Genomic DNA, 55,019 nt, shown 5'->3' with positions numbered 1-55,019 from the left:
GAAGCTGTGGATGCTGATAAAGATCCAGGACACCCCAACCCCGTAGAGGCCGATGCCGAATCCCCAGGCGCGCCACCAGGCGGTGCGGCCACTCTGTTGATCCAACAAGAGGGCAAAGGCCACCAGGCCGAGCAGCGCCAGTGGCCAGAGGTCAAACGGGGCAAAGCTCAGGGGGACCAGCCCGCCGGCCGTCGCACACAGCAGCCAGGCGGCCCAGCCCGGTAGGCGCGCCAGCGCCGCTCGCAGTTCGGTCATGGGGTTATTCGATCAGGGTCAGCCGCACCAGATGGATCTGGCGGTTGTCCGCGTAAAGTACCCGGAACTGGAAGTTGTCGATGGTGGCGACTTCGTTGCGCTTGGGCAGGTGCCCGAACTCCTGCATCAGAATGCCGCCGATGGTGTCGAAGTCCTCTTCGCTCAGGCCGGCATCGAAGTAGTCGTTGAAGTCGTCGATGGGGGTCAGGGCCTTGACGATAAAGTCGGTATCGCTGACCCGCTTGATGAACTCGTCGCTGACTTCCTCGTCGGTTTCGTCTTCGATGTCGCCGACGATCTCCTCGAGAATGTCTTCAATGGTCAGCAGACCGGCGATACCGCCGTATTCATCGATCACCAGGGCCATGTGGTAGCGCTTTTCCCGGAATTCCCGCAGCAGGACGTTCACCCGCTTGCTTTCGGGAATGATGTTGGCCGGGCGCAGGATCGACTCCAGGCTGAAGTCGGTATTCTCTTCGAGCATCATGCGCAGCAGGTCTTTGGCCAGCAGGATGCCTTTGATGTCATCGAAGCTCTCGCCAATCACCGGGAAGCGGGAGTGGCCGGATTCGATGATCTTGGGCAGAAACTCTTTGGGGGTTTCGTCGATACGGATGGCGACGATCTGGGAGCGGGGAATCATCAGCTCCCGCGCCTGAAGGAGCGAGACGTCCAGGGCCCCCTCGATGATACTCAGTGCCTCTTGGTCGAGCAGTTTGTTGTTGGCGGCTTCTTTGATGATTTCCAGCAGCTCCTCGCGGGACTGCGGCTCACCATTGAAGGCCTGCATCAACTTGTGCAACCAGGACCGGTCGGCGCGTTCGGTCTTGTCCGATCGGTCGGTTTTATCGGCTTTATCGGAGTAGCGGGTCTGAAGGCTGCTACTCGGAGGGTCATCGTTCATGGGTTTGAATCTGTCCTGTTGGTTGGCTTTCGCCGGGTATCGGTGCCTCGTCGTAAGGCGCCGGGTAGTTTAACCGAGTGAGAATCCGGGTTTCCAGGCTTTCCATCTGGTCGGCTTCCTCCGGATCAATATGGTCATAACCTAGCAAATGCAAGGTCCCGTGCACAAGCATATGGGCCCAGTGGGCCTCGGGGCTTTTGCCCTGTTCCTTTGCTTCCCTCGCCACCACCGGAGCACAGACCACCAGATCGCCGAGCAGGGGCAGTTCCAGCTCCTCGGGCAGTTCGGCCGGAAAGGACAGGACGTTGGTCGGTTTGTCCTTGCCCCGATAGCGGTGATTGAGGGCCTGGCTTTCGGCCTCGTCCACGATACAGACGCTGACTTCGGCGTCGGGCCGGGGGGCACCGGCCTCAAGGGCGGCGCCAATCCAGCGTTCGATCAGCTCGGAAGAGGGGAGGCCGCCGTCCACGGAGGCGACGGCGATATCGATGGTCAGGGGCACGTCAGTCGTCCGGGTTGCTCTCGTCGAAGGCGTCGTAGGCTTCCACGATGCGCTGCACCAGCGGGTGGCGCACCACGTCCTTGGCGGTAAAGTGGGTGAAGCTGATGCCATTGACGTTCGACAGCACCTCAATGGCGTGCCGCAGCCCGGATTTCTGGCCTTTGGGCAGATCGATCTGGCTGGGGTCGCCGGTGATGACGGCGGTGGAGCCAAAGCCGATTCGGGTCAGGAACATTTTCATCTGCTCCCGGGTGGTGTTCTGGCTTTCATCCAGAATCACAAAGGCGTTGCTCAGGGTCCGGCCGCGCATGTAGGCCAGGGGCGCCACTTCGATCACGTTGCGCTCGATCAGCTTGCCGACGGTTTCAAAACCCAGCATTTCGAACAGCGCGTCGTACAGCGGCCGCAGGTAGGGGTCCACCTTCTGGGCCAGGTCACCGGGCAGGAAGCCAAGCTTCTCGCCGGCTTCCACCGCCGGGCGCACCAGCAGAATCCGTTCGACTTCGTCTTTGAGCAGGGCTTCCACCGCGCAGGCAACCGCCAGGTAGGTTTTACCGGTACCGGCCGGCCCCGTGCCGAAGTTGATGTCGTTGGCCTGGATGGCCTTAACATAGCGCTGCTGATTGCCGCCCCGGGGTTTGATGGTGCACTTTTTGGTGCGAATCAGGGTCATGCCGCCGGAGGCCTGATCGCCACCGGTGCCGGATTCAGCGGCACCCTCGTCGGTCACGCGGTCGTTCAGTTGGTCCATAAGCTCCTCAATACCGGAGGTTTGCAGGGCAAGGTGAATTTCGTCGGGGGTGAGCTCCGCCGTGTTGGTTTCGCGGTAGAGGCTTTTGAGCAGTTCGGCGGCGGTCTCGGTGGTCTGGGCATCACCGGTCAGCGCGAACTGGTTGCCGCGGTTGCGAATCTGGATATTGAGGCGCTCTTCGATCTGGCGCAGGTGCTGGTCGAATTGACCACAGAGGCTGGCGAGACGGCGGTTGTCGTCGGGTTCCAGGGTCACCCGATGGGTGACGGCGTCGGGGCTGGTTACTGCGTGACTATTCAATGAGGTGTCGTTCTCCTGTGTATGGACTTACTTTAAGCCTAAACCATAAAAATGACGGCGAAAAGGCAAATCTTCGGCCGTTTGTTTCTTAGTCCGGGTGGTTTTGCGAACCCTGGGTTATAAGGGGCTTGGTGCCTGTCAGATCGTCCAGGCCCGCCGCCGGGTGACCTTTTGGCAAAACGCGATGAATACGTCCGTGTAGCTCCCTCGCTTCTTCCCTGAAGCGAGGGTTTGCCAAAAGGTCACCCGACGCCGCGCCCTCTGAAGTAGCGTCTCGCTTGGTTACGGCGGATGCGCTGCGCTTATCCGCCCTACGCGACCTGCCGTGATATGAGTAGGGCGGATAAGGGCGAAGCCCGCATCCGCCGTCACCCCTTGTCCGGTAGCGTGTCCGGACTCCCTACGAAGTCAATCTCTGACGAAGTATCAAGCTGCCCAACCCTGATCCAACTCCGAGCTCAACAAGGTCCCGCGCAGCGAATTCGGCAGTGCCTCTTCGATCAGAATGTCCGCAAACTTGCCGATCAACGCCGGGTCATCGCAGCGGAAATTTACCACCCGGTTGTTCTCCGTGCGCCCGGACAACTGACCCGGGTCCTTCTTGGAGTACCCGCTCACCAACACCCGCTCGGTATTGCCCACCATCTTGCGGCTGATGTCCTGGGCCTGCTGGGTGATACGGGTCTGCAGAATTTTCAGACGCTCTTTCTTCACTTCCATCGGCGTCTCGTCCGGCAGATCCGACGCCGGGGTGCCTGGGCGGGGGCTGTAGATGAAGCTGAAGGAGGTATCAAAGCCAATATCATGAATCAGTTTCATGGTGGCCTCGAAATCCACGTCGGTTTCTCCCGGGAAGCCGATGATGAAGTCCGAGGAGAAGCTGATATTCGGGCGGTTGGCCTTCAGGCGCCGCAGTTTGGACTTGTATTCCAGAGCGGTGTGGCCGCGTTTCATGGCCATCAGAATCCGGTCTGAACCGCTCTGTACCGGCAGATGGATGTGGCTGACCAGCTCCGGCACTTCGTTGTAGACATCAATCAGCGAGTCGCTGAATTCCAGCGGGTGAGAGGTGGTGAAACGGATGCGGTCGATGCCGTCGATGGCGGCGACGTAGGTGATCAGCTCGGCCAGGTCGACCACGGTGCCGTCGCTGTTTTCACCCCGGTAGGCGTTGACGTTCTGGCCCAGCAGGTTGATTTCCCGCACGCCCTGACCGGCCAGGTGCACGATTTCGGCGAGCACATCGGTGACCGGACGGCTGACTTCCTCGCCCCGGGTGTAGGGCACCACGCAGAAGGTGCAGTATTTGGAGCAGCCTTCCATGATGGAGACAAAGGCACTGACCCCGTCGGACTCTGGCTGGGGCAGGTGGTCGAACTTCTCGATTTCCGGGAAGCTGATGTCCACCACAGCGCTGTCGCCACGGGGGGTCTCGATCATTTCCGGCAGGCGGTGCAGGGTTTGGGGGCCAAAAATCATGTCCACGAAAGGCGCCCGCTTGGAGATGGCTTCCCCTTCCTGGCTGGCCACACAGCCGCCCACGCCGATCTTGAGGTCCGGTTTGGCGTCTTTCAGTGACTTCCAGCGGCCCAGCTCGTGGAACAGCTTCTCTTGGGCCTTCTCCCGGATGGAGCAGGTGTTGATCAGGATCACGTCCGCTTCTTCCGGGTTTTCAGTGGCCACCATCTGGTGCGATTCGCCCAGCAGGTCGCGCATGCGGGCGGAATCGTACTCGTTCATCTGACAGCCGTGGGTCTTGATATAGAGTTTTTTCGGCGTCGGGGTGCTGTGCTCGGTGGTCATGGCAACAACCTGGTTAAAAAATGGTCAAATTCGAGGTCGCGCATTATAGCGATCTTGGGCCTGAAATCCCATAGATTGATCAAAATCTACCCAAAAATGGGTCTATTCAGCACGGGATTTGTGCTATTCTTCGCGCCCTTTCGATTTGTCTGGAAAACCCGAGCAGTACTATGGCCGCAAAACCCGTCTACAAAGTCATTTTCGTCAATCAGGGCCAGGTCTATGAGGTCTTTGCCTGCGCCATCTATCAGAGCGAAATGTACGGCTTTATCGAAGTGGAAGAGTTCGTTTTCGGTGAGCGCAGCCAGTTGGTGGTCGACCCGTCGGAAGAGAAGCTCAAAAACGAATTCGCCGGGGTCAAGCGCTCTTATATTCCCATGCACGCCATCGTCCGTATCGATGAGGTGGAAAAGGAAGGCGCGGGCAAGATCAGTGAATTCAAGGGCGAGAAGGTCACCCAGTTCCCCTATAGCAATTTTGCCCCCAAGCCGGGCTCGGATAACTGAGTCCGGACGCCATCGCTGGCGGCTGATCTCTCAGCGGCTGAAAAAGCGGATCAGCCGCCCGATCAGCATCCGCAGGTGGGCCATCATGGCCCAGATAAAGCCCGCCCCCCCAGCCAGTAAGCTCGCCAATACCACAAGCTCCTGCTCGATCGATGGTTCGATCAGCGTATTCGCGATATACAGCCCAACCACGCCGAGAAAGAACAGCGAAACCCCCAGCCGAAACTGGCGGAAGCCCTGCTCCAGAGAGCCAGTGTAGTGGGCCTTTAAGGCGGCGAGCCATGAGTACTTCATAAAATTGCCGGGTTCGCGATTGAAAAGCGTGTATTCCGCGTTAATTTACGGTATATAGCCGTCTGACGGCGCCGGCCCCATGGCGCCCCTGAACGTATAGGCAGGATCACGATTGAGCACCCAACCCCTACCGCCCCGGGGCCCCTCCGACGGCGACACGCTGGATTATATCGCCGAGCAACTGGAAACCCGAGGCTATGCGGTGATCCCCGCCGCCGTCCCTCCGGCACTGGTGGATCGGCTGTTTATTGAACTCAAACAGCTCGACAGTGCCGAGTTCAAACCGGCCGGTATTGGCCGTCAGGACGACTTTCAGGTTAACCGGTTTGTGCGCTCGGACCAAATCTGTTGGTTACAGGGGCAGAGCGAGGGCGCCGGCGGTTTTCTCGATTGGATGGAGCAACTGCGCCAGGGGCTCAACCGCCGCCTGTTTCTCGGGCTGTTTGATTACGAAGCCCACTTTGCCAGCTACCCGCCCGGCGCCTTTTACAAGAAACACCTGGATGCGTTCAAGGGGCAGTCCAACCGGGTGCTGTCCACGGTGTTTTATCTCAACCCCCAATGGCAACCGAATGACGGTGGCGAGCTGGTGATATATGCCGAAGACGGTGAGTCCGAGCTGGAATGCGTCCGTCCCGAATACGGCAAATTGGTGATTTTCCTCAGCGAAGTGTTCCCCCACGAAGTCCGTCCCGCCCAGCGTGAGCGCTATAGCATTGCGGGCTGGTTCCGGGTGAACAACAGCTCGGCGTTGGTTCCTGATCCGCCCAGATAGTGGCGTCTACCCTGCGCAGGGAAGCAGGAATCCCGCTTGGCCTTTGTGGATTGAGCTGCTATCGTCAATGATTCCGCGCTTTTGCAGCGCGAGCATCACTCACAGCAGTAGGGATCCGGCTATGCAGATTGACTGGCGCGAATACGCCTGTGGCGACTTCTACGACGAACTGATCAGCTCCCCCGGCAACCCGCGCAAAGCGGCCCGCCATCTGGCCAACTACCTCGCCTCCCTCAGCGGTGAGGAGCTTCAGGAGCGCAAGCTCTCCGCCGAGCTGGCGATCAAGACCATGGGGATCTCCTTCACCGTCTACAGCGACGCGGGCAATATTGACCGCGACTGGCCCTTCGACATCATTCCCCGGGTGATTTCCCAGCGCGAGTGGGAGAAAACCGAGCGCGGCCTGATCCAGCGCCTCAAGGCACTGAACTGCTTTATTGACGATGTCTACAACGAGCGCAAGATCATCAAGGACGGTGTCTTCCCGGAAGAGCTGCTGGCGGACTCCAAGAACTTCCGGCCGGAGTGCATTGGCATGAAGCCGGCGTTTGGCGTCTGGGCGCATATCTGCGGCACCGACCTGATTCGCGACGAGAAAGGGCAGTTTTACGTCCTGGAAGACAATCTGCGGGTCCCCTCGGGCGTGTCCTACATGCTGGAGAACCGCAAGGTCACCAAGCGGGTGCTGCCGGAGCTGTTTGAAAACCACACCATTCTGCCGGTGACCGAATACCCAAACCAACTGTTCGATACCCTGGCGGCGATTTCGCCGCGCCCCATGGAGTTTCCCGAAGTGGTGGTACTTACTCCGGGCATCTACAACTCCGCCTATTTTGAACACTCCTACCTGGCCCAACAGATGGGTGTGGAACTGGTGGAGGGCAGCGACCTGGTGGTGGAAGACGACATGGTGTACATGCGCACCATCAATGGCCTGGCCCGGGTGGATGTGATTTACCGGCGGATCGATGACCTGTTTCTCGACCCGGAGATGTTCAATCCCGATTCGGTGCTGGGTGTACCGGGGCTGATGCGCGCCTGGCTCAAGGGCAATGTCGCCTTGGCCAATGCCCCCGGCGCAGGGGTGGCGGATGACAAGCTGGTCTACACCTACGTGCCCAAGATGATCAAATACTACCTGGACGAAGACCCGATTCTGCCCAATGTGCCCAGTTATCTGTGCAACGACAAAAAGGATCGGGACTATGTGCTGGCCAACCTCGACAAACTGGTGGTCAAGCCGGCCAATGAGTCCGGCGGCTACGGTATGTTGATGGGGCCCCAGGCGAGCAAGAAAGAGCGGGAAGCCTTCGCCCAGAAAATCAAGGCCAATCCGCGCAACTATATGGCGCAGCCGTTGATGTCCCTGTCCACCGCGCCGGTGGTGACGCCGCGCAACGCCGAACCGCGGCACATCGACTTGCGGCCGTTCATTCTTCAGGGGAGGGATCATCATGTCACCCCCGGTGGCCTGACCCGGGTGGCGATGACCAAGGGCTCCTTTGTGGTGAACTCCTCCCAGGGGGGTGGCAGTAAAGACACCTGGATCGTGGTTGAGGGGGATAAATAAGATGTTGTCACGAGTTGCAGAACGTATTTACTGGATGAGCCGATACATGGAGCGCAGCGAAAACGTGGCGCGCCTGGTCAACGTCAATTCTCACCTGCTGATGGATCTGCCCCGGGGTATCCGGGTGGGCTGGGGCTCACTGATCAAAATCAGTGGCACCGGCGATTACTTCAATCGGGGCGATACCGAGGAAGCCGATGAGCGCACGGTGGTGCGCTTCATGCTGTCGGATCGCGACAATCCGGCCTCGCTGCTCAACTCACTGAGCTGGGCGCGGGAGAATGCGCGTATCACCCGGGAAATCATTCCCATGGAAGCCTGGGAGCTGATCAACAACCTGTATCTCGAGGTGAAGGACAATCTGTCCAAGTCGGTGGCCCGGCGCGAGCGCAACCGCGTGCTGCATACGGTCATTGCCAGCATTCAGCAGTTCACCGGTCTGCTGGCGGGCTGTATGAGTCACAACAGCGCCTATGACTTCATCCGCATCGGACGCAATCTGGAGCGGGCCGATATGACCACCCGCATTGTCGATGCCGGCTCGGCGAACCTGTTGCCCCACCTCAGCGGTGAGGAAGATGTACTGGAGCCCTACGACAATATTCTCTGGATGAGTGTGTTGCGCTCGCTCAGCGCCTATCAGATGTACAGCCAGCATGTGCAGGACCGGGTGAACGCGGAGGATGTGGTGACCTTTCTGTTGCAGGACGGTATGTTTCCGCGCTCAGTGTCCCACAGCCTGGGTGAGCTGGAATCCTGCCTGCACAAGTTGCCCAACAGTGATGAAGCCCTGCGGGCGGTGACCGGCGTGCGCCGTCGCCTGCGCAGTGCCAACATCCCCGAGCTGCTCGAATCCGGCCTTCAGGAGTATGTCGACAACGTGCAACTGGAAGTGGCGGATATTCACCGGCAGATTGCCAATACCTGGTTCCTGCCTGTCGCCCCTCAGGCCCAGAGCCAATAACCCCTATGAAAGACTTCAAGTGCACCTGCGGCCAGCGCATTTTCTTTGATAATAGCGAGTGCCTGAACTGCGGGCGCCTGCTGCGGTTTGATCCCGAGCGGCAGGATATGGTGGCGCTGATCCGCGAAGCCGACGGAGTGTTGGTGAGTGCCTCGGGCGAACGCTTTCACGACTGTCGCAATCACATCGAGTATCAGAGCTGCAACTGGGTGCTGCCCGCCGGTGATCGTCACCGCTACTGTCGTTCCTGTCGATTGAACAAGATTGTGCCGCACCTGGAACGCCCCGGGAATGTGCGCCACTGGGCCAAGCTGGAATCGGCCAAACGCCATCTGATCTACACCCTGATGCAGCTCGGGCTGCCGGTGCAGGGGCGGCATGAGGCGCCCAAAATCGGCCTGCAGTTCGCGTTCCTGGAGGACAGCCGCTCCAACGCCAATGTGCGTGAATCCTATGTGGCCACCGGCCACGCCATGGGGTTGATCACCCTGAACCTGGCCGAGGCGGACGATGCCTACCGGGAGCGGATTCGCCAGCAACTGGGGGAGTACTACCGGACCATTCTCGGGCACTTTCGCCACGAGAGCGGTCACTATTACTACGATCTGCTGGTGCGGGGGACGGCCTGGGAGCAGGAGGTGATCGAGGTGTTTGGCAATCCCCACGTGGATTATCAGCAAGCGCTGAAAAGCCATTATAAGCAGGGGGGAAACCCGAATTGGCAGGGTACCCACATCAGCGCCTATGCTTGTTCACACCCGTTGGAAGACTGGGCCGAAACCTGGGCGCACTACCTGCACATGTGGGATACCCTAGACACCGCCCGGGCCTTTGGCTCCGCCCCCGTGGTGGCGACGGATTCGGTGGACGAGCTGGTCCAGAGCTGGGTGGAATTGACCGTGGTGCTCAACGCTCTGAACCGCAGTATGGGCTTGCCGGACGCCTACCCGTTCGTGCTGACCGACTCAGTGATCGCTAAGCTTCGTGTGATTCATCGGGTGATTGCGGCTGCCAGTCAATAGGCGGCAGTTGCACAAACGCCTCCACCAGACGCGCGTCCCAGGCCTTTTTCAATTCCCGCAGGTATTCGTCGTCTTCATCGAAGCGGTTGTGTTGACCGGTGAAGGAGTCCTTCTCGTAGCGCAGCAGCTCGATGGGAGGCCCCACCGTCAGGTTACTGCGCATGGTGGAGTCCATGGAGACCAGGGCGCACAGAGCGCTGGTGTCCAGGTCGGTCTTGGCGGTCAGGATACGGTCCAGAATCGGTTTGCCGTACTTGCTTTCCCCGATCTGCAGATAGCGGGTGTCTTTCGACGTGGTGATATGGTTGCCCGCCGGATACACCATCATCACCCGGGGCTTCTCGCCCTGGATCTGCCCGCCGATGATAAAGCTCGCCTCAAAGTTGGCGCTGGTGTTATCGGAGTGTTTTTCCTGCTGGGCGCGGTTGACCTCACCCAGATACTCGGCGGCGTCACTCATGGACTCCACCGTCTTCAGGCTCTGTTCGGCGTCATCCTTTATATCCCGCTTCAAGCGGGAAATCACCGCCTGAGTGGTGCCCAGATTACCCGCCGAGAGCACCACAAACTGACGTTCGCCCTCGATTCCGAAGCGGTACATCTTGCTATAGGTGCTCACCTGGTCGACCCCGGCGTTGGTGCGTGAATCCGAACAGAACACCAATCCGTTCTCGACGTTGATGGCCAGGCAGTAGGTCATAGTTGGGCTCGCCCAGTAACTCAAAGGGCGCCTAGGTTAAGAGCAGTCACCCGGAGCGTCAAGGAGCGGGTGACCGAAGGGGCGGGCAGGGGCTGTCAATTTGCCCGACGAGGCCCCGGATTCATTGGCTTGGCGCGGGTTCTGACGGGGAGGGTTTTGTCGAAGGGCTTTACAGAAATGGCGCCAAAAGTAGCATTTTGACGTTCGCGCATATCGGTTTTTCTGTAACCTTTTGTTTTTAATGATTTTTTTTGGGTTGGCTCTTTCGTTGCATTAAACGCCATATCGGGTTGGCACTTAAACCCACCAACATTGGCATGCGACACGGACCTGGACTCATGAAAGACGGAATTCATTTCACACAGCGTTGGCTCAAGGGCCTGGCTATAGCTTTTCTGCTTGGAGCGCCCCTGGCGAGCGCCGATCTGATCACCTTTGATGATCTGGACCCCTCAGAAGGCAGTGTGTCCGAACAAGGCTATGCGGGGTTCAACTGGGACAGTCGCTGGGGGTTGGGCGAGTCCGGTATGTCGGGGTTCGGCGATGCGGCGCACAGTGGTAGCCAGTTTCTGTTCAATCAGGGGTTCGAAAGTAACCTGGAAATTACCCGCGATAATCCCTTTGATTTTATGGGGGCCTATTTCGCGTCGACCAGCAATTACAACAACATGTCGTTCTGGATTACCCTGGTGGCTTATGATGGTCAGGGCAATAAGGTCGGCGAGCTGGTCGACGCGCAGATCAACCCGGACTTCGAAAACCAGCCGCTCTGGATTGCGGCTGACTTTACCAATGTTTCCAGGCTGGTCGTTGACGCTGCCGGTGGCATCTTCGCCATGGACAGCCTGCAGTTCCGGGATACAGCCGTTTCGGTCAACGAGGCTGGTGGCTTCGTCTTGCTGCTGATCGGTCTCGGTGGCCTCTGGGCGGCCCGTCGCCGCGTCCATTAACCCCCGCGTCGGGGCCAGATGATATACTGGCCCCATGACCGATACCTCCTCTTCATTTCGTCACCTTCCCCAATTCGATAACCGCTGGTTGAGGGCCTTGCCGGCCGACCCGGTGGCGGACAATGTGCCGCGCCCGGTCACCGGCGCCAGCTACAGCTGGGTTGCCCCGCGCCGGGCCAGTGAACCGACTCTGGTTGCCTACGCCCGCGAAGTGGCCGATACGCTCGGGTTCCTGCCTGAAGACTGTGACAGCCAGGCGTTTGCCGAGGTGTTCGCCGGCAACGCGCTGTTGCCCGGTATGGAACCGCACTCCACCGTCTACGGTGGTCACCAGTTTGGTCACTGGGCCGGGCAGTTGGGTGATGGCCGGGCCATCAATCTGGGCGAAATCCTGAACGAGGCGGGTGAGCACTGGACCCTGCAACTCAAGGGTGCGGGGCGCACGCCCTATTCCCGGGGCGCCGATGGTCTGGCGGTGCTGCGCTCCTCGGTGCGCGAGTTTCTCTGCAGTGAAGCCATGCATCATCTGGGCGTTCCGACCACCCGGGCGCTGAGTCTGGTGCTCACCGGCGATAAAGTCGAGCGGGACATGTTCTACGACGGCAATGTCCAGTGGGAGCCCGGCGCGGTGGTCTGCCGGGTGGCCCCATCGTTTACCCGCTTTGGCCACTTTCAACTGCATGCGGCCCGCCAGGAGCATGATCTGCTCCAGCAGCTGCTCGACGTGACCATACAGACAGACTTTCCGCACCTCGGCGCGCCGGGCCGTGACACCTACCTGCGCTGGCTGGAAGAGGTGGCGGTGCGCACTGCCGAGATGGTGGCCCACTGGATGCGGGTGGGTTTTGTCCATGGGGTCATGAACACCGACAATATGTCGGTCCTGGGACTGACCATCGACTACGGCCCCTATGGCTGGCTCGAAGGCTACGACCCGGACTGGACTCCCAACACCACCGACGCCCAGGGGCGTCGCTATCGATTCGGCGCTCAACCCCAGGTGGCACTGTGGAATCTCGCTCAGTTGGCCAATGCCATTCATCCGCTGATTGGCGAGGTAGAGCCCCTGCAGGCGGTGCTGGATGTCTATCGCGAGGAATATCAGCGCTGCTGTCAGCGGGATATGACCGCGAAGCTGGGCCTGAGCCGCTGGGAGGATGGGGACTCGGTGCTGGTGTCTGAACTGCAGCAGGTATTGCAGAGCGCCGAAATCGATATGACAATTTTCTTCCGCCGCTTGGCGGATTTCCATCTGGATGGCGAGACTCACGGAGAGGAGGCGGACAGCGCTCAGCTGCTGGAGCCGGTCCTGGAAGCCTACTATCAGCCACCGACCTTCGAAGCCGAGCACACCATGGCCGAATGGTTGCGTCGCTATCGGGACCGGTTGATTCAGGACCGGGTACTGCACGGTACCGAAGCCGCTCAGCGGCGTGCCCAGATGAACCGCACCAATCCCAAGTACGTGCTGCGCAACTACATGGCCCAGCAGGCCATTGATCGGGCCGAAGCGGGGGATTTCAGCGAAATTCACCGGCTGCAGGAACTTCTGCGTCATCCCTACGATGAACAGCCGGAGCACGCCGCTTACTTTGCCCGCCGACCCGAATGGGCCCGGCGCAAGGCGGGCTGCTCTATGCTCTCCTGCAGCTCCTGATGATCTGAACAGTTAAAGGATACGATCGATTTATGATGATTCTCGGAAAACTCATTGGCGGTGTGCTCGGCTGGTTGATGGGCGGCCCCCTGTTGGCGCTGCTCGGCCTGGTGGTGGGCCACCTGTTCGATAAGGGGTACAACCAGATTCAGGCGGAGGGCTCGCCCGAGCGGCGTCGGGAGATCGAACAGACGTTCTTCGAGACGGTGTTTCGCCTGCTGGGTCACCTGGCAAAGGCCGACGGCCGGGTCTCCGAGTCGGAAATCAAGCAGACCGAAGCCTACATGAATGAGATGGGGCTTACCCCGGAACATCGCCAGCAGGCGATTGCCTTGTTCAAGGAAGGGGTGGCGGCGGATTTTGATCCCGATGCCCAGGTGGCCCGATTCCGCGAGGTGTGCGGTCGTCGCGCCAATCTGGTGCGGATGCTGCTGATCTACCTGGTCAACATCGCTCTGGCCGACGGCGAGCTGGATGAGCAGGAAGTCCAGGTGCTGCGCCAGATTGCCCTCGGGTTGGGCCTGTCCAGCGCCATGTTCGAACAGTTACTGCGGATGATCCAGGCCCAGAACAGCTTCAGTGGCCAGCAGCGCTACCAGGGTGGGGCCAGTGCCGGACCGTCAGCCCGGGACCGGCTCAGGCAGGCTTATGATGCCCTGGGTGTCTCTCCCGAGGCGAGTGATGCCGAGGTGAAGAAAGCCTACCGAAAGCTGATGAGCGAGTACCACCCGGACAAGCTGATCGGGCAGGGGGTGCCTGAGGACATGATCAAGGAGGCCACCGAGCGCTCCCAGGAAATCCGCACCGCCTATGATCTGATCAAGGAAGAGCGCGCCCGCGCCTGAACCCGCGCAGTAATAGTGCGCCGGACAGGGCCCAGAGAATCAGGGTCAGTAGCAGCAGGAGCGCACCGATAAAGCCAAACAGGTCCGGCGCCTTCATCAGTGTGGTCATCAGGGAGTCCTGGTAGTAGAAAAACCAGGGATGATCTTCGGGGAAGGCGTATTCGTGCAGCCAATAGAAGACCTTCACCGGGCCGACCACCCAGAGCGCGACACCGCCAACCGCCAGGCTGGCTCCGGTCACCCACAATACCTTCCGTGGTCGCGGTGGTGTCAGCTGGTGCTGGCGCACGTAGAGCACCAATACGACCAGCAATACCGCCGCCGTCAGGCCCGCCAGATAATAGTGATCCACCAGCCGAGCCACATCCTGAAGGTGAATGACTTCGGGGAGGCGCATCAGCGTGGTGCTTTGGCCATTGGGCAGGGTGTACTGAATCTCCGCCAGACCCTCGCCACTGCTCTGAATGCTGCGGGTGATTTCGCCGAATAGGCGCACATGCTCTTCCTGTGAGGTCTCTCCAAACCCGGTTTTGTAGCGGTTTTCCGGTCCGAAACGCTCGATGTGCTGATCAATATCCAGGAGCGGGTAGGCCAGGGAAAACCCGAAGTCCACTTGAGCGAGCAGGTGCCAGGCCAGCAGACTGGCGGCCAGAAAGTGGCTGACAAACAGAAGTGGCCACAGCGCCAACCGGTTGAACCAGTGGCTGGATTGATGAAGCAGTGATGTCAGCATGGGCCTTCCTTTAATCGTGGAGAGCCCATGATGCCAAGAGTCGAGAGATCCGGAAAGTCTTACTGTTTTGTCTGCTGCGGCTTATAGGAAAACTGCACCAGAATCAGGGCGGCAATGAGTACCCAGCCGGTGCCGCTGAACATCTGCTGGGCGGTCAGGTCCCGGTCGATCAGCACCCCGAACAGAAAGGGCGAGATGGCGGTAGAGATGATCATCAGGGAGCTCATCAGGGAGCGGATGGAACCGAGCTTGGCGGTACCGTAGACCTCAGCCCAGAGCGCGCCCCCCACGGGACTGCCGGAGCCAATGGTCATGGCCAACAGCATCATGAACGGCGGCGCCACCCAGTTGCCTTCCAGGTAGGCCAGGACAAATACCGCCCCGGTCAGCGGGACCAGGACGAAACGCAGTACCGTCTGGGCGCTGAAGCGGTCAATCAGAATGCCGGTGACCAGTTGCGCCACCCAGTGGGTGACACCATAGATGATGAAGCAACTGGCCAGCCAGGCGGCCGACCAGTCTTTCTCGGCCAGAATAAAACCCTGCTGGATGAAAATGCCGGTCACCATAAACGGACCGCCCAGCACCGTGGGCAGAGCCAGCCAGAACCGGTAATCCTTGAGCATGTCCCGGCGCCCGGCGCTGCGCTTGAGTACCTCAGCGTCCGCGGTGGCGGGGCGGCTGCGGGTATCCACCGGGGCCTGCTTGAGCAGCCAGAGCATCAGGGGAATGTAAACCACTACGGTCAGCAGGGCGATGACGCCCCAGCTGCCTCGCCAGCCAATCAGGGTAATCAGTGCCACCGCCGCAATGGGCAGAATCACCTCGCCGACCGGTACGCCGCTGGCCGATACGCTCAGTGCCTTGCCCCGGTCCCGATCGAAATAGCGCGCCATGGTGGTCTGTGCCGTGTGGGGCAGCAGTCCCTGGCCGCAAAAACGCAGGAGAAACAGGCCGAGCAACAACAGCAGGGGGTGATACGCCAGCGCCATTACGATGCCCGCGAGCGTGAGCCCGACGGCTGAGAGGGAGGCAAAGAAACGCAACGGCAGCCGGTCAATCAGCCCCCCGAACACCATGATCAGGAGGCCGCTGGTCAGTGTGGCAATGGAATACAGTGACCCGTACCGACCGGCGGACAACCCCAGGGACTCCTGAATGGGCGTGCCGTACCAGCTGATGAAAAACGACTGGCCGAAGTTACCCCAGAAAATACTGATAAACCCAAACGCCAACAGCGGCCAGGATTGGGCGATAAAACGAAAATAATTCTGCACAGTACCCTCTCGGTCTCCAGCAGGTGATCGACTTTAGCGGGTGAGCAGCCGTTTGAGCGTGCTCTGATAGAGCGCGGTCAGGGTGTCCAGATCCTCCGCCTTCACACACTCGTCCACCTTGTGAATGGTTTCATTGCGCGGACCGAGTTCGACCACCTGGGCTCCGGTAGGTGCGATAAAACGCCCGTCCGAGGTGCCGCCGGCGGTGGAGAGTATCGGCTTCTGCCCGGTGTGCTGTTCTACCGCTTTGACGACGGCGTCGACCAGCTCGCCCTCGGCGGTCAGGAAGGGTTGGCCGCTGAGCTTCCAGTCCAGCTCGTAATCGAGCTTGTGCTTGTTCAATATCGCTTGGGTGCGCTCGCGCAACTGTGCTTCAGTCACTTCCGTGGAAAAGCGGAAGTTGAACACCACCTCCACTTCGCCGGGGATCACATTGGTGGCTCCGGTGCCGCCGTTGATATTGGAAATCTGGAAGCTGGTGGCCGGAAAGAATTCGTTGCCCCGATCCCACTCCTGTGCCGCCAGCTCGGCGAGCGCCGGGGCGGCTTTGTGAATCGGGTTGTCGGCCAGGTGAGGGTAGGCCACATGCCCCTGAACGCCTTTGACTCGCAGGATGCCACCCAGAGAACCCCGGCGACCGTTCTTGATCACATCGCCCACCCGGTCGGTACTGGAGGGCTCACCCACGATGCACCAGTCGATTTTCTCCTGACGGGCTTCCAGCCACTCCACCACTTTCACGGTGCCGTTCACCGAGGGGCCTTCCTCATCGCTGGTGATCAGAAAACCGATCCGGCCCTGATGATCCGGATGCTCCGCCACAAATTGCTCGCAGGCCACAACCATGGAGGCCAGAGAGCCTTTCATATCCGCCGCGCCCCGACCGTAGAGCATGCCGTCTTCGACCACCGGTTCGAACGGGGGGTGTTGCCACTGAGTTTCCGGGCCGGTGGGCACCACATCGGTGTGCCCGGCAAAAGCCAGCAGCGGTCCGTCGGTGCCCCGGGTAGCCCAGAAGTTGTCCACCTCGTCAAACCGCAACCGTTCCACCTGAAAGCCGATGGCTTCCAGGCGCTGGATCATCAGGTCCTGACAGCCGACGTCCTCGGGGGTAACCGAGCGGCGGCGGATCAGGTCGTGGGCGAGTTGGAGTGTGGGGGTCATAGCAGGTCTCTTGGGGTGTCGGCGGATGCGGCTTTTGGGAACGGCGGATGCGGGTCTTTACCGCTGCGCTCGACCCCTACGGATACGGCGGTGGTTTCGGTTGCGGCGGATGCGCTTCGCTTATCCGCCCTACGCGGGTTTATACCGCTGCGCTCGGCCGTAGGGCGGATAAGGCCGACGGCCGCATCCGCCGTAACCTAACCTAACTTAATTGTTAACGTGCAACGCCTCGTTCAACTGCACCGCGGTCTTGTTGGTCACACATTCGACCCGACCGGTCAGGGAGTTGCGGCGGAACAACAGGCCGGACTGGTTGGCCAGCTCCCGGGCCTTGACGGTGTTCACCTCATTGCCCTGATCGTCCAGGACCACCACCTTGGTGCCCGCCGTGATGTACAGACCGGATTCGATGGTGCAGCGATCGCCCAGCGGAATGCCCGTGCCGGCATTGGCGCCCAACAGGCACTCCTTGCCGATGGAAATGATGATGTTGCCGCCGCCGGACAGGGTGCCCATGGTCGAGCTGCCGCCGCCGAGATCGGAGCCGGACTCGACAAATACACCGGCGGAGATACGACCTTCGATCATGCCCGGCCCGGCGGTACCGGCATTAAAGTTCACAAAACCTTCGTGCATGATGGTGGTGCCTTCACCCAAGTAGGCACCCAGGCGAACCCGGGCGGTGTGGGCAATCCGCACGCCCTTGGGCACCACGTAATTGGTCATTTTCGGGAATTTGTCCACGCAGGCCACTTCCAACAGATCGCCAGCCAGGCGGGCCTGGAGTTGACGCTCCGGCAGTTCGTCCAGATCCACCGCGCCCTGATTGGTCCAGGCCACGTTGGGCAGGCAACCAAACAGACCGGTCAGGTCGGTACCGTGAGGTTTGACCAGTCGATGGGAGATCAGGTGCAGTTTCAGGTAACCCTCGGGCACCGATTGCGGCGCACTGTCTTCGGCCAGCAGCGTCGCGACCAGCGGGCGCTTGCTGTGAATGAAGGAACGGGCAATGGCCGCCTGGACATCGTCTCCGGCCTGCTCAAGCGCCTCAGCCAGGCCTTGCATCTTGTCGACGTCCAGCTCGATCACCTGGTTGCCGCCCTGATAGTTCAGCGCCTGGGCCACGGCGGAGGCGGTGGCCTCGGCCGGGTTGAGCAGAGGCTGAGGGTAGAAAACTTCCAACCACTCGTTGTTCAGATTCTGGGTGCCGACACCAAGGCCGAGGCTGTACAGTTGAGTCATGGTCATGTCCTGTGGGTCATTACGTTAATACGGAAATTGAAAGAAGCGCGATGCGGTGCGAGAGGCCCGCTCAGCGGGCCAGCCAGGCGGTGTAATCGTCTGCCTTGAATCCCACGTGGCGGGCATCGCCGGTATCAAGCAGCGGACGCTTGATCAGGGTGGGGTTCTCGAGAATCACCGCGGCCGCATTGTCAGCGGTCATTTGCTCCCGGGTGGCTTCGTCCAGCGCTTTCCAGCTGGTACTGCGTTTGTTCACCAGGTCCATTCCCAGCTCGCTCAGCCAGCCGGTGACTTGGGCTTCGGTCAGCCCATCGGATCGCAGGTCGTGAAACCGGTAGTCCACGCCCTGGTCGTCCAGCCAACGGCGGGCTTTCTTGACGGTGTCGCAGTTTTTGATGCCGTAGAGGGTAATCGCTGCCATGAAATGTTCACCGGTTTTGCAAAACCGGCAATTGTAGCAAATTTTAAGGTGGGTTTGGCGGGCGCGGTGAGTTTTGGTGCGGGTGTGGCAATAGTGGATGTGTGCGGTTTTGCGGGTTACGGCGGAGCGCAGCGGTATAGACAAGCGTAGGGCGGATAAGCGAAGCGCATCCGCCGTAACCCAACACTATGCCCCCAGCGCCTTGTGAATCAGCCGCCCCATAGGCTCCGACAACGGCAGCTTCAGCGCCGCCTCATGGCCCTGCTCCGACATCTTGTTCCAGGTCTTCTGGATGATATCGATCAGCTTTTCCTCGTCGTGCTTCTGGGCGAAGTCTTCCAGGTAATGGCTCAGAAAGACCAGACAGATCACATCCTCCAGAGTCTGCACCTCCGGGTCGCGCTTGAGATTGCGCTTGATCAGCATGTCCTGGACCCGGCGGATGGTGTCGTCGTCATAGCCGTGCTCCGCCATGATCTGACCGGCCACCCGGCCGTGGTGCAGGGCGAGCTGGCTGCGCCACTTTTTATAACCGGCCCGGCCGTCGGGGTAGTCGCTGCGTGGACTCTCCCAGCGGCGAATGTGCTGGCAGCGCGCGGCCAGTTGCAGGGGTTCCGAGGCATCCGGACAGAAGACGTTGAGAGTTTCGGTCATGCGTCGGCCGTACAGCCACTCTTTGGGGTGGCTCTCCCCCTGATCCGTTTCCCGGTTCGGGTCTTCGGCGTTGGCGGCGTCGAACGCGGCCAGAGTCTGATCGAGTCGGGTCTGAGAATCGGGCATGGGGCCTAATAAATCCTGTGGGGTTGATCGGCAAACGGTGTCAGTGGCGCTGGCTGGCCAGTTGGCGCAGTTGCTCCATATCCAGAATATGGATTTCCTTTTTGTCGACAGACAGCACTTTCTGCTGCTGCAAGCGACTGAACACCCGGCTGATGGTCTCGATGGTCAGCCCGAGAAAGTTACCAATATCCGTTCGTGACATGGGCAGTCGGAAGGCGGTGGGCGACAGCTTGCGGCGCTGGTGGCGGCTGGAGAGACTCAGCAACAGGGTGGCTACCCGCTCTTCGGCGCTGCTTTTGCTCAGCAGGCTGATCAGCTGCTGGTCCTGGGTGATCTCCCGGCTGAGCAGTTGAAAGACATTGCGCTGCAGAGAAGGGATTTTGAGGCTCAGATCCTCCACCTGTTCAAAGGGGATTTCACAGATGGACGAGGTTTCCAGCGCGACCACGGTGTTGGTATACCGGTTATCGGCGATGCCGTCGAGGCCCACCAGTTCGCCGGGCAAGTAGAAGCCGGTCACCTGCTCTTCACCCTGTTCGTTGAGGGTGGACGCTTTGACGGCACCGGAGCGGATCGCGAACAAAGCGTCGAACGGATCTTCCGCCCGATAGAGATGTTCGCCCTTGTGCAGTGGACGACCGCGCTGGACGATGCGGTTCAGCTGATCGACGTCATCCAGATGCAGACTCAGCGGCAGGCACAGAGTATTCAGACGACAGGTGCCGCAGGAGGTCTGGGGGTCATGACTGCAACTGGTTTCAGAGGTGCTGATCCGGATCATGGCATCTTCCATAAAGGTCGTGAGGCTATTGTTGCAGCTTTGTCTGGCAGGGTAAAGGAGTTGCACCGGTGGGCTCTTTACAGGGGCTCCGCAACGAGTATATAGTCATTTTGCTGGCCAATCGCCGCATTATTTATGGTTACACCGTCGTACTAACAAGGTTGTCCTGCACACGCTGCAGGCCTGTTTTTAGCACCACGTTTTGTCAGTCATAAGTAAGTGAACTGTGCCAGCGGGTTGTCCCGCGTTCGGAGTCATGTGGTACCGGTGCGGATTTCATTCGACTCAGCAAAACGTTAAGGTTAAGACTATGTCCAGAAGTACAGGTGTTGTTAAGTGGTTCAACGAATCCAAAGGTTTTGGTTTTATTGAGCAGGAAGGCGGCCAGGATGTGTTTGTGCACTACAGTGCTATCACCGGTACCGGCTTCAAGACGTTGGCCGAAGGCCAGCGCGTGGAATTTGATGTGAAAGACGGCCAGAAAGGCCCTCAGGCGGATAATGTCGTTGGGCTCTGAGCCCGTAGGCGATACCGCATAAAAAAAGCCGCGCAGATTGTGCGGCTTTTTTTATGCGCGGCTCTCGACAGGGCTGGACTCCGAGCCTTGGGGTCAGAACTACGGCTCGGGACTCAGGGACAGCCGATAAAGCGTGGGCCATAGCTTTCCCGTCACCCAGAACTGGTCATGCTCAGCGTCGTAGGCGATACCGTTGAGCACTGCGCCGGATGTCGCGGGCTGCGCTGTGCGCACCAGCTCGGCCAGATCCAGAGAGCCGATCACCCGGCCGTTGTCGGGATCAATCTGGATCAGGCGATCTGAATACCAGATATTGGCCCAGATGGTGCCATCGACGTATTCCAGTTCATTCAGGCGGGTGATTGCCTTGCCGTTTTCGGTAACGGTGATTTGACGTTGTACGCTGAAGTCCTCCGGCGCATGGAAATAAAGCTGGGCACTGCCGTCGGAGCGGATCAGGTGTTCGCCGTCATCGGTCAGGCCCCACCCCTCGCCGGAATAGCTCATCTCTCGCAGAGGTTCAAGTGTGCCCGCGTCGTACACTAGCAGTGTTTTTTCCCGCCAGGTCAGCAGGTAGAGTTCATTGTTCAGTTCCGTCAGCCCTTCGGCAAAGTAGCGTGCGGCCAGAGGCCGTTCACGCTCGACCTGCCGGCCGTTGTCCTGATAGATGACCAGGCGAGATTGGCCGTATTGGCCCCCGCTTTCATAGAACCGTGAACCACGCTTGAGTAATCCCTGGGTAAACAGGGTGGGGTCGTGGGGTTGCTCTACCTCGATCTGGAACTGGTACTGAACAATGTCGCGAGGGCCGGTGTCGGCGCAGGCGACCAGGGACATCATCAGACCGGTAAGCCACAGGATCTGGCAGCACCTGCGGCTGAGCGTGTTGAAAGCACCGGAAGATTGTGTCATAAGCGTGGTCCTGGACAGTGAGGGCTCTATGGTAATCAACGGGAAGGCATTTATGAAACGTTGGCAGTCGTTTGTGGGATTGACGCTACTGGGTGGCTTGATGGTGGCGCTGCCCATTGCGATCTTCATCTTTATCCTGCAGTGGCTGCTGGGGCTGGTGACCGCCGTGATTGCCCCGATCAGCACCTGGCTGGCCAGTTGGGCGCCATTGGCGGAGCAGGTGGCCGACCTGCTCGGCATCGTGTTGGTGCTGGGCGCCTTTTTCCTGATCGGCCTGGCGGTCAAAACCAGCATTGGCCGCTGGATACACAACCGGGTGGATCAGTGGCTCACGCGCTTTGCACCCGGTTACAGCACCATCCGGGAAGTGGTCATGCAGTTTCTCGGCGGTGAAAACAATACCTCGCTACTGCGTGGCCAGGTGTGCCGCGCCTACATCATGGGGCGTCAGAACCCGGTGTCGGTGACCGCCATTGTGACGGCGCGGCACAGCAATGGCGATTGCACCGTGTATGTGCCGACGGCGCCGATTCCTTCGTCGGGGTTTGTCTATCACCTGACCGAAGACTGTGTGGAGTTGCTGCTACACATCAGTGTCGAGGCGGCCATGCGCACGGTAATTTCCTGTGGTAGCGGCTCCCAGATCATCAGTGACCCGCCGGAGCCCGCCCCCGAGCAGCCAGCGGCGTCCACTGACCAGCCTTGAGTCCCGCTTTCGGTGAGCTGAAGGATCAAATCTTGTTGCGCATCAGATCCCGGATCAGAAAACGCGCCGGGTGCAGCGCCTGAATCAGCTCGCGGTCCAGCGGCATGGGCTCCCGTTCGATGTGGGCGACCAGCAGCTCGGCGCTCAGCGGGGTGTAGCACAACCCGCGGGACCCGTGGCCGACATTAATGAACAGACCGTCGTGGTAGCGCCCCGGACGGGGGATGTTCAGTCGGGCGTCCTTGCGTAGCGGCGCAAAGTCCTCCAGAAACGCGGCCCGGTCCGGGGCGGGACCCACCAGGGGCAGATAGTCCGGCGTGGTGCAGCGAAACGCGACGCGTCCCCCGAGTGAGGCCAATGGTTGATCCGCAAAGAGGGTGGCGATCTCGGGGCCAAATTGCGCCAGTTGTTCCAGATTCTGCTGTTGATCCCGTTCCGTTATCGCCGTATTGGTGTCGTGCAGATTGAACGTGGCCCCAAGGCAGTGCTGGGCGCCGTCTGAGGGAGCGAGGTAGCCATCGCCACACAGTGCCGCTTTCAGCTGCCGGCTCCGGTCTGTGGCGTTCACTTGGGTAATCTGGCCGCGAATGGCCTTCAGGGGCAGGGCGGCGGTTTGGGAAAACCGTCGCACCGCCCGGGCGTTTGCCAATACCGCGATGCGGGCCCGGTGCTCGCGGTTGTTCAGGTCCCGGGCGCTCCAGAGTTCTCCCTGCCGGCTGAGCTCGGTGATCGTGGTCTCGCCTCCCAAGGTGATATTGGGGTGGTCGAGCAGCGCCTCACACAGGGTCGCCGGACTCAACCAGCCCGCCTGAGGAAAGTAGAGGGCGGGCCGGGGCAGTGGCAGGCCGGCGAGTTCGCCCGCTTCGGCGGCATCAACCGGGCGGACCAGTTCCGGTGTCGCCTGGTAACGCTGGGCGATTTGGGTCTGTAGTTGACGCTCTTTGTCAGTGGTGGCGACTTGCAGTAATCCGCAGGCGGCGCCGTTTGGCCAATAGGGCCGATAAAACCGCTGGGCGAAGCTCAGGCTCAGCACATTGAAACGTGCCAGAGGCGAGTTCTTGGGGGAAAGTTTGGCGTATAGCAGCCCCTGGGGGTTGCCGGAGGCTTCCTGGGCGGCACGGGGGTGTTGCTCCAGAACGGTTACCTGCCAGCCCCGCTCGGCCAGCGCCCGTGCGCTGTGACAGCCCGCCAGTCCGGCCCCGACAATCAACGCCGTGCGCGGCGCATCGGGCCCAAGCCCCGGATGGGAGGGCAGAGCCCAGGGCAGGGCGGGTTTTCTGCGGCTCAGGCGGTGGGGGGCTGAGGCCTGTGAGGCGGGTGTCTGGGGTACCGCTGCCAGTTGCTGCTCTGAATACTGAGCGGTGAGCATTTCCCGCTTGCAGCCGAAGCCGGGCACTTTCTCCGGCGTGAAGCCCGCAGCGGCCAGGCCGCGCCGGACCACTCCCGCGGCGGTGAAGGTGGCCAGGGTGGTGCCGGGCCGGCTCAGGTGCGCCAGGGTAGTGAACAGTTCCGGAGTCCACATATCGGCATTCTTGGCCGGTGCGAAGCCATCCAGAAACCAGGCGTCCAGAGCTGGCCCAGAGTGGATGAAATCAGGGTGATCGCTGCTCAGTAGCTGGGCCAGGCCACTCTGAGCATCATCAAATATCAGTGTCAGGATCACTCGCCCGCGGTCCAGGTGTAACCGATGAAATGCCGGGCCCACGGTGGGGGGGGATTGATCGATCAGTTCATCAGCGAGCGCCCTGAGTTCGGGCCACAGGCTCAAGGCCCGTTGCAGGTCGTCTCGCTGCAGGGGAAAACGGTCCACGCTGATAAAGTGCAGTCGGGCATCGTCAGGGGCCGTTTGCCGCCAGAGTTGCCAGGCGGCCAGAAAGTTGAGGCCCGAGCCGAAGCCGGTTTCGCCAATGGCGAAGCGGCGTTCAGTCACAGGCTGTTCGTGCAGGGCCCGGAAGCGCTCGGCCAGACGGTTGTGGTGCAGGAAGACATGACGGGTTTCGGCCAGTCCGTCGGTGCGGGAGAAATAGACGTCGTCGAACCGGGTGGAGATTGGCTGACCCGCCTCATCCCATTGCAGGTGAGCGGTTTCCAGGTTCTGATCCGGCCCCGGAGTGCCGGTCTCCGGGGCGTCGCTCACAGGCCGAACTCCCGGGTAATCTGTTCGCACCAGCGCGCAATGCGCTCGTCGGTCAGATCGAACTCGTTCTCTTCATCCAGTGCCAGCCCCACAAATTGATCGCCCTCGGGGGTGAGCGCCTGAGAGGCCTCAAATTCGTAGCCCTCCCGGGGCCAGTAACCGCAGGGCCGGGCGCCCCGGGCCAGCAGTTGTGCGTGCAGGTAGCCCATGGCGTCGAGAAACCACTCCGGGTAACCGATCTGATCCCCCAGCCCATAGAGCGCCACCGCTTTATCACGCAGGTCCAGCTCCGCCAGCTCTTCCCAGATCTCTTCCCAGTCTTCCTGCAACTCCCCGTAATCCCAGGTCGGGATGCCGAAAATCAGGTAGTCGTAAAACTGGGCGGTGATGACCGGTTCATCGGCAATATTGAACATGTCCACCCGGTCTTCACCCAGTACCGCGCGGATCTTTTCCCCCGCCATTTCGGTATAGCAGGTGGAGCTGCCATAAAACAGCCCGATGGGGGCACGGCTCATGACGGTGCTCCATCCGGCAGGAGCGCCGCCCACTGCTCAAGCCATTCCCGGGCGGATTCTTCGGGGTCGTCGCCGCTGCAGGCGTCCAGTACCAGAGGCTCGCCGATTCGCTGCGCGCCGAGGTCGGCAAATGCGTCGTCGATGGCCTGGCCGGCTTCACCGAAAGTGGTGTAGCTGCTGTCGCCGAGATTGATCAGGCCGTACTGGCGCCCGGCAATGGCGGGATACTCGCGGGTCATCTGAACGTACAGCGGCTGCAGGTTGTCCGGCAGGTCGCCGGCGCCGGTGTTGGAGGTACAGATGAGTAAAATTTCGTCGGGGCTTCGGACCAGGTCTTCCACCTGAGCAAAGTTGTTGATGCTGATCTGGTGGCCTTTGCGTTGCAGTTCCTCGGCTGCGAGCTCGGCGATGCTCTCAGCATTGCCGGTGACACTACCCACCAATATCTGGATTTGACTCATGAGTCCCCTTGCTAATCAACTGTGGTACGAATGCTGGATCAGGCTGGCGCCCTTTGAGCAGGGCATGATACCAGCCTGTTGGAGTTGGCGTCAGCGGTGGCTGCCGGGAAACCCCAATTGGCGCCAGGCCTCATAGGCCACTACGGACACCGCATTGGAAAGGTTCATACTGCGACTGTCCGCCACCATGGGGATGCGCAACAGATGGTCCGGGCCCAGCTCGTCGCGGATGGACGCGGGTAGCCCCCGGGTTTCCGGGCCGAACAGCAGGTAGTCCCCCGCTTCGAACGTCGTTTCACTCGGGTAACGGTGGCCTTTGGTGCTGAGCCCGAACAGTCGCGCCGGTTGCGCCTGCTCCAGGAAGCTGGGCCAATCCGGATAGGTTTTCAGGGACTGCCACTCACCGTAGTCCAGTCCCGCGCGGCGTAGCCGTTTGTCATCGAGCACGAAACCCAGGGGTTCAATCAGGTGCAGGTGACAGCCGGTATTGGCCGCCAGACGAATAATATTGCCGGTGTTGGGCGGTATTTCCGGTTCAAATAAAACAATATGGAACATTGGTTTTCAGCCGATTTCGTGTACTATTGTGCGCAAGATCCGGGCCTCGTGACGCTGGTTATAACAAAAAGGAATATAAAGCGTCTTCAAGGCGAGATTTTCTTGGCGATTGTGCGGTTCGCCGGGACGTAGTGCGCGCGATGCGTCATAATACCAGCGTTCAGGCATGTTTATTGCCTCAGTCAACAATAACTCGGGAAGCCCAGGTGGCCAGCCGTTGAGCTTATTTCGTAAACGACCATCCAGTACAGGTATAGTTGGCGTCCAATTCAACAAGGGCGGGGTTTCGCTCGTCTGTGCCGAGGCCAGTCCCCTTGGGGCTCCTGCCGGTGAGGGCGAAACGGCCCGGCCTTTTCTCCAGGTTGCGGAATGGCTCCCCGAGAGCGATAGCCAGCGCCAGACGGGGTTGCTCGAAGAACGGGTGGAGCAGTTGGGGTTGCGCCGTAAACCCTGTCACCTGGTGTTGGGGCGGGAAGACTACAACCTGCTTCTGGTTGAGGCCCCAGCCGTGCCGGCCTCGGAGCTGCGCGAGGCCCTGCGTTGGCGAATTCGCGACCTGATTGATTTTCCCGCCCACCAGGCGGTCCTGGATGCCTTTCTGCTGCCGGAGGACCGCAGCCGTGGCGGCAAGCGCATGGCCTATGTTGCTGTGGCCCATCGCCATCTGATTGAGCAGCGTATCGCTCAGGTAGCCGATGCCCGGCTGGATCTCCAGGTGATCGATATTCCCGAGTTGGCATTGCGCAACCTGGTGTATCGGTTGTGCGACACGGCCCGGGGGGTGGCGCTGGTCAAGCTGGGCGGTGGCACCGGCAGCCTGCATATCGTCCGCGGTGACGACCTGCACCTGGCCCGCCGCTTTAATGTGCCCTATGAAGGTGGGCTGCTGGAAGATCTGCCGGAGGATGTCCTGCTGCTGGAAATTCAGCGCTCCCTGGATTACTTCGAACGCCAGATGCGCCAGCCGCCGCCCGGCCAGATCTGCCTGATCGGGGAAAATCTCAGCCCCGATAAAATCACTGAATCACTGACCAATGGTCTGCCGATGCCGGTTTCATTGCTGGATATCGAGTCGTCGCTGACGCTGGGCGATCAGGTTCAGTCTCACACCCTGACGCTGTGCCTAGCCGCCATCGGCGCCGCGCTGCGACTCACGGAGGGGGACTGATGCAACAGGTCAATCTGTATTTGCCGGAGTTTCACCCCCGTCGGGTGTGGTTGAGCCTGAACCAGATGATCGCCGCGATCGCGGTGGTTCTGGTGTTGATTATCGGCCTGTCGCTGTGGAGTGCGGCGTACACCGATTCGCTACAGGCCCGCTTGACGGATGAACGCGCGCAGTTGGAGACATTACAGCAACAGGTGCAGCGGCTCATGGCCGAACTGCCCGCCCGTCGCGGTGCGACGGTGGAAGAGCAGGTGGCCCGTTTGCGTCAGGAAATTCAGCGGCGGGAGCAGATTTTGCGCCTGATGTCCCAGCAGAATCTCGGCAACGCCGAGGGGTTTTCCGGGCAACTGTTGAGCCTGTCCCGCCATGCCATGGATGATCTGGCGCTGGCGGAGTTTTCGCTGCAGTCCGGGGGTCAGTATGTCCAGCTGGCTGGCCGGGTGCGCAAGCCGGAACAGGTGCCTCTGTATCTACAGCGGTTGCGTCAGGATGAGAGCTTCGCCAGCGTGTCATTCGGCGTACTGGAAGTGGCGCGGGAGCCGGATGACCGAGGACCGGGGTTGATATTTTCGGTGCAGCGCGCCGAGGCCGACGAGACCAACGCACGGGGAGGGCGATCGCGTGACTGATTGGCAGCAGAGTTGGCAGCGCTGGGCCGAGCGGGTGGAGGCCTATTCCCTGCGTGAGCGGGTACTGCTCTTGCTATGCCTGATCGCGGTGTTGATCGGGCTTTGGCAGTGGTTGATTGAGTTGCCTCAGGAGCGTCAGCGCGAGCAGATTGAACAGCAGCGCACCGCCGTCGCAAACGATCGGGATGCCCAGCAGGCACAGCTGGCCGCCCTGATGAGCACCGAGGCGGACAACCGACCCGCAAGGGAGTTGGAGCAACTGCAGCGGACATTGGATGAGCTGGATGCGAGTCTGGCGAGCCTTTCCCAGGGGTTGGTCAGTGCGGATCAATTGCCACAGATTCTTCAGGAAGTGTTGATTTCCACCACCGAGTTACAGCTGCGACGGGTGCGCACGCTTCCCGTTGAGGAACTGCCGTTGACCAAGGCCGCAGATGGCACTGAAGCGGCGGAACCGGTTGAAACGGCGACCGGTGTTTTTCGACACAGTGTCGAGCTTGATGTCAGCGGTGACTTCTTTGAAGTGTTGAGTTTCCTGCGCCGGCTCGAAGGGCTGCCCTGGCGGTTCTACTGGGATCGTCTGGACTACGAAGTAATGGACTACCCGGTGGGCGATATTCGATTGCGGGTTTATACCCTGAGTGCCGAGGAGGGTCTGCTCGGTGTCTAGATTATTGTGCATTGCCTGTCTGATCGGGTGGTCGGCGCTGGTGTGGGCGGACAGTCAGCGCGACCCCACTCGCCCCCTGGATTACCGGGCCAGCCGCGAGTCGGTGTCCCTGACGCTGAACGCAATCATGGCGGGCGACTCGCGCCGCCTGGCGATCATCAACGGACAGTCCCTGACGGCGGGCGAGATGATTGCCAACACCGGGGGGGTACGCCTGCTGCAAGTTGAATCCCATTCAGTGATTGTCGGTCAGAGCGGCCGGCAGTGGCGTTTGAATTTGAACGATGAATCCGTACGTCGAACGAGGCCCGCGGAGCAATGAGGCAAACGATTATGGATCCGCATTTTCTGAGAAGAACGATGCACACCGCCGCCGCGCTGATGGCGGTCGTCCTGGTGACGGCCTGTGTTGGGCCGCGCGATTCGCAGTTGGCGGCTGAGCGTGAAATGAGTGAGGTGGCCGAGGCGCAGCGTGAGCAGGCTCAGGCGGTACCCGAGGAAGTGAGCCAGGCACTGGTTCCAGAGCGCCGTCGCAGCGAGGAGGTGGCTCCGGAGCGGTTTGATGTCAGAGTGCGCAATGTGCCCGCCAAGGCGTTTTTTCTCGGGCTGGTGCAGGACTCAGACACCAACATTGTGGTGCACCCCGATGTCAGTGGCAGTCTCTCGCTGGAGTTGAAAGGAGTCACGGTGGATGAAGTGCTGGAAGTGGCACGGGACATTTACGGTTATGACTACCGGCGTTCAGGCAATATCTACACGGTGTATCCCAACGAGCTTCAGACTCAGGTGTTCCATGTGAACTACCTGGATGTTCAGCGGGTGGGGGTGTCGGACACCAACCTGTCGATCGGTCGCAGTGAATCATCAAACAATAACCGCAACAATCGCGGTTCCGGCAATAATTCGGGCAGCGGCGATGACAGTGCCAACTTGCTGGGCCTGCTCGCCGGTGAAGACGGCAGTTCGACCAATGGGTCTGAGGTGTCCCCGGGGGCGCGGGTGCAGACCATGAACCGCACCGATTTCTGGCAGTCGCTGCGCCAGTCGGTGTCCGCCATTGTCGGCGGCGAGGGTGGCGACAAGATGGTGATGGTCAGCCCCCAGGCCGGTATGGTGGTGGTCAAAGCCATGCCTCACGAGCTGAATGCGGTGCGGGAGTTTCTGGAGCGTTCGGAGCTGAGCGTAAGGCGTCAGGTGATTCTGGAGGCGAAGATTCTGGAGGTCCGTCTGAACGAAGGGTTTCAGGCCGGGATCAACTGGGGCGCCATCAGTGGGCAGTTGGACTACGGCTATAACCGGCTGCGCTCGACCAGCTACTCGGAGCAGGATTCGGCTGTGCGAAATATACCGGGTACGTCCTCGCGCCAGGTTGCCGGTCTGGAGGAGCTTCAACGTGGTACCGAAAATCTTTTCACCTCTGTCTTGCAGGTTGGGGATGTGACTGACCTACTGGACCTGCTGGAAACTCAGGGCAGCGTGCAGGTCCTGTCCAGCCCGCGGGTGTCCACGGTGAACAACCAGAAAGCACTGATTCGCGTGGGCTCCGATGAATACTTTGTGACCGGTATCTCCAATAACACCACTTCAAATGTGGCGTCGGTGACCAGCACGCCCAATATCGAACTGTCATCCTTCTTCAGCGGCATTGCACTGGATGTCACCCCGCAAATCGCCGACAGTGGCGAGGTGATCCTGCACATTCATCCGGTGGTCAGTGAAGTGAATGACCAATTGAAAGTGTTTACTGTCGGTAGCGAAGAGTTCGCCTTGCCTCTGGCACAACGGGGTATTCGCGAGTCGGACAGCATTGTCCGGGCGCGCAGCGGCCAGGTGGTGGTGCTGGGTGGCCTGATGCAGGAGGATACCCGGGATACCGATGGCAAGCGGCCGGTGTTGGGCGATATTCCACTGCTCAACAGCCTGTTCAAAACCCAGGGGCGTAGCCGCCAGAAAACCGAACTGGTGATCCTGTTGCGTCCGGTGGTGGTAGATGATGGCACCTGGCAGGACGAACTCGATCGCAGTCGCAATCGCATGCAACAGATGGGCGATGGTTATCGCGACCTCTGGGAGCAATAGCGCGGAGCCGGTCATGTACCAGGACTACTTCGGGCTGCGGGAGATGCCGTTTTCCCTTACCCCCGATACCCAGTTCTTCTTCGACAGCGCCGCCCACCGGGCGGTGCTGAATACCGTGTTGCTGGCCCTGCGGCACAGTGAAGGATTCATCAAAATTGTCGGGGAAGTGGGCACCGGTAAAACCCTGTTGTGCCGCAAGTTGCTGGCGAGCCTGGGGCCGGAGTTTCTCACCGCGTACATTCCCAACCCCTACCTGACGCCGGACGAACTGAAAGGCTTTCTGGCCCAGGAAATCGGTGTGCCGTCCTCGCCCGATATGCCCGCCTATCAACTGCTGAATGAGATCTACGCCCGGCTGGTGGCACTCGCCGCGGAGAAGCGGCGAGTGGTACTGGTGGTGGATGAAGCCCAGGCCATGCCCCGGGAGACCATCGAAGCCTTGCGCCTGCTGACCAATCTGGAAACGGAAAAAAGCAAACTGTTGCAGGTGGTTCTGTTGGGGCAGCCGGAGCTGGAAGACGTGCTCAATCGCAGTGACCTGCGCCAGTTGAAACAGCGTATCGTGTTTTCGGAAACTCTCGGTACCATCGATCGCCGCACCCTGGCCGACTATCTCGATTTTCGTCTGCAGTCCGCCGGTTATCGGGGGCGCTCGCTCTTTACCCGGGGCGCGGTCCGGCTAATGCACCGCGCTTCCGGGGGGATTCCCCGGTTGATCAATGTGCTCGCCCACAAGGCGTTGTTGGTCAGCTACGGTCAGGGGCGCTCTATGGTGAGCCGGGCGCAGGTGGCCAGGGCCGTAAAGGACACCACCGAGAGTCGTCGGCTGGGGCGCTGGCTGTCCGTCACGCCCTTTGGCTGGACTCCCTGGTTGGCGGTCTCACTGTTGTTGGTGGGTGTGGGGCTATGGTGGTACGGGGGCACGCTGTGAGCCTGATGAATGACATGCTGCGCGACCTGGATCGACGGGGCGGTACCTCCCCGAACCCGGCCGGCCCATCGACGCACCGAACTCAGCCAATGCAATCGCGCTATTTTGTTGGTGCGGGTCTGGCCGTTCTCGTGGCACTGGTCATAGCCGCACTGGTGTTTTGGTCACTGGTTGGAGCGGGCGGTGAAGGCAGCGCGCCGATGACAGAACAACCGATGCCAGCAATCGATTCTGCGCCGGTGGCTGAATCCACAGTCGCTGAGCCGGAGCCCCGTATGCCGGCAACACGGGACGTAGAGGCGGCATTGAGTCAACCGGTGACTCAGGAACCCGTCGAGGCGGTTCCAGATGAGTCGCAGGACTCCGGCTTCTCAAAGGATCTTCAACTGCTGCTCGACAAGGCTCGCCAGGCCCGGGACCGGGATCGATTGACGCGCCCGGCGGGAGACAATGCGTATGAATATTATCAGCAAGTGTTAGCCCTCAGTGCTGATCATCCGGAGGCGCTCGCTGGGCTGGCGGCGATTGCCCAGCGTTATCGGGAGCTGGCTGAAGCGGCCATGGACCGGGAGGCTCTGGATGCGGCCCAGCAGTTTCTGCGCCGGGCCCGTTCGGTCGATCCTCAGTTGTCGGGAATGCAGAACAGCGAAGCCCGACTGGCGGAGTTGCAACAGCGTTCGCAAAGCGGTGGCACGGAGTCGGAAAACGAGGACGTGGATGATGCTTCCTCACTCAATGTACAACTCGATCTTGCCAGTGAGGATCGACGGCGCGCGCAACAGGCGCGCCAGTGGTGGTCTCGGGATCAGCGCGGCCGGGCCCAGAATTTTCTGGAGCAGACGCTCGCCCAGTGGCCGGGTGATGGGGCTTCACCCGCTATGAGCACGGTGGCGTTGGCGGAGTTTTACCTGGAAGAGGGCAATCTGTCAGACGCGGAGCAACTGTTGAATCAGTCCCGGGGATTGCCCGACGATGAGCGGGCACGCCTGGGCGCCGAACTGTGGTCTCTGCGCGGAGATAATGCCCGGGCACTGACACTGTTGGAGAACGCGGCTGAGCACTCGACCGACAATGAACCCTACCGCGCTTTGTGGGCGCGCCTGAATTATGAGCAGGGGCGCCACGAGCAGGCGGCCAATCACTACCGACAGCTACTGAATGACTTTGGCGCACAGCCGGCCTACTGGTTGGGGCTGGGGCTGGCGGAGGATGCCCGGCAGCAAGCGGCGGCGGCACTGCAAGCCTTCGAACGGGCGCTGGCCAGTGGCGCTTACGATGGCCGTGAGTCCATTCGCCGATACCTGGAAGGGCGTGTCGGCGTACTGGCCCGTCGAACCGAAAACCGGGAACCCTGATATGGTTGATACTCAACAAAGTACTCGCAAACGCATTCGCATCGGGGATCTGCTGGTAGCGCAGCAGATGATTACCGATGAGCAGCTCTCCCACGCGTTGGAAGAGCAAAAGCAGAGCGGCCGGAAGCTGGGGAACACCCTGGTGGATCTCGGGTACGTGGACGAGAATGCACTGCTCAACCTGCTGTCCGATCAGTTGAATATTCCCTTCGTCGAGCTGCGTCAGTTCCGGTTTGACCGCGAATTGATCCAGCGTCTGCCGGAAACCAGTGCCCGGCGTTATCGGGTGATTCCGCTGCGCGAAGACGCCGATGGTCTGCTGCTGGGGATGGCGGACCCCACGGACATTTTCTGTCTGGATGAGCTGACCCGCCAGCTCGATCAGACGATCAAACCGGCGGTGGTGCGCGAATCGGAACTGCTTGATGTGCTCGATATCGCCTACAGTCAGGCGAGTGAAATTGCCTCTCTGGCCGAAGAGCTGGATGAAGAGTTGGAAAGTTCCGCGATCGATCTGACGGACTTTGCCGCCGAGGCGACCGACAGCGATGCGCCGGTGGTCAAGCTGTTGCAGAAAATTTTTGAAGAGGCGATCACCGCCAAAGCGTCGGACATTCACATCGAGCCGGATGAAACCGTATTGCGGATTCGCAACCGCATCGACGGCGTGTTGCTCGAGCAGGTGATGAACGAAAAGCGCATCGCCCCGGCCCTGGTGGTGCGTCTGAAACTGATGTCCGGGCTGGATATTTCCGAGAAGCGCAAACCCCAGGACGGGCGCTTCAACCTGAAGGTGAAAGGTCGCAATATTGACGTGCGTCTGTCCACCATGCCAGTGCAGTTTGGCGAGTCGGTGGTGATGCGTCTGCTTGACCACACCGATGGCGTACTGCCTCTCGGCAAGGTCGGCATGCCCCCCGCGCTGGTCGACCGGTTTCGTAAAATTATTGCTCGCCCTCACGGGTTGGTCTTGGTCACTGGTCCGACCGGTAGTGGTAAAACCACGACGCTGTACGGCGCGCTCTCGGAGCTCAACAAGCCCGAGAAGAAGATCATTACCGTGGAAGATCCGGTGGAGTACCGTTTGCCACGGATCAACCAGGTGCAATTGCACGAGCGTATCGGCCTGACCTTTGGCAGTGTGCTTCGGGCGTCATTGCGCCAGGACCCGGACATTCTGCTGGTGGGGGAGATCCGCGATGCGGAATCCGCCGAAATTGCCCTGCGCGCGGCCATGACCGGTCACCTGGTATTGTCCACCCTGCACACCAACGATGCCCTGACCTCCGCGCTGCGCCTGATTGATATGGGCGTCGATGCCTATTTGGTGGCCACGGCACTCAAGGCGATTGTGGCCCAACGCCTGTTGCGCCGCATTTGCACCAGTTGCATTCAGGATCACGAGCCGGATGCCAACGAGCGCCAACTGCTGGCGGCGATCGCCAGGGGGCGCGATCTCAGCCAGGTGCAGTTCAAACAGGGGGCGGGCTGTCCTCATTGTCATAACACCGGCTACCGGGGTCGGGTCGGGGTCTTCGAATTGCTGGAAGTCAATGGCGCCATGGCCGAAGCATTGCGGGACAACAGCCTGAATGCGTTTACCCGAGCGGCCCAGCAGAGCCCCAACTATCGCCCCCTAAGCCACAGCGCACTCGATTACGCGATTGAGGGCATCTCCACCCTCGAGGAAGTCATGAAAGTCTCAGCACAAATCGAAGACGAAGCGGAGCTGATCTGATGAGCCCGATCTATAATTCTGAGCCATCCGTAGGGCGGATAAGCACAGCGCATCCGCCGTCCCTCAGCACGCATCCGCCGTCACCAAAGGACGGCATCGTCTAATGGCCCTCTACCAATTCAAAGGCCGCAACGCCGAGGGACGCCCCGTATCCGGCCAACTGGAAGGCCCCAGCCCCGACGCCGTCGCCGGCCAACTGGCCGGGCGCGGGGTAACGCCCATTGCCATCGAACCCTATGAGCACCGCCCCAGTTGGTCTGAACGATGGCAGGAGTGGCGCCACAGTGGGCAGGTAGAAACCGTTGACCTGATCATGTTCTGCCGGCAGATGTACACCATTACCCGGGCGGGCGTGCCTCTGGTACGCGGCATTCGCGGCCTGGCCGCCAACCTGCGCCATGTGACCTTTCGCAATACCCTGGAGGACATTGCCGACCGCCTGGAGTCCGGCCTCGAACTGTCGGTGGCCATGCGTCACCACCCGAACGTGTTCAACAACCTGTTTATCAGCGTGGTGAGTGTGGGAGAAGGCAGTGGCTCCCTGGAGAGCGCCTTCAAGCAGTTGAGTGAGTACCTGGAGCGGGACCAGGAAACCATCAAAAGCATCAAGGCGGCGCTGCGCTATCCCAGCTTTGTACTGATCGCTCTGGCCATCGCCATCATGGTCATCAACGTGAAGGTGATTCCCGCCTTTGCCAATATGTTTTCCCAGTTTGGCGCGGACCTGCCGTTGCCAACCCGAATTCTGGTGGGTGTGTCCGATTTCTTTGTCGCTTTCTGGCCCTATCTGCTGTTTGTCGCCGTGGGCAGTTTTTACGGGTTTCGTCGCTATATCAAAACCGATAAGGGGGCCCGAGTCTGGGGCCGCAAAAAGCTGGGCCTGATTGTGATCGGCGACATCATCGAACGGGCTTCCATGGCCCGTTATGCGCGCTCATTCAGCGTGATGCTGCGGGCCGGCTTGCCGGTCAACCAGGCGCTGGACCTCTGTGCCCGGGCCATCGATAACCCCTGGCTGGGTGACAAGATCCGCGAGATTCGGGCCGGTGTGGAGCGCGGCGAAGGGCTGTTTCAGACCCACATGACTAGCGGCATGTTTACGCCACTGGTGCTGCAGATGATCGCCGTGGGGGAAGAGAGCGGCCAGGTGGGCCAACTGCTCTCGGAAGTGGCCGAGTTCTATGAGCGGGAGGTGGACTACGATACCAAGCGCCTGAGCGACCGGATCGAACCCATCATGGTGGTCATCATGGCCAGTTTTGTCCTGATTCTCGCCCTGGGCATCTTCCTGCCCATGTGGGAAATGTACAACATCCAGCAGTGAGCCTATGAGCCAGAGATCCCCGCGGGTGTTCGAGAGGTTATTGATGGCCGCGCTGATCGGCATCGTGTTGGTGTTCGCTGTCGGGCTGTACGGGCGCATGGCCGGTGACGTGCAGCGGCTGAGCTTCGAGCTGGGGGCCCAGAACTTCAAAACGGCGGTTTCTGGAGTGCGGGCTCACTGGTACATTCAGCGGGCAAAAGGCGAAGCAGAGCGGGATGTGGTGGTATTCAGCGAGCTACCGACGATTCCTGTGGGGCTGGAAGATGCCTCGGACATCAGGGTCTACCTGAACTCTCAGGGCTGGCCGGTGAATACCCGCTCCCGGGGCGAGGCCGCAGACGGGCATCTTGACCCCGAGGAGTGCCTGGACCTGTGGCGGGCGTTTCTGCATCAGGCGCCGCCTGTCAGTCTGGAGGGGGCTTTGGCGCCCAATGCGGTGTTCGGGGTGGCCAAGGTGGGCGAGGGCCGGGAAAGCGCCTGCCGCTACCGTCATTTGGTTGACGGGAGTGGTCGTCGATATTTTGACTATTTTCCGTTTGATGGTCGGGTTTTGGTCAGCTCGTCACCTGAATGACGCTTTTTATCGGTTTAAGTGTTGGCATGGATGTTGAATTCACCTATATTAGGTGAAAACATGCGCCAAGTGCGGAGTTCGGCGCCAGCAGTGGTTTTTACAGGTTTTACAATAACTCATGACCTTTAATGGAGTTCTCTTATGAAACAACAATCCGGTTTTACTTTGATCGAACTGATTGCGGTAATCGTTATTCTGGGCATCATCGCCGCCGTGGCAGTGCCTCGGTTTGTGGATTTGTCGGATGCGGCTCGTGAAGCGGCTGTTGATGGCGTTGCGGGTAACCTGGCGAGCGCCAGTGCATTGAACTATGCGGCGGCGGTCGCCACTGATGCAGGAATACAGGATGCGCCAACTCCAACTACGATTGAGAACTGTACCGATGCGGCCGCTTTGCTGGAAGGTGGAGCCTTACCCGCAAACTATGAGATCGCGTCCCTGACGGTTGGTGATGGTGCAAACGAAACATGTACCGTTCACTCTCCCAATGTGGCTGATTCTGAGGCTGATGCGAACTTCACCGTTTACGGTGTTGCAGCCCCGGCAACCCCGTAGTTTAATTTTCTCTGAGATAGCAGAGTGCTCCGACTCAAAGGTTTCACTCTAGTTGAGCTGATTGCAGTCATTACTGTTTTGGCAGTTTTGGCTGCATTTTCGCTTCCCAAGCTGATTGATTTCTCATCGTCCGCGAAGAGGGTAGCAGCAGAGGAGTTGGCAGCGACTTTGTCGACCGCAAGCTCTTCCAATTTGGCTACCTTCATTTTGAGGGAAGAATATCCAGCGGCTATTTCCCAATCGGCCTTCCCAATGAATGCCTGCGGGAATGCCCGTTTTCTGTTGGCCACCGGCTTACCGACGGGCTATCGGATTGAAGCGGCCGGGTCCGGCGATGGCACGGTATCGCATATGGCTACCGTCCAGTGCGACGTTGTCGATGAAACGGATACCGCCATCCGCGCCAGCTTTACGCTTCATGGAATCAATCCAAGCAGTTCCTAACGTCTCGGCTACAGGTCCGACCATGCCCTCAGCGTGCGCAATGTACAATGGCCGGAAGTCATCGGGTTTCAGCCTGATCGAGCTGATTGCAGTGATCATCCTGCTGGGCATTATCAGCGTGGTGGCGCTGCCCCGTTTTTACAATACCGACGCCGCAGCGATCCAATCCGCTCGCGACCAGGTCCTGTCCGCCCTGTTTACCGCGCAACAACTGGCCATGGCCCGTGCCAGCACGAGCAACACCATTCAGGTGAATGTTGTCACGTCCGGTCTGAATGTGACGGAAAACGGCACTCCCGTGGCCGCCACCGGTGGAACCTACCCACTGACACTGCCCGAAGGCGTCACCATTACGACGGGTACGGGCACCTATTCTTTTGATAAATTGGGCCGGACCGATCCCGGCCAGATTGTCATGACCCGTGGTTCGACATCGGCCACTGTGCGTGTGGAGGCCAGCGGCTATGCCTACACGCCCTGAGCCACGTTGCCAACGCGGCGTTACCCTGATTGAGCTGATCGTCTTTATTACGGTGATCGCCCTGGCGCTCGGCGCTTTGCTGGGCGTCTATCGATATTCGGTGACCAACAGCGTGGACCCGCTGGTGCGGGTGCGGTTGTTGGAATCCACCCAATCCCGACTGGATGTGGTACTGGCACAACCCTATGATGCCAATACGCCGCCCGGCGGAGTACCGGCCTGCGACAGTCAGGCCCCGCCGGGGCGTCCGACACCGCCGGTCTGTGCCGATGCAGGAGGTGTTAGCAGCTTCGACGGTGAAACCGACTCGCCTTATTCCGGCTACAACCGCGCCGTCGCCGTCGAGTTTGCGGGGAGTGAGTTGGGGCTGACCAACAACCGCTGGGCCAAGCGGATTACAGTGACCACCACCGCGCCCAGCGGCGAGTCACTTACCCTCTCAGCCTACAGGACCAATTTCTGATGTGCCGGTGCCGGTCACGACAAACCGGGTTTTCCCTGGTGGAGCTGATCACGGTCATCGTGGTGCTTGCGCTGGTGGCCACCATCGGCACCGGCTTTATCGTCAGTGCCACCGACAGCTATCGCCAGACCCAGGCCCGGGCGGCACTGGTCAACACCGCCCGGCAGGCGCTGGAGCGGATGACCCGCCAGATTCGCGGTGCCATGCCCTACAGCGTGCGCATTACCAATGGTGGTGACTGTGTGGAGTTTATGCCGGTGGCGGGTGGCGGTATTTACCGTGAGCCGGTACCCGATGCGGCCAATGGCGCGCCCCCTCACACTGCCATCCAGACCGCGCCGCACTCGGTGGGCTTTGGCACGGCGGATTACCTCAGTATCGGCGCGATGGACAGCGGCGAGCTGTATGGCGGCAGTCCGGTGTCGCTGGCGCCGGTCAACACCCGCACGGCCACCGAGGTGACATTCCCCGGCCGGACCTGGCAGCGCAACTCCATCGGGCGGCGCTTTTTCCTGCTCAATCAACCCCAGGCGTTTTGCCTGTTTGGTGGTCAACTGCGTTTCTATCCCGCGCAGGATCGTACGGCGGCGAACGTTGATCCTGGCAGTGACTTTGATCTGTTGGCCCGCAACGCTCAGGCATCGGGCAGTCCCTTCGTGTTGTCTGCCGCGAGTGACAGTCGCAATGTGTTACTGCAGATGAACGTCGCCTTCAGCGAAGGCGGCGAAACCATGATTTTTGAGCAGGAGGTATTGATTCGCAATGTCCCCTGATCTTTTTCAACACCGTGCTATGCGGAAGCAGGACGGCTTTCTGTTGCCGGTTGCGCTATTTATTATCGTCGTGATGGGCTTCGCCTCGCTGGCGTTATGGCGTACTACAAGCCAAAGCAGCATTGCCAGCGTTCAGGAGGTGGTTTCCGTGCAGGCACTGTACGCGGCGGAGAGTGCGGTTCAGTTCGGTCTGAATGAACTGTTTTACCCTGACGCCAGCTCCCGCCAGCTGGTGGATACCCGCTGTGGTGGGTTGAATGAGTCACTCGATTTTTCCGGAGTTGCTGGTCTCAATCTGTGCACCGCTTTGGTTCAATGCAGCTTGGCGGAACCGGGTGTCTATATCCTCGAAGTTGATGGTAGCTGTGGCAGTGGGCCGACGCGTGCCGAGCGCTCACTGAACATACAGGCAAAGTTCTGATGCAACCGCTCTCAAATTCGACAGAAACGCATCCCACCTCAAATGACGTTCGATTCAGAATGCAATTTGTTGGCTGGCTTACCGGGTTGGCTCTGATGCTGTGTGCGCCCTCGGCTTGGTCTGTCGCCTGCCAAGCAGTGTTCACCAATGGAGTGCAGAGTCACGACAGTGCAGGAAGTGTGGAACTCCGTCCGCGAACCGAAATTTCAGATAATGGTTCGACCATTGACACCGTTTCTTTGTCGGCGCCCGGTTCCGCATCTTGTGGTGGTGCCCGATGCCAGGCATCGGGGAGTGCGGCGGAGCAGAGCACAGTGGAAATCCCGGTGGGTGATGGTTCTGACGGTTTTGCGTTTGTCTGGTTTGGTATCACGTCGAGCTTTGAGGCAGGTGATTATTCCGGACTTTGGGCGCTCAATGATTCACAAGCCGCAATGACCGATTCCGACGATTATAACTTGGGTGGTGTTTATCTCAGTTCCCGAGCGGAGTGGCGCTTGTCTCAAGGAAACTATTGGATCAACGGGAACGTTAATCTAGAATCGGACAGCGTCATTTCCAAGCAGGGTGATGGCACCACTCGTATTTTCGTCAATGGTAATATCAACCTCGGTGATCGGACAGTCACGGAAGGCTACGAAGAAGGTGAATTACTGATTTATGCCACAGGCAGCATCTCCATTGGACTTGATGTAGAGCTCAGTTCTTATATTTATGCCTCCGGTGCCATGTCAACCGGAGATCGCTTTTCGCTAACCGGTGCTATGTCTTCGGCGTCACTGGAAATTGGCTTTGATTCACAAATCGATTACTCGACCAATACGCTGGCTTCGGCGGAGTTTGAACCCTTCTGCACTGCAGGCACGGTGAGTACGTCGGATATTTGTCCCTCGGGGCGGGCCATGCCGGGATTATTGGGTCGCTACTACGATACGCAAGATCTGGATTCCGTGCGGGATCAGCCTGCCGAGGCGACTCGTGTGGATGGGCCAATTGAGTTTACCTGGAACGGTAATGATGGACCCTCAGTGTTGGCGCGGGGTAATGACTTTTCCATTCTCTGGAGTGGAAAGCTGTTGGTGACCGAGTCGGGAAACTATGAGTTTACGGTGGTTTCGGATGATGGGGTGCGTCTATTGCTAGATGGAGAGACGTTGATTGACGAATGGTACGATCATGATGATCAGGCATTTGATTCCGATCAGCGGGCACTGGAAGCCGGAGAAGTTTATGACTTACAGCTCGAGTACTATGAAAATCAGGGCGACGCAGATATCGAGCTGTATTGGTCTCGTCGGGGAGGCGGGCCACCAATGAGCCAACGCCTGATTCCCGCTGGAAATACCGAAGAGACTGCTGCCGGCCTTTATCACTGCCCCGGTAACCGTGTGGCTGGCTATACGCTGGTGCATGCCAACAACGGCGTGACCTGTGAAGCCTTGCCGGTAGTGATTACCGCCCGGGACAGCGCCGGCAATGCCGTTGTGCCTGCCGCGGGTACCGTGGTGGACCTGCTGGCCGATCCGGTGCCAGACTCGGGTGATACGGGCTGGGTAGGTGATGGCACTTACGTTTTTTCAGGCTCGGAGAACAACTTTACGGCCTTTTTGCGTCAACTCAGCCCGGCTGAGGTGGGACTGTCGGTGACCGATGGCACCGCCTCCGGTAGCTCCGGGCCGGTGAGCTTTGTCGACACCGGCTTGGTGTTTTACGGGGATCGCTCCGGTGGGCCTCTGCCCAATCAGGTGGCCGGTACCGAAGACCTCAACCCGGTCATTCGCGCGGTGCGCACCGGTGATGACGGTGACGAAACCGGCTCCTGCGAGGCGCGAGTGGACAACCAGACCCGAACCGTGCAGTTGGGCTATGAGTGTATCAACCCCGGCAGTTGTCGTGCAGGCCAAACCCTTAGCCTGGCATCAACCTTCATTCAGGCGAACAACGCCGGTGCAGGTCCGGCCTATTCGTCCGTCTCCCTCGGCTTTGATGATGAGGGCTACGCGGACATTCCACTGGAGTACTCCGACGTGGGTGATATTCGCCTCTGGGCACAGTTGAGTTTGCCAGAAGAGGGCGAGCAGCCGGCGGTGGATTTGGTGGGGCAGAGCAACCGCTTTGTCGTAAAGCCGCACACCTTGGTAGTTACCGACGTTCAGAGCGCTGCGGGGCAATCCAATCCCGGCGGCACGGGGTCCGGAGCTGGTTTCGTGGCGTCGGGGGAGCCGTTCTCAGTGCGGGTCGAAGCCCGGAATAGCAATGGCGCACTGACTCCCAACTTCGGCAACGAATCGCCAGTACAGAGCGTCCGTCTTGAACTGAGTGAATTGGTTTACCCCTCGGGCGGCAGCCTCGGAAACCTGGGTGGTGCAGGGAGTCTGACTCGCGAGGATAACGGCGTAGCGCTTGGCGATGGGGTGAGCTGGGATAACGTGGGCACCATTACTCTGGAACCCCGCTTGGTCGCTGACGATTACCTCGGTGCGGGCGACCTGGTGGAGGTGACCGAAAGTGATCCTGTGGGCCGGTTTTATCCTTACGATTATACGTTGAATGGTAGTGCTGTAAACGATGCCTGCGGATCCTTCAGCTATATGCATCAGGCGGCGGTTGATCTTTCCTATACCGTCAGCGCCCGTAACCTGAATGGCGCTGTGGTAAGCAACTACGACGATACCACTCTGGCGTATGCGGGCACCGCGAACCCTGGCTACGTCGCCGAAAACGATGACGCCGCCAATGGCAGCGAATTAAGTGGGCGGGTTCAGGCGGAGAGTGAGGCCGACTGGAGCGGCGGGGTGCTCACAGTAACTGATTCTAGCGCCGCTTTTCTAAGAGCATCCAATACGCGCCCGGATGGTCCCTGGGCGGACTTGCGATGGGGTTTGACGCTGATGGATTCACTGGATGGTCGCCCTCTGGTGGACCTGGATATGAACGCCAACACTAGCGGCGACTGTGTGGCGGCGGGCGACTGTAACGCGGTTGCCCTGGGCGAGTCACTCAACCTGCGATATGGCCGCCTGCACCTCGAGGACGCCTTCGGCCCCGAAGTCATTGATCTGCCGGTGCCTTTTTACACTGAATACTGGAACGGTTCAGAATTTGTCCGCAACGTCGACGACAGCTGCACCCGCATTCCCCGGGAAGCCATCACCTATCAGCCCACCGGCGACCTGGTGGACGGCAGTAACCGCACGGTTCCTATTGGTGGCGGCAGCACCACGGGTCAATACGCCGATCTCGACGGGGTGGGTGTCAACTTCAGCAGCAGTGATGCCGATCATTACTTCACCGCACCGGGGGAGGGCAATACCGGTTCGTTCGATATCGAGCTTGACCTGACCAACCGCCCTTGGCTGCGCTTCGACTGGAATCAGGACGGTGATTTTCTGAACGATATTCAGATGCCGCCGGCGAACATCGGTTTTGGTTCTTACCGGGGGCACGATCGAATCATTTATTGGCGAGAGGTTCTGGAGTAGGGCGTGCTGAGCTTTAAGGTTTTCGGTGGATGACGCGCTTCGCGCTCCGAGACGTCGGACCGATCCACCCTACGGGTGCTGAAGTTCAAATGTGGCACCGAGGTATCAGCGAGGAACACCTATTGCAGACTCTCGGAGGCATGGATGCCGACGAGAAGCCCCCAAGGATGGGTTCACGGCGGGTCTGCAATAGGTGTTCCTCGCTGATACCGGAGCGTGACGAATGCACCGATAAGGCTTTGTAAGTGATACTACATGGGTATCCTACGGTTGGTCCTCTTCCAGACGGATATCAATCGCCAGCTGATCCGCGATGGAATCCAGATCATCGTGTAGCTCGTCCATATCCACCGACTCCGGAACCTCAATCACGCCGTTGGCCTGAAACAGCGGCTCGCCGGACCAGGGCATACTGGAATAATCGGTTTCCAACTCGCCCATATTGATGCTGCGCTCGGCGAACGCCTGGGCGATTTCCAACACGATACCGGCTCGATCCGGCCCCGCCACGGTAAAGCGGAAGGCGCGGAAGGGCGCGCGCTCGGTGGCTTGTGCGGATTCCACCACCAGCTTCAGCCCCTGTCCGCCCAGCGCCTGCAGGGCGGCGGTCAAGGGTTCGCGCTGCGCTTCGGGCACCGCAACCTGTACAATACCCGCAAACTTGCCGGCCAGGTGCGATAGGCGACTTTCCAGCCAATTGCCCTCGTGCTGCTGGATAATCTGCGCCAGTCGCTCCACAATGCCCGGCTTGTCGTCGCTGATCAGCGTCAAAATCAAATAGTGTTGCATCGTTGTCATCCACTTCAGAGTTGTTATGCCACCATTGTGGCGCAACCCCGGAAAAAAGTCATTGTGAAGCCATGATCATTCCCCATCAGCAAGTATCCGCCGACGCCCTGCGAGGCCTGATCGAAGAATTCATCACGCGTGAGGGCACCGACTACGGCTGGGAGGAAACCAGCCTGGAGCGAAAGGTACAGCAGGTACAAGCCCAGATTGAGCGGGGCGATGTGGTGATCGTGTTCGACCCCGCCACCGAAACCGTCAGCCTGCTTCCGGAGCGGGATGCCTGGGAGTTCGGGGATGACTGACTGGCTGAAAAATACCCCGCCGAACCCGTCGGCCCGCTTGCTGCTGGCCCACGGGGCGGGCGCGCCCATGGACAGTGACTTCATGAACGCCATGGCCGAGGGGCTCTGTGCCCGGGGCGTTGACGTCTGGCGGTTTGAGTTTCCCTATATGGCCGAGCGGCGGACCGGGGGCAAAAAACGACCGCCCAACCGCCAGCCCGAGCTGCTGGAGGCGTGGCGCGAGGCGGTGGCATCCGCGCAGCCGACGGCGCTTCCCCTGCTGATAGGCGGCAAGTCGCTGGGTGGGCGTATGGCCAGCCTGGTGGCGAATGAGCCCGGGGTCTCGGGGCTGGTTTGCCTGGGCTACCCCTTTCATCCGGTGGGTAAGCCGGACAAGACCCGTCTGGAGCCCTTACAGGCGGTTCAGGTGCCGACCCTGATTGTGCAGGGCACGCGCGACCCGTTGGGAAACCGGGACGAGATCCGAGGTTATGATCTGCCGACGACTCTGAACTGGCTCTGGCTGGACGATGGCGACCACGACTTCAAACCGCGAGTAAAGTCCGGGTACCGTCAGCAACAACATTGGCAATCGGCGATCGAGGGTATCGTCGACTGGATCGATCAACACTGGGGAGAGCGCCCGTGAACCATCTGTTTTTACATTGTCGGCCCGGTTTTGAAAAAGAGTGTGCGGCGGAAATCCAGGAGCTGGCGACCGCCGCCGGTGTGTACGGGTTTATCAAAACCCGGGAAGGACAGGCCTATGTGATCTACGTGACCCATGAGTCCGACGGTGCGCTGAGGCTGGTGGGACAGCTGCATTTTATGGATCTGGTGTTTGCCCGGCAGTGGTTTGTGACCACCGCGCCGCTGGCCAACCTGCCCCCGGGGGATCGGGTCGGACCGCTGGTGGAGGCGGCCCAGGCGCTGCCCGCTGCCCGCTCCCTGGTGGTGGAAACCCCCGATACCAATGACGGCAAGGAGCTGTCGACGCTCGGCAAGAAGCTGACCTCGCCCTTGATGGCCGCCCTTAAAAAACAGCGCCTGGTGGACCCCAAGAGCCGTTGGCACTGGCACCTGCTGGTACTGTCCGGCCAGTGCATGTACCTCGGCGTCAGCCCGGTGGACAACCGTGCCGCCTGGCCCATGGGCATTCCCCGCTTGCGCCAACCCAGAGAGGCGCCGAGCCGGGCCACGTTGAAACTGGAAGAAGCCTGGCATCACTTCATCCCTGAGTACGAGTGGGATGTTCGCCTCGCCGGCGGGCTTAAAGCGGTGGATCTCGGGGCGGCGCCGGGGGGTTGGACCTGGCAACTGGTGCGCCGGGGCATGTTTGTCGATGCGGTGGACAATGGCCCCATGGCGGAGTCACTGATGGAGTCCGGCCAGGTCACTCATCACCGGGAAGACGGTTTTGTCTATCAGCCGAAAAAGCCGGTGGATTGGCTGGTCTGTGATATTGCCGACAAGCCGGCCCGGGTGGCGAATATGATTGCGCTCTGGGTCAGTCAGGGCTGGTGCCGGGAGGCGGTGTTCAACCTGAAGCTGCCGATGAAGCAGCGCTATGCCGAAGTGGCGCGCTTGCGGGAGCGAATCGAGCAGCAGTGTGAAGCGGCGGGGCTGGATGTGGCACTGGCGTTCAAGCAGTTGTATCACGACCGCGAAGAAGTGACCGGCCACATCATGCGCTTGCGTTGATGGCGCTCTCTGCTAGACGGGATTTTTGTCCAGCAGCGTGATTTTTTCAAAATCCGCCAGCGTCGGGTTGAGCTGGTTCATGACCTCGTAACGCTCGTCGCTGTAATACCAGCGTTTCCAGTCGTGCACGGAGCGCCACTTGGACAGCAGGTAGTGGTGGTTGGGCCGCTGCAAGTCCCGCAGGGTTTCACCGCTGAGAAATCCTTCGGCCTGATAAGCGGATTTGAGCGCTTTGCGCGCGGCCATTTCGTAAGTACTTTCCATTCCGTCGGCAATGTGGCGTTCAACGAGCACGTAGATCATGAATGATTCCGGCTAATGAAAATAAAGGCGTTAAAAGCGCTATTCTAGCGCCCGCGCCCGGGAATGCAAAGCGGGCGTCAATGCCACTGGCTGGGCGGACTTTCGTTGCGCTGCAGAATCCACTCCGCCAGCGCGACCCATTCATCCAGCAGTTCATGCAGCAACGCGACGCGTTCGGGGTGACGTTGATGATCGTGCAACGCCTGTTGCCCCAGTGATGTCAGTGCCGCCAGTATTTCTCCGACCGTTTGCGCGTGCAGGTTGCTGAGCAACTGGCGGTTGAGTGCGGTGCTGGCAGCTTCTGCGGTGGTTGGCTCCGGTGCTGAGGGGAGGGACCTCAACGCCTGCTGTATGGCTTGCGCAAGATTCGGGTTATCATGGCGCAGTAGATGAGAGGTGATGACCAGCGCAGTGGGCGTTAATGCACTATGTGCAGCATGGCGATTGGGTGACGACATAAAGACTACCCCTGTAAAACACGGCGCCTCGGTTCGCTGAAACAGCGCTTCGCTCCTGCGGGCGGATCTCCTACTTCAAGTCTAGCAACGAAGTATGTGCTTTACCGGCAAAAGCCGAAAAATTCGTCTTGATGATAACGGGAAGGGTCGATGTCTGATCACAAAGAAGGTCCGGGGACCATTCACAAAGCGTTGGACGCCCGGGGCCTGGTGTGCCCGGAACCGGTCATGTTGTTACATCGGGCGGTGCGTGAGGTCGCGGCGGGTGAGGTGATCGAGATGATTGCCACCGATCCATCCACGGAGCGGGACGTGCCCAAGTTCTGTCTGTTTCTCGGGCATGAGTTGGTGCTGGAAGAAAGGGAAGGGGAAGAGTACCGGTATTACATCCGCAAGAGTGGGTAACTTCAGTAGGTCGGGTTAGCGCGCCAGCGCGTAACCCGACAAGATCCACTCAAGTCGTCTTGAATCAATACCCATCAACCAACAACGAAATTGCCGCCAAAGCCTCCGGATCTTCCGCCTTGATCTTGTTGGCGATCTGGTGCTGGAAAAAGTACCGGAATTGATCGCTCTGCTGGGCCGGATACAGGCAGGCATCGCCCGGCAGGACCGGGGTGCTCACGATCTTGTTCATGTCGGTGAGCATGCCGTAAATGCTGCCGTCATGCTGCAGACGCCAGCTGATGACTTCAACCAGGTTCAGTTTGTTGGTTTCTTCGGTGGCGAGCACTGCGTGGGTGCCAATGGTATCCGGCAACTCCTGAACGACATCGTCGTCGTTCTCACATTGGAGCTCGTAATACTCCGCCGCCGTTTCCAGTTCGACCACCTTGTGAATGGGGGCGTCGAAGAAGACATCATCAATGCCCGGATCGTAATACCCTTCCCACTGGCCGTTGAGCGGGTCGCAGATGTCCGGGCAAGCCACGATATCATTGAGCCAGGGCACCAGACCCACCACCTCGCCATTGGCGCGCAGACCCCAGCACAGGATTTTCAGGCTGAACAGACGATCGTCGCTGGTATCGTTGGAATACAGCATTTCCAGGCCGTCCAATTCCGGGGCCAGGCGGACAAAGCGCTGATCGTGCAGCTCGGAGAGAGACTTTCCTGTGAAGAGATCAACCACATTTTCCGTGTTGTGGCGCGACTGTGAGGTCTTCATAATACACCTCCCGGCTGAGGCTGGGGCTAACGACGCTAGCCCAGGAGACACCGATGGTGAAAGACTGGTTCCCGAGCACAGCTCGAGCCTTTTTCATAACCATCTGTCACTAAAGTATAGGTTATAACCCGAAAGCACAACACCTAGTAGTAAAAATCTTTCCGCACACCAGAGCCTGCAGGCCCGAGTGTGCCTGAGGAGTTGCATGTTGACCGATGTTGGCGACACCAGCCGGCACGATTGCCGAGATTTGATTCAGCTGTTCGACCAGACCTTCAGTGAAAGCCACGCCACGCGCCTCTGTGGCGGTGCCGAGGAGCCCCTGTACGCCCCCGGCGAGCCGCACCGCATCTGGTTTACGCGCAATTACTACGCCAGCGCGCTGCACGAGGTGGCGCACTGGTGTGTCGCCGGCCCGGCACGCCGTCTGAAAGAGGATTATGGCTATTGGTACGCGCCGGACGGCCGTACGGAGGCCCAGCAGGCGGAGTTCGAACGGGTGGAGGTGCGCCCCCAGGCCCTGGAGTGGTTGTTCTCCCGAGCGGCGGGCTGGCGTTTTCGTCCCAGCGCCGACAACCTGGCGGCGGGGCTCGGCCCGAGCGATTCGTTCAAGCGCGCGATTCATCAGCAGGTGCAGCGTTTTTGCCGGGAGGGTGTCAGCCGCCGGGTCCATGCCTTTCTGGCAGCATTGGTCGCCTTCTATGGCACCGCCGAGAGTGTCGAGTCCTTGCTGGTTGAAACCCGGTTTGCCTGGGAGGATGTGGCATGACCCCGTCTCCGATCTGCCTGGTTGACGCTTCAATCTACATTTTCCGGTATTATTTCTCCCTGCCCGACAACTGGTCGAGCCGGGAGCACGGTTACGGCACGGGTGCTGTGTACGGCTACAGCACCTTTCTGATGCGGCTGATCGAACAGACCCGCCCGACCCACCTCGCCGCCTGTTACGACGAGAGCCTGGGTCAGTGCTTCCGCAACGACCTCTACCCGGACTACAAAGCCAGCCGGGCTCACCCGGATGAGGCCCTGGCATTCCAACTGTCGGCCTGCCGCCGTTTTGGCGAAATTCTGGGGATCGCCAGCTTCGCCAGTCAGACCCACGAGGCGGACGATCTGATCGGCTCCCTGGCCCGCACCATGCGCTCCAGCCCCCGGCCACTGGCAATCCTGACCCGGGACAAGGACCTGGGCCAGCTGTTGTGTCGGCCCCAGGATTATCTGTGGGACCACGGGGCGGATCAGCGATCTTACGCGCCGGATGTTGAGCGAAAACTCGGCGTCCGGCCGGATCAGTTGGTGGATTACCTGGCGTTGGTGGGGGACAGTATCGACGATATCCCGGGTGTTCCGGGGGTAGGCCCCAAGACAGCGAGCGCGCTGTTGGCTCATTTTGGTACTCTGGATGAGCTGTGGGCGAACCGGGAGGCCGTCGCAACCTTGCCCATCCGGGGGGCGAAGTCTCTGGCGGCGAAGTTGGAGGCGAACCGGGAGCAGGTGGAGATTTCCCGCCAGTTGGCCAAAATTGTGGACGATCTGCCGTTAGACGTCACACTTTCAGATCTGACCTTCGGGCCGGTCGATTGGTGGGCAATGGAGGAGTTCGCCGACGAAATGGGCTTTGGGGAAGGGTTTCTGGCTCGGGCTCGACGAGTGCTTGAAGACAATTAATTGGGATTGCCTGCGGGGCCGGCCATGCGTGGGGTATACCGTTTGTAGACCCGCCGTGAACCCATCCATGGGGGCTTCTCGTCGACATCCTTGTCTCCGAGAGTCTACAAACGGTATACCCCACGCACGGCCTCATTGCCAATATCAGCCTTTCGAGCACTCGTCCCCTCTGCTCAAGGTAGGCGATAGGCGCCATCTCCAGCGCCCGTGCAGTTAGCTCCTGGCGGAGGGAGGGTAGGTGATTCCGAGACCGTCACCCGCCTGGACGGCGGGTGATGAGCCCCCATGGATGGGTTTACGGCGTGTCTCGGAAACACCTACCCTCCCGCAGCACTACAATGCGAAGTCCCCAGAGAAGCAAGGTGTGAAATCAACAAACAACTGGATTAACAAATGCGAATCGTAGCTGATGAAAACATCCCCCTGGTCAATGAATGCTTTGGAGAAATGGGGGAGGTTGTTCGCCTGCCCGGGCGGGATATGACCAATGCCGACCTGCAAGGTGCCGACGCGCTGCTTGTGCGTTCGGTTACCCAAGTCAACGAAACCCTGCTCCACAACACCCCCGTGCGGTTTGTGGGCACTTGCACCATTGGCGTCGATCACCTCGATATCGACTACCTCGAACGGCGGGGCATCACCTGGTCCAGCGCCCCCGGGTGCAACGCCAACTCCGTGGTCGAGTACGTCTATGCGGCGCTGGCGCACCTGGATGTCGATTGGCTTGGCAAACGCGTTGGCATTATCGGGTGCGGTAATGTCGGTGGGCAGCTGTACCAGCGCCTGAAGGCTCAGGGGGTGGAGTGCCGAGTGTACGACCCGTTTCTCTCCACCGAACAGATTCCCGACCTGACCTCGCTGGAGACCGTGCTGGACAGTGACGTGGTGTGCATGCACACCCCCTTGACCCGCTCCGGTTCACACCCGAGTTTTCACCTTATTGGCACCGAAGAGCTCAAACAACTGCGCCCGGGGGCGGTATTGCTCAATGCCGGTCGGGGTGCAGTCATCGACAATCAGGCGCTGCTCGCCCACCTGGAGGCCGGAGCGGACCTGCGGGTGGTGCTGGATGTCTGGGAGCCGGAGCCGGATATTTCCCGGCCCTTGTTGGCGCGGGTCGAGCTGGGTAGCCCCCATATTGCCGGGTACAGCTACGACGGCAAGATGCAGGGTACTTTCATGATTTACGAAGCCCTTTGCCGTCACTTGGGCCGCGCGCCGGATAAAGTGTTGGATGCCTTGCGTCCGGCGGTGGCGGACCCGGAGCGGACGCTGGCGGGCGGTGATGTCTGGTCGGCGTTGAAAACGCTGATTCCCCAGGTGTACGCCATCGCCGAGGACGACCAGCGCCTGAGAGAGCTCGCGGCGAAAGCCGAACGTGGCGAGGCGGATTTCGCTAAAGGGTTTGATCAACTGCGCAAGCAGTATCCGAAGCGGCGGGAGTTCAATAATTATCGGGTGTCGGGGGCATCGGATGAGGCGCGTACGCGGTTGAACGAGCTCGGTTTCAAGTAGGGGACCCCTTTGGTGCCGAGTTTGGGTTACGGCGGATGCGCGCTTCGCGCTTATGCCGCCCTACGCCAGGCTCCACAGGTTGTGTAGGGCGGCATAAGCGCGAAGCGCGCATCCGCCGTAACCCCGCCGCCGTAACTGACGACGACCGTGCCGCATCCGCCGTAAAACGCATTACGGATGATGCCGCGACTGCCGAAACAACTCCAGCATCACCTGCTCAATCGCCGTCGACGAGCCGTGCTTGAGCACATCCCGCAACAACTGTACCCCATTGTCGGCGCGGGCCGCGGCCTGCACATCATCGCTGGGGTTGATGTCTGAATCGGGGGCGTCCGAGTCGTGGGGCAGGGCTTCGAAGCCGACCACATCGTGTACCGGCAGGGGGCTCGCCAGGAGGGTGAAGCCCCGCTGGGTCAACACCGCCTGATCAATGGCTTCCTGGCGCACCAGCGTTTCGTAGCGCAGGTAGCCGGTTTGGGCCAGCCAGAGCATGGTGGACAGGCAGCTCTGATGGCGCGGGCTGTGCAGGCCGAATTCATCCGGTGTATCCGGTCCGGCGATGTCCTCTACAAACAGCATGGTCGGGCGCGGGAACTGGTTGTACAGCTGCACCAGAATCCGCGCCGCATCTTTGTAGAAGTCCGCGATATGAATATCCGCCATGACGTCTGCTGCCTTCCCTGAGTGCTACTGAGAATAATGTTCCAGGAATCGGCCCAGGCGCTGAATGGCCTTGGTCAGATCGTCCTCCCGGGGCAGGAACACAATGCGCAGGTGGTCCCGGTCCGGCCAGTTGAATGCCGTGCCTTGAACCAGTAGCACCTTCTCCTGAATCAGGAAGTCCAGCACCATCTGCTGGTCGTCCTTGATCTTGTAGCGGTTCAGGTCCAGCTTCGGGAACAGGTAGAGCGCGCCCTTGGGCTTGACGCAGCTCATACCGGGAATTTCGTCAATGGCCTTCATGGCCGCATCGCGCTGATCCCGCAGGCGCCCGCCCGGAATGATCAATTCGTTGATGCTCTGGTAGCCACCCAGTGCGGTCTGCACAGCGTACATGGCAGGCACATTGGCGCACAGGCGCATGGAGGACAGCATCTCCAGGCCCTCGATATACCCTTTGGCCTTGTGCTTTGCACCGCTGACGGTCATCCAGCCGGAGCGGAAACCGGCCAGGCGATAACATTTGGACAGGCCGTTAAAACTCACACACAAGACATCCTGAGCCAAACGTGCCAAGGGTACGAACTCGGCGTCGTCGTACAGAATCTTGCTGTAGATTTCATCGGCGTAAATGATCAGGTTGTGCTCCCGGGCGAGTTGCACGATCTGTTCGAGCACGTCCTGGCTGTACACCGCCCCGGTAGGGTTGTTGGGGTTGATTACCACTATGCCGCGAGTTCGGTCGGTAATCTTGCTGGCGATATCGGCGACGTCCGGGAACCAGTCGGACTGTTCATCGCACAGGTAGTGCACGGCCTTGCCACCGGCCAGGTTGACGGCGGCGGTCCACAGCGGGTAATCGGGGGCCGGTACGAGTACCTCATCACCATTGTTGAGCAACGCCTGCATGGCCATCACGATCAATTCGCTGACGCCGTTGCCCAGGAAAATGTCGTCGATATCGATGTTGGGAATGTCCAGCCGCTGGCTTTCCTGCATGATAGCCTTGCGCGCGGCGAACAGCCCGCGGGATTCGGTGTAACCCTCCGCATTGGGCAGGTTGTAGATGACGTCCTGGATGATTTCATCGGGCGCGGCAAAGCCGAACGGTGCCGGGTTGCCGATGTTCAGCTTGAGGATTCGGTGGCCTTCTTCTTCCAGCCGGTTGGCGTGCTCGAGAACCGGGCCGCGAATGTCGTAGCAGACCCCTTCGAGCTTGGTGGATTTATTGACGGTGCGCATCTACAGTATCTTGTCCATGGGGGCGGGTGAAAAGTAAACTCTACGGTGGTTTAGACCGTACTATGACTGAATCATCCCGTCTCTTCCCAGCCCCTGTCAAGGAGCAGTCTTCATGAGTGACCCGAAAAATCGTAGCGAAGCCGAGTGGCGTGAGCAGTTGTCGCCGGAGCAATATAGAATCTGTCGGGAAAAAGGCACTGAGCCCCCGTTTACCGGTGAGTACTGGGATGTGTTCACGGAGGGTACCTATCGGTGTCGCGCTTGCGGTGAGCCGTTATTCGATTCAGATACCAAATTTGACGCCCATTGCGGTTGGCCGAGTTTCTACGCGCCCAAAACCGAAGAGGTGATCGAGGAGGCTTTTGATGGCAGCCACGGCATGCGTCGTACCGAGGTAATGTGTAAGAACTGCGGGAGTCACTTGGGGCACGTTTTCCCCGATGGCCCGGCGCCCACGGGTTTGCGCTACTGCATCAATTCGGCCTCCATCAAGCTAGATGAGGGGCAATAATCTGAAATGGGGCAGGGGGCGGATCAATCGTACAGCTGTTTCTTTTTCCAGTCGCTTTCCTGTTCGAACTCTTCCCACTCTTTCTTTTCTTCCGGCGCGGGGCCTTCTTTGGTGGGCGAGGCGCCGGCGTCGGATTGTTGTTCCAACTGACTTTCCAGCTTCTTGATGATGCCGTTGATCTGGGCCAGTTGCTTCTGGAAGCCCTGTCCGCCTTTTTCCTGGGTCAGCATCTTGCGCGCAAGGTTATAGTAATGGATGGCCAACCTGGGTTTACCGGCGGCCTGGGCCTGTCGGGCGGAGACCGCATGGGCATCCACGGAGACCAGCAGCGCCAGGCGCTTGACCTGGTCCTTATAGGTTTGTCCCTGAGCCTGACCGATATTGCCACGTTCGGTCTGGTGCGCAATAAACCGATACAGCTCCTGCAGCAGCCGCTTGATTTCGACGGCCTGCTCTGCGGAGGCGGGGCGGGCTCGCTCGGACGGTGCGCGATGTTTGAGCGCTTCGAGCTCGCCGGAGTAGAAGGTGAAGTCCTCCATGTGGCCCGGTTCTCGCGGCTCCAGTTGGCTGAGCTGTTCGCAGGCATCGAGCAGGGCCCGGTAAATGATCAGGGTCAGATCTTTGGTCAGTAGACCCTCGGGGAACCCGGAAACCATGTACTTGAAGTTGCGTTGACGGTGCTTGAGGGCAGTCAGCAGGCGTTGGCGCCGTTTTTTGCGTTTTTCCAGGGTCTGGGCAATGAAGGCGTACCCCACCAGCACAATGAGCAAGGCGAAAATAATGCTGGCAATCATTAAAGAGGACATAGGCCGCCGCTGTTATTGATTCGAAGTTTATCGGGTCGAATGGGGAATTTGGCGTAAAAACGGCAGTATAGCACTAATGATCGGGAGGGCCGAAAGAGGGGCGTCGCTAAGTGGTTGTTTTCCCGGTCGAATAATTCGAAAAAAGTGTTGACAGGTGCCGGTCCGCTCCCTAGAATGCGCTCCACTTTCTGAGGGTAATGCCACGGCATACAGCGCTCAGGGAGGTCCGGGTCCCCTTCGTCTAGAGGCCTAGGACACCGCCCTTTCACGGCGGTAACAGGGGTTCGAGTCCCCTAGGGGACGCCATTGCGGGAATAGCTCAGTTGGTAGAGCACAACCTTGCCAAGGTTGGGGTCGCGAGTTCGAGTCTCGTTTCCCGCTCCAGTTTATACAGTGTAAGCGTTTGGCGTCAGCCTGCACTAAAGACCAGTTTTAGTCCCCTTCGTCTAGAGGCCTAGGACACCGCCCTTTCACGGCGGTAACAGGGGTTCGAGTCCCCTAGGGGACGCCATTTTACGCAATGTGGCGGGAATAGCTCAGTTGGTAGAGCACAACCTTGCCAAGGTTGGGGTCGCGAGTTCGAGTCTCGTTTCCCGCTCCAATATTTGAAAGAGCCGGCTTCGTTGCCGGCTTTTTTGTGTCCGGAATTTGGGTGCTTTCGCTCCGCCCGGAAAACGAGTCTCGTTTCACGAGCCACATCGTTGTGGCTCGCCCTCCGGGCAGCCTGCGGCTGTGCAAACCGGCTTCCTGCCGGTTTGTCCCGCTCCAAGGTGCCTAATTCCCCCCGTGTGCCCTACATGGCGCCAAATCCCCCTGCGTTCACGG

General features: G+C 59.9%; 62 protein-coding genes and 4 tRNA genes (1 of these 66 running past the window's edge). 39 read left to right on the top strand and 27 right to left on the bottom strand.

Annotated features, from left to right (window positions below; genetic code table 11):
* From lnt to miaB, 5 genes are all read right to left on the bottom strand, one after another.
* Positions 1-255: the 5' portion of an apolipoprotein N-acyltransferase gene (lnt, locus tag N645_RS16690; RefSeq protein ID WP_036160384.1), read on the bottom strand. The gene continues 1,254 nt to the left of window position 1, outside the view; 255 of the gene's 1,509 nt are visible here — the first part of the coding sequence; the start codon lies at positions 253-255; the stop codon falls past the left edge of the window.
* Positions 256-259: 4 nt separating this feature from the next.
* Positions 260-1,159 (bottom strand): HlyC/CorC family transporter, encoded by a 900-nt coding sequence (locus N645_RS0106555; RefSeq protein ID WP_024460706.1) that lies wholly within the window; start codon positions 1,157-1,159, stop codon positions 260-262.
* A complete protein-coding gene (gene ybeY, locus N645_RS0106550; protein WP_024460705.1) occupies positions 1,149-1,661 on the bottom strand; it encodes an rRNA maturation RNase YbeY in 513 nt (170 codons plus the stop codon). The genes N645_RS0106555 and ybeY overlap by 11 nt, the downstream gene beginning before the upstream one ends.
* Position 1,662: 1 nt before the next feature.
* The gene (locus tag N645_RS0106545) at positions 1,663-2,712 is read right to left on the bottom strand and encodes a PhoH family protein (RefSeq protein WP_024460704.1); all 1,050 of its coding nucleotides are present in this window, start codon (positions 2,710-2,712) and stop codon (positions 1,663-1,665) included.
* A gap of 426 nt (positions 2,713-3,138) precedes the next feature.
* Positions 3,139-4,515 (bottom strand): tRNA (N6-isopentenyl adenosine(37)-C2)-methylthiotransferase MiaB, encoded by a 1,377-nt coding sequence (miaB, locus tag N645_RS0106540; RefSeq protein ID WP_024460703.1) that lies wholly within the window; start codon positions 4,513-4,515, stop codon positions 3,139-3,141.
* Positions 4,516-4,685: 170 nt separating this feature from the next.
* On the opposite strand from miaB, the gene N645_RS0106535 reads away from it, so the two are divergent.
* Positions 4,686-5,021 carry a DUF1820 family protein gene (locus tag N645_RS0106535; protein ID WP_024460702.1) on the top strand — a complete coding sequence of 112 codons (336 nt, stop codon included), beginning with the start codon at positions 4,686-4,688 and terminating at the stop codon, positions 5,019-5,021.
* A gap of 30 nt (positions 5,022-5,051) precedes the next feature.
* Here N645_RS0106535 and N645_RS0106530 read toward each other — a convergent pair whose 3' ends face one another.
* Positions 5,052-5,315 (bottom strand): hypothetical protein, encoded by a 264-nt coding sequence (locus N645_RS0106530; RefSeq protein ID WP_051174332.1) that lies wholly within the window; start codon positions 5,313-5,315, stop codon positions 5,052-5,054.
* A gap of 112 nt (positions 5,316-5,427) precedes the next feature.
* Between N645_RS0106530 and N645_RS0106525 the strand changes: the two genes are divergently transcribed.
* From N645_RS0106525 to N645_RS0106510, 4 genes are all read left to right on the top strand, one after another.
* Positions 5,428-6,090 (top strand): 2OG-Fe(II) oxygenase, encoded by a 663-nt coding sequence (locus N645_RS0106525; RefSeq protein WP_024460700.1) that lies wholly within the window; start codon positions 5,428-5,430, stop codon positions 6,088-6,090.
* A gap of 121 nt (positions 6,091-6,211) precedes the next feature.
* Positions 6,212-7,660: a circularly permuted type 2 ATP-grasp protein gene (locus tag N645_RS0106520; protein WP_024460699.1), complete on the top strand. Its 1,449-nt coding sequence runs from the start codon at positions 6,212-6,214 to the stop codon at positions 7,658-7,660.
* Between the two features lies 1 nt (position 7,661).
* The gene (locus N645_RS0106515; RefSeq protein WP_024460698.1) at positions 7,662-8,624 is read left to right on the top strand and encodes an alpha-E domain-containing protein; all 963 of its coding nucleotides are present in this window, start codon (positions 7,662-7,664) and stop codon (positions 8,622-8,624) included.
* 5 nt (positions 8,625-8,629) lie between these two features.
* Positions 8,630-9,646: a putative zinc-binding metallopeptidase gene (locus tag N645_RS0106510; protein ID WP_024460697.1), complete on the top strand. Its 1,017-nt coding sequence runs from the start codon at positions 8,630-8,632 to the stop codon at positions 9,644-9,646.
* Here N645_RS0106510 and N645_RS0106505 read toward each other — a convergent pair.
* Both N645_RS0106505 and N645_RS17940 read right to left on the bottom strand, forming a co-directional pair.
* A complete protein-coding gene (locus N645_RS0106505) occupies positions 9,600-10,346 on the bottom strand; it encodes a peptidase (RefSeq protein WP_024460696.1) in 747 nt (248 codons plus the stop codon). The genes N645_RS0106510 and N645_RS0106505 overlap by 47 nt on opposite strands.
* A 95-nt stretch (positions 10,347-10,441) precedes the next feature.
* Positions 10,442-10,672 (bottom strand): hypothetical protein, encoded by a 231-nt coding sequence (locus N645_RS17940; protein ID WP_152521644.1) that lies wholly within the window; start codon positions 10,670-10,672, stop codon positions 10,442-10,444.
* A gap of 12 nt (positions 10,673-10,684) precedes the next feature.
* Between N645_RS17940 and N645_RS0106500 the strand changes: the two genes are divergently transcribed.
* Genes N645_RS0106500 through djlA form a run of 3 tightly spaced genes read left to right on the top strand, consistent with a single transcriptional unit; the run spans position 10,685 to position 13,798 of the window.
* The gene (locus tag N645_RS0106500) at positions 10,685-11,296 is read left to right on the top strand and encodes a hypothetical protein (protein WP_024460695.1); all 612 of its coding nucleotides are present in this window, start codon (positions 10,685-10,687) and stop codon (positions 11,294-11,296) included.
* 34 nt (positions 11,297-11,330) lie between these two features.
* The gene (locus N645_RS0106495; protein WP_024460694.1) at positions 11,331-12,953 is read left to right on the top strand and encodes a YdiU family protein; all 1,623 of its coding nucleotides are present in this window, start codon (positions 11,331-11,333) and stop codon (positions 12,951-12,953) included.
* Positions 12,954-12,991: 38 nt separating this feature from the next.
* Positions 12,992-13,798, top strand: coding sequence for a co-chaperone DjlA (gene djlA, locus N645_RS0106490; RefSeq protein WP_024460693.1), 807 nt, complete (start codon positions 12,992-12,994; stop codon positions 13,796-13,798).
* Here the strand turns inward: djlA and N645_RS0106485 are convergent.
* The 7 genes from N645_RS0106485 to fnr all read right to left on the bottom strand — a co-directional run bounded on the left by N645_RS0106485 (position 13,773) and on the right by fnr (position 20,208).
* Positions 13,773-14,531, bottom strand: a complete 759-nt coding sequence (locus N645_RS0106485; protein WP_024460692.1) for a DUF1461 domain-containing protein — start codon at positions 14,529-14,531, stop codon at positions 13,773-13,775. The two genes, djlA and N645_RS0106485, sit on opposite strands and share 26 nt — an antisense overlap.
* Before the next feature lie 59 nt (positions 14,532-14,590).
* The gene (locus N645_RS0106480; protein ID WP_051174331.1) at positions 14,591-15,808 is read right to left on the bottom strand and encodes a nitrate/nitrite transporter; all 1,218 of its coding nucleotides are present in this window, start codon (positions 15,806-15,808) and stop codon (positions 14,591-14,593) included.
* A gap of 33 nt (positions 15,809-15,841) precedes the next feature.
* On the bottom strand, positions 15,842-16,972 hold the full coding sequence (dapE, locus tag N645_RS0106475) for a succinyl-diaminopimelate desuccinylase (protein ID WP_024460690.1): 1,131 nt from the start codon (positions 16,970-16,972) through the stop codon (positions 15,842-15,844).
* Between the two features lie 207 nt (positions 16,973-17,179).
* A complete protein-coding gene (gene dapD / locus N645_RS0106470; RefSeq protein ID WP_024460689.1) occupies positions 17,180-18,214 on the bottom strand; it encodes a 2,3,4,5-tetrahydropyridine-2,6-dicarboxylate N-succinyltransferase in 1,035 nt (344 codons plus the stop codon).
* Positions 18,215-18,284: 70 nt separating this feature from the next.
* Positions 18,285-18,635, bottom strand: a complete 351-nt coding sequence (locus N645_RS0106465) for an ArsC family reductase (protein ID WP_036160379.1) — start codon at positions 18,633-18,635, stop codon at positions 18,285-18,287.
* A gap of 186 nt (positions 18,636-18,821) precedes the next feature.
* Complete coding sequence (locus tag N645_RS0106460) at positions 18,822-19,415, bottom strand: DUF4202 domain-containing protein (RefSeq protein WP_024460687.1); 594 nt, start codon at positions 19,413-19,415, stop codon at positions 18,822-18,824.
* A gap of 40 nt (positions 19,416-19,455) precedes the next feature.
* Positions 19,456-20,208, bottom strand: coding sequence for a fumarate/nitrate reduction transcriptional regulator Fnr (fnr, locus tag N645_RS0106455; RefSeq protein WP_024460686.1), 753 nt, complete (start codon positions 20,206-20,208; stop codon positions 19,456-19,458).
* 298 nt (positions 20,209-20,506) lie between these two features.
* Here fnr and N645_RS0106450 point away from each other — a divergent pair, with 298 nt between their 5' ends.
* Positions 20,507-20,713, top strand: a complete 207-nt coding sequence (locus N645_RS0106450; protein ID WP_024460685.1) for a cold-shock protein — start codon at positions 20,507-20,509, stop codon at positions 20,711-20,713.
* Positions 20,714-20,812: 99 nt separating this feature from the next.
* On the opposite strand, the gene N645_RS0106445 is transcribed toward N645_RS0106450, so the two are convergent.
* Positions 20,813-21,625 carry a glutaminyl-peptide cyclotransferase gene (locus N645_RS0106445; protein WP_024460684.1) on the bottom strand — a complete coding sequence of 271 codons (813 nt, stop codon included), beginning with the start codon at positions 21,623-21,625 and terminating at the stop codon, positions 20,813-20,815.
* Between the two features lie 52 nt (positions 21,626-21,677).
* Here N645_RS0106445 and N645_RS0106440 point away from each other — a divergent pair, with 52 nt between their 5' ends.
* Positions 21,678-22,331, top strand: a complete 654-nt coding sequence (locus N645_RS0106440) for a DUF502 domain-containing protein (RefSeq protein WP_024460683.1) — start codon at positions 21,678-21,680, stop codon at positions 22,329-22,331.
* A gap of 25 nt (positions 22,332-22,356) precedes the next feature.
* Here N645_RS0106440 and mnmC read toward each other — a convergent pair whose 3' ends face one another.
* From mnmC to trmL, 4 genes are all read right to left on the bottom strand, one after another.
* A complete protein-coding gene (mnmC, locus tag N645_RS0106435) occupies positions 22,357-24,468 on the bottom strand; it encodes a bifunctional tRNA (5-methylaminomethyl-2-thiouridine)(34)-methyltransferase MnmD/FAD-dependent 5-carboxymethylaminomethyl-2-thiouridine(34) oxidoreductase MnmC (protein WP_024460682.1) in 2,112 nt (703 codons plus the stop codon).
* Positions 24,465-24,986 (bottom strand): flavodoxin FldB, encoded by a 522-nt coding sequence (gene fldB / locus N645_RS0106430; RefSeq protein WP_036160376.1) that lies wholly within the window; start codon positions 24,984-24,986, stop codon positions 24,465-24,467. Before fldB ends, mnmC begins: the two co-directional genes overlap by 4 nt.
* Complete coding sequence (locus N645_RS0106425; protein WP_024460680.1) at positions 24,983-25,447, bottom strand: flavodoxin domain-containing protein; 465 nt, start codon at positions 25,445-25,447, stop codon at positions 24,983-24,985. The genes fldB and N645_RS0106425 overlap by 4 nt, the downstream gene beginning before the upstream one ends.
* Before the next feature lie 90 nt (positions 25,448-25,537).
* Positions 25,538-26,005, bottom strand: a complete 468-nt coding sequence (trmL, locus tag N645_RS0106420; RefSeq protein ID WP_024460679.1) for a tRNA (uridine(34)/cytosine(34)/5-carboxymethylaminomethyluridine(34)-2'-O)-methyltransferase TrmL — start codon at positions 26,003-26,005, stop codon at positions 25,538-25,540.
* 217 nt (positions 26,006-26,222) lie between these two features.
* Here trmL and N645_RS0106415 point away from each other — a divergent pair, with 217 nt between their 5' ends.
* From N645_RS0106415 to N645_RS0106335, 17 genes are all read left to right on the top strand, one after another.
* Positions 26,223-27,173 (top strand): MSHA biogenesis protein MshI, encoded by a 951-nt coding sequence (locus N645_RS0106415; protein ID WP_152521643.1) that lies wholly within the window; start codon positions 26,223-26,225, stop codon positions 27,171-27,173.
* Positions 27,173-27,802, top strand: coding sequence for a hypothetical protein (locus N645_RS0106410; RefSeq protein WP_024460677.1), 630 nt, complete (start codon positions 27,173-27,175; stop codon positions 27,800-27,802). The genes N645_RS0106415 and N645_RS0106410 overlap by 1 nt, the downstream gene beginning before the upstream one ends.
* Positions 27,795-28,472, top strand: a complete 678-nt coding sequence (locus N645_RS0106405; protein ID WP_024460676.1) for a hypothetical protein — start codon at positions 27,795-27,797, stop codon at positions 28,470-28,472. The genes N645_RS0106410 and N645_RS0106405 overlap by 8 nt, the downstream gene beginning before the upstream one ends.
* Entirely contained in the window at positions 28,465-28,794 is a 330-nt protein-coding gene (locus N645_RS0106400) for a hypothetical protein (RefSeq protein WP_123637773.1), read from the top strand. Before N645_RS0106405 ends, N645_RS0106400 begins: the two co-directional genes overlap by 8 nt.
* Positions 28,795-28,805: 11 nt before the next feature.
* Complete coding sequence (mshL, locus tag N645_RS0106395; RefSeq protein ID WP_238559215.1) at positions 28,806-30,551, top strand: pilus (MSHA type) biogenesis protein MshL; 1,746 nt, start codon at positions 28,806-28,808, stop codon at positions 30,549-30,551.
* A gap of 13 nt (positions 30,552-30,564) precedes the next feature.
* Complete coding sequence (locus tag N645_RS0106390; RefSeq protein ID WP_024460673.1) at positions 30,565-31,482, top strand: ExeA family protein; 918 nt, start codon at positions 30,565-30,567, stop codon at positions 31,480-31,482.
* Positions 31,483-31,487: 5 nt separating this feature from the next.
* Positions 31,488-32,837, top strand: a complete 1,350-nt coding sequence (locus N645_RS0106385; protein WP_369755206.1) for a tetratricopeptide repeat protein — start codon at positions 31,488-31,490, stop codon at positions 32,835-32,837.
* Between the two features lies 1 nt (position 32,838).
* Positions 32,839-34,575 carry a GspE/PulE family protein gene (locus N645_RS0106380; protein ID WP_024460671.1) on the top strand — a complete coding sequence of 579 codons (1,737 nt, stop codon included), beginning with the start codon at positions 32,839-32,841 and terminating at the stop codon, positions 34,573-34,575.
* 103 nt (positions 34,576-34,678) lie between these two features.
* On the top strand, positions 34,679-35,899 hold the full coding sequence (locus tag N645_RS0106375; RefSeq protein ID WP_024460670.1) for a type II secretion system F family protein: 1,221 nt from the start codon (positions 34,679-34,681) through the stop codon (positions 35,897-35,899).
* A gap of 4 nt (positions 35,900-35,903) precedes the next feature.
* Positions 35,904-36,473 carry a hypothetical protein gene (locus N645_RS0106370; protein ID WP_152521641.1) on the top strand — a complete coding sequence of 190 codons (570 nt, stop codon included), beginning with the start codon at positions 35,904-35,906 and terminating at the stop codon, positions 36,471-36,473.
* Between the two features lie 141 nt (positions 36,474-36,614).
* Positions 36,615-37,028: a type II secretion system protein gene (locus N645_RS0106365; protein ID WP_024460668.1), complete on the top strand. Its 414-nt coding sequence runs from the start codon at positions 36,615-36,617 to the stop codon at positions 37,026-37,028.
* Positions 37,029-37,052: 24 nt separating this feature from the next.
* A complete protein-coding gene (locus N645_RS16685) occupies positions 37,053-37,472 on the top strand; it encodes a type IV pilin protein (RefSeq protein ID WP_024460667.1) in 420 nt (139 codons plus the stop codon).
* Positions 37,473-37,494: 22 nt separating this feature from the next.
* Positions 37,495-37,953, top strand: a complete 459-nt coding sequence (locus N645_RS17390; RefSeq protein ID WP_193744955.1) for a Tfp pilus assembly protein FimT/FimU — start codon at positions 37,495-37,497, stop codon at positions 37,951-37,953.
* Positions 37,937-38,416, top strand: coding sequence for a prepilin-type N-terminal cleavage/methylation domain-containing protein (locus tag N645_RS0106350; protein ID WP_024460665.1), 480 nt, complete (start codon positions 37,937-37,939; stop codon positions 38,414-38,416). Before N645_RS17390 ends, N645_RS0106350 begins: the two co-directional genes overlap by 17 nt.
* Positions 38,416-39,189: a type II secretion system protein gene (locus N645_RS0106345; RefSeq protein WP_024460664.1), complete on the top strand. Its 774-nt coding sequence runs from the start codon at positions 38,416-38,418 to the stop codon at positions 39,187-39,189. The genes N645_RS0106350 and N645_RS0106345 overlap by 1 nt, the downstream gene beginning before the upstream one ends.
* Entirely contained in the window at positions 39,179-39,610 is a 432-nt protein-coding gene (locus N645_RS0106340) for a hypothetical protein (RefSeq protein ID WP_024460663.1), read from the top strand. The genes N645_RS0106345 and N645_RS0106340 overlap by 11 nt, the downstream gene beginning before the upstream one ends.
* A gap of 314 nt (positions 39,611-39,924) precedes the next feature.
* Complete coding sequence (locus tag N645_RS0106335) at positions 39,925-43,092, top strand: DUF6701 domain-containing protein (protein ID WP_024460662.1); 3,168 nt, start codon at positions 39,925-39,927, stop codon at positions 43,090-43,092.
* A 264-nt stretch (positions 43,093-43,356) separates the two neighbouring features.
* On the opposite strand, the gene N645_RS0106330 is transcribed toward N645_RS0106335, so the two are convergent.
* Positions 43,357-43,881 carry a glycine cleavage system protein R gene (locus tag N645_RS0106330; RefSeq protein WP_024460661.1) on the bottom strand — a complete coding sequence of 175 codons (525 nt, stop codon included), beginning with the start codon at positions 43,879-43,881 and terminating at the stop codon, positions 43,357-43,359.
* A gap of 71 nt (positions 43,882-43,952) precedes the next feature.
* Here N645_RS0106330 and N645_RS0106325 point away from each other — a divergent pair, with 71 nt between their 5' ends.
* From N645_RS0106325 to rlmM, 3 genes are read left to right on the top strand one after another with little or no spacing between them, the layout of a single operon-like run.
* The gene (locus N645_RS0106325; RefSeq protein WP_024460660.1) at positions 43,953-44,183 is read left to right on the top strand and encodes a YheU family protein; all 231 of its coding nucleotides are present in this window, start codon (positions 43,953-43,955) and stop codon (positions 44,181-44,183) included.
* Positions 44,176-44,811, top strand: a complete 636-nt coding sequence (locus N645_RS0106320; RefSeq protein ID WP_152521640.1) for an alpha/beta family hydrolase — start codon at positions 44,176-44,178, stop codon at positions 44,809-44,811. Before N645_RS0106325 ends, N645_RS0106320 begins: the two co-directional genes overlap by 8 nt.
* Positions 44,808-45,863, top strand: coding sequence for a 23S rRNA (cytidine(2498)-2'-O)-methyltransferase RlmM (rlmM, locus tag N645_RS0106315; protein WP_024460658.1), 1,056 nt, complete (start codon positions 44,808-44,810; stop codon positions 45,861-45,863). Before N645_RS0106320 ends, rlmM begins: the two co-directional genes overlap by 4 nt.
* Before the next feature lie 12 nt (positions 45,864-45,875).
* On the opposite strand, the gene N645_RS0106310 is transcribed toward rlmM, so the two are convergent.
* Entirely contained in the window at positions 45,876-46,166 is a 291-nt protein-coding gene (locus N645_RS0106310; protein ID WP_024460657.1) for an antibiotic biosynthesis monooxygenase, read from the bottom strand.
* Positions 46,167-46,243: 77 nt separating this feature from the next.
* On the bottom strand, positions 46,244-46,624 hold the full coding sequence (locus N645_RS17935) for a hypothetical protein (RefSeq protein WP_152521639.1): 381 nt from the start codon (positions 46,622-46,624) through the stop codon (positions 46,244-46,246).
* A gap of 150 nt (positions 46,625-46,774) precedes the next feature.
* Between N645_RS17935 and tusA the strand changes: the two genes are divergently transcribed.
* Entirely contained in the window at positions 46,775-47,029 is a 255-nt protein-coding gene (gene tusA / locus N645_RS0106300) for a sulfurtransferase TusA (RefSeq protein ID WP_024460655.1), read from the top strand.
* A gap of 64 nt (positions 47,030-47,093) precedes the next feature.
* Here the strand turns inward: tusA and N645_RS0106295 are convergent, their stop codons facing one another.
* Positions 47,094-47,792, bottom strand: coding sequence for a hypothetical protein (locus N645_RS0106295; RefSeq protein ID WP_024460654.1), 699 nt, complete (start codon positions 47,790-47,792; stop codon positions 47,094-47,096).
* 205 nt (positions 47,793-47,997) lie between these two features.
* On the opposite strand from N645_RS0106295, the gene N645_RS0106290 reads away from it, so the two are divergent.
* From N645_RS0106290 to N645_RS0106280, 3 genes are all read left to right on the top strand, one after another.
* Complete coding sequence (locus N645_RS0106290) at positions 47,998-48,561, top strand: elongation factor P hydroxylase (protein WP_024460653.1); 564 nt, start codon at positions 47,998-48,000, stop codon at positions 48,559-48,561.
* On the top strand, positions 48,558-49,460 hold the full coding sequence (locus N645_RS0106285; RefSeq protein WP_024460652.1) for a 5'-3' exonuclease H3TH domain-containing protein: 903 nt from the start codon (positions 48,558-48,560) through the stop codon (positions 49,458-49,460). The genes N645_RS0106290 and N645_RS0106285 overlap by 4 nt, the downstream gene beginning before the upstream one ends.
* A gap of 393 nt (positions 49,461-49,853) precedes the next feature.
* On the top strand, positions 49,854-50,975 hold the full coding sequence (locus N645_RS0106280; RefSeq protein ID WP_024460651.1) for a 4-phosphoerythronate dehydrogenase: 1,122 nt from the start codon (positions 49,854-49,856) through the stop codon (positions 50,973-50,975).
* Positions 50,976-51,146: 171 nt separating this feature from the next.
* Here the strand turns inward: N645_RS0106280 and N645_RS0106275 are convergent, their stop codons facing one another.
* Together N645_RS0106275 and N645_RS0106270 are read right to left on the bottom strand one after the other, a co-directional pair.
* Positions 51,147-51,638, bottom strand: coding sequence for a hypothetical protein (locus tag N645_RS0106275; RefSeq protein WP_024460650.1), 492 nt, complete (start codon positions 51,636-51,638; stop codon positions 51,147-51,149).
* A 24-nt stretch (positions 51,639-51,662) separates the two neighbouring features.
* On the bottom strand, positions 51,663-52,877 hold the full coding sequence (locus N645_RS0106270; RefSeq protein ID WP_024460649.1) for a pyridoxal phosphate-dependent aminotransferase: 1,215 nt from the start codon (positions 52,875-52,877) through the stop codon (positions 51,663-51,665).
* Between the two features lie 112 nt (positions 52,878-52,989).
* On the opposite strand from N645_RS0106270, the gene msrB reads away from it, so the two are divergent.
* On the top strand, positions 52,990-53,388 hold the full coding sequence (msrB, locus tag N645_RS0106265; protein ID WP_024460647.1) for a peptide-methionine (R)-S-oxide reductase MsrB: 399 nt from the start codon (positions 52,990-52,992) through the stop codon (positions 53,386-53,388).
* A 23-nt stretch (positions 53,389-53,411) separates the two neighbouring features.
* Here the strand turns inward: msrB and N645_RS0106260 are convergent, their stop codons facing one another.
* On the bottom strand, positions 53,412-54,194 hold the full coding sequence (locus tag N645_RS0106260) for a hypothetical protein (protein WP_024460646.1): 783 nt from the start codon (positions 54,192-54,194) through the stop codon (positions 53,412-53,414).
* A 230-nt stretch (positions 54,195-54,424) separates the two neighbouring features.
* Here N645_RS0106260 and N645_RS0106255 point away from each other — a divergent pair.
* The 4 genes from N645_RS0106255 to N645_RS0106240 all read left to right on the top strand — a co-directional run bounded on the left by N645_RS0106255 (position 54,425) and on the right by N645_RS0106240 (position 54,795).
* A tRNA-Glu gene (locus N645_RS0106255) sits at positions 54,425-54,500 on the top strand.
* 2 nt (positions 54,501-54,502) lie between these two features.
* A tRNA-Gly gene (locus tag N645_RS0106250) sits at positions 54,503-54,578 on the top strand.
* A gap of 51 nt (positions 54,579-54,629) precedes the next feature.
* Positions 54,630-54,705 (top strand) — tRNA-Glu (locus N645_RS0106245).
* Between the two features lie 14 nt (positions 54,706-54,719).
* Positions 54,720-54,795 (top strand) — tRNA-Gly (locus N645_RS0106240).
* Positions 54,796-55,019 lie beyond the last annotated feature (224 nt).

Source organism: Marinimicrobium sp. LS-A18, from assembly GCF_000463525.1.
Lineage (GTDB): Bacteria > Pseudomonadota > Gammaproteobacteria > Pseudomonadales > Cellvibrionaceae > Marinimicrobium > Marinimicrobium koreense.
This window is presented reverse-complemented; position numbering and strand designations above follow the sequence as displayed.

Coding starts and splice junctions, on each gene's coding strand:
- N645_RS0106485 (WP_024460692.1), bottom strand. CDS start 14,531: ATGCTGACATCACTGCTTCATCAATCCAGCCACTGGTTCAACCGGTTG.
- N645_RS0106345 (WP_024460664.1), top strand. CDS start 38,416: ATGTGCCGGTGCCGGTCACGACAAACCGGGTTTTCCCTGGTGGAGCTG.
- N645_RS0106295 (WP_024460654.1), bottom strand. CDS start 47,792: ATGAAGACCTCACAGTCGCGCCACAACACGGAAAATGTGGTTGATCTC.
- N645_RS0106500 (WP_024460695.1), top strand. CDS start 10,685: ATGAAAGACGGAATTCATTTCACACAGCGTTGGCTCAAGGGCCTGGCT.
- tusA (WP_024460655.1), top strand. CDS start 46,775: ATGTCTGATCACAAAGAAGGTCCGGGGACCATTCACAAAGCGTTGGAC.
- N645_RS0106330 (WP_024460661.1), bottom strand. CDS start 43,881: ATGCAACACTATTTGATTTTGACGCTGATCAGCGACGACAAGCCGGGC.
- N645_RS0106340 (WP_024460663.1), top strand. CDS start 39,179: ATGTCCCCTGATCTTTTTCAACACCGTGCTATGCGGAAGCAGGACGGC.
- N645_RS0106445 (WP_024460684.1), bottom strand. CDS start 21,625: ATGACACAATCTTCCGGTGCTTTCAACACGCTCAGCCGCAGGTGCTGC.
- N645_RS0106410 (WP_024460677.1), top strand. CDS start 27,173: ATGCAACAGGTCAATCTGTATTTGCCGGAGTTTCACCCCCGTCGGGTG.
- N645_RS0106310 (WP_024460657.1), bottom strand. CDS start 46,166: ATGATCTACGTGCTCGTTGAACGCCACATTGCCGACGGAATGGAAAGT.
- N645_RS0106285 (WP_024460652.1), top strand. CDS start 48,558: ATGACCCCGTCTCCGATCTGCCTGGTTGACGCTTCAATCTACATTTTC.
- N645_RS0106440 (WP_024460683.1), top strand. CDS start 21,678: ATGAAACGTTGGCAGTCGTTTGTGGGATTGACGCTACTGGGTGGCTTG.
- N645_RS17935 (WP_152521639.1), bottom strand. CDS start 46,624: ATGTCGTCACCCAATCGCCATGCTGCACATAGTGCATTAACGCCCACT.
- N645_RS0106535 (WP_024460702.1), top strand. CDS start 4,686: ATGGCCGCAAAACCCGTCTACAAAGTCATTTTCGTCAATCAGGGCCAG.
- N645_RS0106375 (WP_024460670.1), top strand. CDS start 34,679: ATGGCCCTCTACCAATTCAAAGGCCGCAACGCCGAGGGACGCCCCGTA.
- N645_RS0106450 (WP_024460685.1), top strand. CDS start 20,507: ATGTCCAGAAGTACAGGTGTTGTTAAGTGGTTCAACGAATCCAAAGGT.
- dapD (WP_024460689.1), bottom strand. CDS start 18,214: ATGACTCAACTGTACAGCCTCGGCCTTGGTGTCGGCACCCAGAATCTG.
- N645_RS0106290 (WP_024460653.1), top strand. CDS start 47,998: ATGTTGACCGATGTTGGCGACACCAGCCGGCACGATTGCCGAGATTTG.
- N645_RS0106390 (WP_024460673.1), top strand. CDS start 30,565: ATGTACCAGGACTACTTCGGGCTGCGGGAGATGCCGTTTTCCCTTACC.
- N645_RS0106370 (WP_152521641.1), top strand. CDS start 35,904: ATGAGCCAGAGATCCCCGCGGGTGTTCGAGAGGTTATTGATGGCCGCG.
- N645_RS0106275 (WP_024460650.1), bottom strand. CDS start 51,638: ATGGCGGATATTCATATCGCGGACTTCTACAAAGATGCGGCGCGGATT.
- N645_RS0106460 (WP_024460687.1), bottom strand. CDS start 19,415: ATGCCCGATTCTCAGACCCGACTCGATCAGACTCTGGCCGCGTTCGAC.
- N645_RS0106515 (WP_024460698.1), top strand. CDS start 7,662: ATGTTGTCACGAGTTGCAGAACGTATTTACTGGATGAGCCGATACATG.
- N645_RS0106555 (WP_024460706.1), bottom strand. CDS start 1,159: ATGAACGATGACCCTCCGAGTAGCAGCCTTCAGACCCGCTACTCCGAT.
- N645_RS0106495 (WP_024460694.1), top strand. CDS start 11,331: ATGACCGATACCTCCTCTTCATTTCGTCACCTTCCCCAATTCGATAAC.
- N645_RS0106520 (WP_024460699.1), top strand. CDS start 6,212: ATGCAGATTGACTGGCGCGAATACGCCTGTGGCGACTTCTACGACGAA.
- dapE (WP_024460690.1), bottom strand. CDS start 16,972: ATGACCCCCACACTCCAACTCGCCCACGACCTGATCCGCCGCCGCTCG.
- fldB (WP_036160376.1), bottom strand. CDS start 24,986: ATGAGCCGTGCCCCCATCGGGCTGTTTTATGGCAGCTCCACCTGCTAT.
- N645_RS0106425 (WP_024460680.1), bottom strand. CDS start 25,447: ATGAGTCAAATCCAGATATTGGTGGGTAGTGTCACCGGCAATGCTGAG.
- N645_RS0106260 (WP_024460646.1), bottom strand. CDS start 54,194: ATGTCCTCTTTAATGATTGCCAGCATTATTTTCGCCTTGCTCATTGTG.
- N645_RS0106280 (WP_024460651.1), top strand. CDS start 49,854: ATGCGAATCGTAGCTGATGAAAACATCCCCCTGGTCAATGAATGCTTT.
- N645_RS0106270 (WP_024460649.1), bottom strand. CDS start 52,877: ATGCGCACCGTCAATAAATCCACCAAGCTCGAAGGGGTCTGCTACGAC.
- mshL (WP_238559215.1), top strand. CDS start 28,806: ATGGATCCGCATTTTCTGAGAAGAACGATGCACACCGCCGCCGCGCTG.
- N645_RS0106465 (WP_036160379.1), bottom strand. CDS start 18,635: ATGGCAGCGATTACCCTCTACGGCATCAAAAACTGCGACACCGTCAAG.
- msrB (WP_024460647.1), top strand. CDS start 52,990: ATGAGTGACCCGAAAAATCGTAGCGAAGCCGAGTGGCGTGAGCAGTTG.
- N645_RS0106320 (WP_152521640.1), top strand. CDS start 44,176: ATGACTGACTGGCTGAAAAATACCCCGCCGAACCCGTCGGCCCGCTTG.
- N645_RS0106350 (WP_024460665.1), top strand. CDS start 37,937: ATGCCTACACGCCCTGAGCCACGTTGCCAACGCGGCGTTACCCTGATT.
- N645_RS0106510 (WP_024460697.1), top strand. CDS start 8,630: ATGAAAGACTTCAAGTGCACCTGCGGCCAGCGCATTTTCTTTGATAAT.
- N645_RS0106385 (WP_369755206.1), top strand. CDS start 31,488: ATGAATGACATGCTGCGCGACCTGGATCGACGGGGCGGTACCTCCCCG.
- N645_RS0106380 (WP_024460671.1), top strand. CDS start 32,839: ATGGTTGATACTCAACAAAGTACTCGCAAACGCATTCGCATCGGGGAT.
- N645_RS17390 (WP_193744955.1), top strand. CDS start 37,495: ATGCCCTCAGCGTGCGCAATGTACAATGGCCGGAAGTCATCGGGTTTC.
- miaB (WP_024460703.1), bottom strand. CDS start 4,515: ATGACCACCGAGCACAGCACCCCGACGCCGAAAAAACTCTATATCAAG.
- N645_RS0106365 (WP_024460668.1), top strand. CDS start 36,615: ATGAAACAACAATCCGGTTTTACTTTGATCGAACTGATTGCGGTAATC.
- trmL (WP_024460679.1), bottom strand. CDS start 26,005: ATGTTCCATATTGTTTTATTTGAACCGGAAATACCGCCCAACACCGGC.
- N645_RS0106505 (WP_024460696.1), bottom strand. CDS start 10,346: ATGACCTACTGCCTGGCCATCAACGTCGAGAACGGATTGGTGTTCTGT.
- N645_RS0106530 (WP_051174332.1), bottom strand. CDS start 5,315: ATGAAGTACTCATGGCTCGCCGCCTTAAAGGCCCACTACACTGGCTCT.
- fnr (WP_024460686.1), bottom strand. CDS start 20,208: ATGGAAGATGCCATGATCCGGATCAGCACCTCTGAAACCAGTTGCAGT.
- N645_RS0106325 (WP_024460660.1), top strand. CDS start 43,953: ATGATCATTCCCCATCAGCAAGTATCCGCCGACGCCCTGCGAGGCCTG.